The following is a 57,671-nucleotide window of genomic DNA, read 5'->3' as shown; positions in this document are numbered from 1 at the left end:
CACTTGGAGTGATCGCTACTACATCTATCGTAATCCATCTAGGAACACTGCTCCTGCGATCTGTATCGATCATAATTGATCCATATCAATATCTGATACCGGGTACTAACCTTTCATACACAGCTGGGATATTAGCATTTTATGCACTTATTATCATGATCGTGACAACGATATATATACGATTGTCATATCGTAGCTGGAAGATCGTACATAAGATCACAAGTGTAATGATAGCACTTTCTGCATTGCATATTTTCACAGTCAGCAGTGATATATCAGAGAGTCTACTGCTGAGGAGCTGGTTCATCCTATTATTCATGTTCGCTTTGATCAGTTGGATCTATAAGCTCTTTATATATGAACGTAGTGCATTCAAATATCGGTACAAAGTTACTGAGATGATCAAGAAGGAAAATATCGTTCAGATAAAAATGACCCCACTTTCTAAACCCCTCAAGATCCGACCCGGTCAATTTGCATTTTTCAAGTTTTTAAGCAAAGACCCTAACATCACTGCAGAATCCCATCCCTTTAGTATCTTGCGGTCGACAAACGATGAGCTACATATCGCTGTAAAAAGTTTGGGGGATTTCACAGAGCAATTAGAGAGGCTTTCTACTGACGATATTGCTTTGGTGACGGAACCACACGGAGAGTTCTCAAAGAGATATTTCGACCAAACTGATGAAGCTGTATGGATCGCAGGAGGTATTGGTGTCACACCGTTCATGAGTATGTTGGAGCATATACACACAAATGGAGAGCGACGACAAACCTACATTTTTCATACAGTTAAGAAACAAGAAGAAGACCTATTTGACAAGCAGATACATGAGATGACATCAGGTATGTCTAAGATCCACTTCACTAAACATGTGACAAGCGAGCTTGGTTATCTTCAACCGAAAAGTGTAGTAGACCATCTAAGTAAACCGTTGGAAACAGATTATTTTTTATGTGGTCCTAGGAGTTTATTAGATACTTTCTACCAATATCTAATAGATATTGGTGTAGAGAGCGATAGAATAATTTTTGAAGAATTTGATTTCAAAACGCTATGAGTATTCCAAAATTTATTATAACTGCATCTTTGATCAGTCTGCTGATTGTGATTGGTGGGGTTCTGATGAAACCTGTCGTTACGGATCTTTTAGACAGTTCTTCACCCTCCTCTCAAAACATTGGTACAACTAACGATCCCATACAGCAGAACAATGTTCAAGATAGTGCCAATCCCCAACCCAACAATAATAGTAACGTTCCAACACCACAACCAACTCCTGCTCTTGACACATGTATCATTACTGTGAAAGGGGTTCAATACGACATCCAACCGTTCAGGAGACAACATTCTGGGGGAGATATCTTTCAATGCGGGACAGATATGACTTCTACATTTGACTCTGTGCATGGCAGGAGAGAGCTACAACGGATCGAGCCATACCGTATCAATTAGAACAGTTTAGAACAGATCGTCTCGACAGACTTCTGGGCAAACTGTCCTATTTATATGTTTATGTATACTAACAGGCCCTATTTTTTTATATAGCGATATACAGAATGTCCGACACGCTTAGAGATCTGCTTTAGATCTATCTGGTTACTATTACCTATTCGAGGAATTATGCGATTTAATGCATTCACCACAACAAACCAGTACTCTCCTCCCTTACTTAGGAGACTTATCGGTTTTAGTATGAATTCTTCCTCTATTGCACTATCACCGATCTTTGCTGGGATATTACTTACTCCAAGTTGGTAATCTTTTTCTTCGATCGAGTCAATTCCGACACTTCCGAATATATCAACCCTATCCGATACGCTGTTTAGATCGGCATTTCTTTTGGCATATCTTATTGCTAGAAGGTCTTTATCTACCATTGTGAGATGTGCACTCGGGATCTTTTGAGCTATGACTATCCCTAATGCCCCGTATCCGCTTCCCAGATCAAAGGCTTTGTTGACTTTTATCTTGATTGGGTCACGACGAAACATCGTGTCGAGTAGAAGATCAGAGCCAACATCTACTTGATATGTAGAGAATATATCGAAAGGAACATCGAATTTGTACTCTTTTCGATGGAGGGTGTATTGGATCGTTTTTTCCCGCTAACTTATAGTTTAAATAGGTGCACATACAGAAAGACAAATTACAACCAATCCGATCCTAACCTCTAGGAAAGTTCAGATACTATGCCTTTTTACCACTCTATATGTTCCTCCCAATCATATCCTATTTCAATTACTTATTACACATCACTTTTGAGATATGGATAGTTGGGAGGTTGAGGTGCCGTAACAAGAGTTGGTGAGGGGCTGATAAGGATCCGTTAGTGACATGGAAATTATCGTTTCTCTGGGAAAAGTATTACTTTTTCCAGTATTTATTTTGTAGATAATTATGTCGTAAAGACAAGCAGGTTACTAGTGGTGATATTTTAATGCACAAGGTATGGAGTAGTATGATGATGGCTTTGTTGCCGTACCTTGTGCATCCCTCTGAAATGTTTTCTATTTGGGTTGCATCATATTTGCGGGGTGGTATACATTATGGACTATATCCCATCCCGCTAACTTATAGCGCGTAAGGGAAATAAGTTTTATTCCTACTAATTAGAAGACACCTTCTCCCCAAGAAGATACGGTGTCGCTATAGGTTAGCGGGATGGGCTCAAAGGCTTTTTATTGATAATGATCTCTCCGACCTGCATGTTCTTGGGTGAATTTGTTAGGTCATAAAGGGTATCAGCTAGAACTGCTGGATCCAAGAATTCACTCATGTCATCTACCTTGATACCAGCTTTGAGAAAGTGATCGGTCTTGAGAGCTGGTGGGCTAAAAAGCATAACTCGAACCTTTGTGTCATGGTACTCCTCCTTTAAATTTTCATGAAGTCCACGATTACCCCACCTAGACATACCATATGCACCCCATCCTTTTCTGCCTTTGTACCCTGAAGTAGAACAAATATTAACAATGTCACTTTCATTCTTTAAGATCAAGTCATTCAATTTTGAAATCAAGATCAGTGGTGCGATTAGATTTAATTTAATAACTTCTAACGTCTTTTGATAATCACAAGTTCCCAATTCTTCGATCAATAGTGTTCCAGCATTATTTATTAGGATGCTAACATCAGGAAATCTGGTATGGATCTCATCAGATAGTCGATCAATATCTTCTGGCTTGATAAGGTCAGCAAGAAGTGAATGAACACCATCTACAGGACAGTTGTGACGAGCCACACTTACTACCTGATAACCTTCTGAAAGATATTTCTTTGCAAAAGCCAAACCTAAGCCTTCACTTGCACCTGTGATAAGGACTGTACGCATGAATATTTCTGATCAGATTAGAAGATCCATTGTACCAGATACACACACTCATTATTTGAGCATGGTAAAATAAGATCTATGACTGAGCATAAGAGATTTGTTTCAAGGGCAGGTGAAAAATTAGAACATGCGATACAGTACTTTAACGTTGAGATAGATGGGCTTGTTTGTGCTGATCTTGGATCAAATACAGGCGGATTTGTAGATTGTTTGTTAGCTCATGGCGCAAAAAAGGTTTATTCCATAGACACAGGTTATGGTGTGCTTGATTGGAAACTACGAAATAGCCCTACGGTTGTAGTGATGGAAAGAACTAATGCAATGCATGTAAGCCTTCCTGAAAAAATGGATTTAGTAACAATAGATGTCAGTTGGACAAAGCAGGAAAAGATCTTACCGAATTCAATCAAGTTGTTACAATCTGATGGTCAAATACTCTCTCTTGTAAAACTACATTACGAATCACCGAATATTTGGTTGTCAGAAGGAAAACTACACGACGATAAGATCCAAGAAGTTATCGATATTGTGATAACAAAAATAACAAGTCTTGGCCTTAATATCCAAGGATATGTCAGATCGCCTATTGTAGGGAAAAAAGCTGGGAATACTGAGTACCTATTCCACATTACCTTATGAAAACGGATCTGCTTAAGCCACCTACCGTGATCAATTTGAAGTTTTCTCTTTTTGCGACAGCTACACAGTATCACTTGCAATCATTTATGTCTAGTTTCTATTGTATTCTAATGATATAATTAAAGATGGAACAACTACTCACAATAAAAGAAACTGCTCATTATCTGAACATTCATTGGCAAACAGTCCGAAAATATATTAAAGAGGGTAAACTAAAGAGTCATAAAGTCGGAAGAAACATTAGGATCAGCAGTTCAGACCTGGATCGATTTGTCGATATAACGACAACAAGTAAGGTCATCACAGAGATCGAGCGAAAATTCATCATCACACCAAAGCAAAGACGGAGAATCGAGAAAAAGCTCGTAGATACAGGAGCAAAAGTATCGTTCCACGCGCATTTGATCGATCACTACTTTATTCCAAACAAGATCATGAGTTCAGATGAACAAGCATCCTGGTTCAAGGGGAATGAAGGTTTTGGTTTGCGTATAAGAGAAACGGACAATGACTACTCTGGTAATATCACAACTACAATGGTTGCTAAGAAGCTCACACAAGCTAGCGATCATGGAATTCACGAAGAGCTAGAGCTAGATGCTGAGGATTATGTACAGATGAAGCGTTTCTTTGAGCTCATCGGCATGAAAGAGAACGTAGTTGTAGATAAAGATCGAGTCGTTTACTCGTATTTAGATTTCAAGATCTGTATTGATGAGATCAAAAGCGCTGGGATTGGTGTTGAGATCGAGTATCGCGGACAGAAAGGTGAATCAGAAGCCGTAGAAGCTATCATGGAGATGGGTTATTCCATTGGCTTAAGCGATAAAGAACTTTCTACGAAGGGGATCAGCTTTCTTCCATTTGAGAGAGCAGTTTACTGATACAGCAGTAGCACCCCGACCATAAGGTCAAGGGGTTTATTTCATATTTTCAATATCTGCAATCGGAGATCCTGAAAGAAACATACATCATAAAGAAAGGCTCGGTTCGAAGATATACTACCCATACATTACCCTATTGTACAAAAGCCTTTGCGGAAGCCAGATATGTTATAGGTACTAAGGCTGGGCTTACACTTAGATAATCAATTTTTGTATTTACCAACTCTTGTATTGTTTCTGGATTACTTCCCTGTTCACCACAAAGCCCGATGATGATATCACTGTTCACAGACTTGGCTTTTTCTGAAGATTGCTTGAGTATTTCAATTATCTCTGTGCCACTAATATTCACAAATGGATTTACTTTCAAGAATCCCTGTTCGACATAAGATTCAATAAATGTGTCAGAATCATCCCTCGATATTGCGAAATATGTTTGCACCAAGTCATTTGTGCCATATGAGATAAAGTCCACTTCTTTTGCTATTTCGGCAATATTTGTGATCGCCAACGGAGTCTCGATCATAGCCCCAAACGAAACTTTGATTTTCTTATTAATATCTTTTTTGCGTATGTACTGATTAATTACATTTTTAAATTCCTTTACCTCATTTGCTCCGATCACTAATGGTATCTCTAGTCCAAGTCGTAGCACTGCATTGTTCATTTGAAAATATTTTTCTGCCGCGGTCAGGATCGCTTTGGTCTGCAGGATCACAAAGTCCTTATTTAACAACAACATCCTAGCAGCTCTATAACCCAACATCGGATTTTTTTCGGTCCATTTTTTAATAATTCGATCTATTTGAGGCCTAGTTATGTTCAAGACTTTTGCAAAATCGTCCTTTTCTTTCTCCGAATGTGGCAAAAATTCGTGAAGTGGTGCGTCAAGATACCTTATTACAATCAATTCTCCATCATTCTGATCGAAAATATTTTGGAAATCTTGTTGTTGTGATCTCTGGATGTGATCTAGATTTCTCAGATCTTTATTTTCTGCAAAAAGTTGTGTTCTTATTTGCGAAGTTCTTTTAGGATCCTTAAACATATGTTCTGTACGACATAATCCGATCCCTTTTGCCAAGTAACTTTGAGCTTTTTTATATTCATATCCGGTATCTGCATTTGCCTTGATGATAAAACCGCAGTTCCTTTTAGCAATATTCAATATTTGCTTAATATACTGATCCTTGTTGTTGCCATTGATTATTGTTTTACCTCCATAAATGAGACCGTTATTCCCGTCAATTGTTACCAACCTATTTTTGTAAGACTCATCTAGCAACACCTCGCCTCCTAGCAAAGTTGGGACACCTGTTGATTTTGCGACAATTGCTGCATGAGAGGTCACACCTGATTGTGTAAGAACAATTCCACCGACTTTACTAAAGTATTTTAGATCTTCAGTAGATACCTCACCGATAACCCAAATTGGTGTTAAACCTTCAGAAAGAAGATGTTTAACATCTGAACGCGAGTGAGCGATCATCCCTATACTTGCTCCAGGACTCAATGACTTTGCTTCGAGAAGCTTTGGTGCTCCTAGGGTATCGATCACCTGACTGGTGAACCAGGCAGATATGATATCTAGAGGGATCTTACGAATGAGTTCCTGCTCATTTATCATGCCTTCTTCTAGAAAAGCTACTAGGACTTTGGGATAGAGCGTATACTCGATCTTTGCTGAAATGTATTGTTTGATAGTGTATTTGTCGTATCCCCTATCAAAAATTATCAATGCTTCGACAATAAACCCAACTTCTCTTTCCTTATTCTTTAACTCGGTCTCAATTTTATCTAACACCTTTTTGGGAATGACTGTTTGGTCAATACGCTGAGGACTGTTTTCAGTATATAGTGAGCAAAATATCTTCTTCTCTCCTGTAAGTGGGTTCCGTGAATAGACAGTTCCAAATGCAAAAGGTCCTTTCACAAAGGTCAAGAATAAAGTAAAATGCTGAGAGATTTTACCATATTACAGATCGAACTGATAATTACTAAGATACCAACTGATACAAATGCAAAAGGATCTTCGAAAAACAGGATATATAGAATATATTGATGATACTGGACTAACAGCAAAAGCCACTAAGGCAAAGTTAATTACCACACAAATTACAAAGATCACCAAAATATTAGAAAAAGAGTTCCATGGATTTAATATTAGATTGATCAGAAACCCAACTACTGTCGTCTCGAGATCGAACTTTTCCAATTTATCAGAGATACTTCAAGATAGTTTGAATTTGTGGAAGCAAATTGATTATCCCTTTATTGACGAACTCTTGATCAGAACATCCAATTTCGAACAGACTACAAAATTTAGCCTTCCAAATATTACTATTCCCTTAAATCCTGAAAGCATAGTAGATGACGTCGAGGCAAATATGGAAGAGCTCAATAACCCGGATCAAATACTACTACATCCGAGATTATCAAATGAGAATCTTAAAAAGCTGATGATAGGAGCTAGATTCTTATCTGGTAGTACTAAGAGTATTATAGATATCGGTGGAAAGGGAATCTATCATATCTATGATCTAGAAAAAGCAGATTCGGTGTACAGGGGTTGCTTAGCTGATGAGGTTCAAATTGATCGTATTTCTGGTAGACAATCAGATCATATAGTAGATCTACTTGAAAAACTCCTAAAAGTTGCTACCTTTTTGAACCCTGTGGCAACTAATATCATAGTACCTTCAGAAAAACATCATAAAAACATTGTTTTTGAATATCGTATTATTGAAAATGATTCTGAACTTTACTTGGATTTCAATGACTACGAAGTGATATAGAGAATTTTTAAATGTCTATATCGTTCTGTCCCCGATACCATGCCCATAATCATTTCCTCATATCCGTTTTGTATTAAGGAATACTCTGGAGCATTTCATCAATGATCTCTATTTTCATAATATCTGAGGAATATAGTGCATTACTCAACATCAGCACACGATCCTTCGAGTTCATTGTATAAGGAATCCAGAACAATACTCACATTTTCGAATACATTTTGGGGAAGTTTTCGTAGATCAAACCATTTCACTTCTTCGATCTCGGTGTTTGGAGATGGTACACCTTCAATAATATTAGCCTGATAATGAACTAATAAGATAGTTAAATTGTCATTCGGTTTGAAAATATAAAAATATGGATCAGAAACAATGTCTACTTTACAACCTATCTCTTCATTAGTTTCTCTTTTTGCTGATTCCTTAAGATTTTCAGAATCTTCAATAAGTCCACCAGGGAACTTGAAATTCAAACCCCCTACTCCTCTTACGAGTAACACCTTACCTTCACTAACGATTACAACTCCTTAACCAATGCTTAACGTAAGACCTAGATCTTTATCATTCAGTAATTTTACGTTCTTTATTTCCATCTTCACATTATAACCCAATTCGCAAACACCTTCCTGTTCAATTGGTAATACATGAGGTTAACATGCACTAAACAAATCAAACTTTTCGATAAATCCATTCAGTGCATTTCTTTTTGTTAATGTCTAACTTTGATTGATCAAATAAGTGTCTCATACTACTGTTTAGTTATCAGATTTGATGAGTTCTTTGAGTTCTCTCAATAAAGTATCTCTCATAACACCCATCTGTGGAATATCATTTATGATATTAGGCATAAAATACATGTGTATACCTAATCTTTCTATTTCCGACGTAATCGTTTGCAGGACTAGATACTTTACATTTAACTCTTTAACGGCCGCAACAAAATAAAGAAATATCATTTCCTCGAGCGTTTTGAATGTATTCTCTGGGAATTGCATACCTATTTGTTGTAAACTCTCTATCCTCGCTTCTACTAATCTTTCAGCCCTTTCACTTGGCAATTGAGCTAATAGAGGCATTTGTACTTCTGGTAAAAGTGGCGCTCGTAAGTTGGCAACAAAGCCATAACTTTGTAGTATTTGTTGGACCCTAAAAATATCTATATCTGCACCTCGAGTCATAAGTGTTTCCAAGTAAGCAGAACCAGAACCATAAACTACTGCAAGATCGAGATAATTTAGTCCCAATAGTTGCAATTCCTCACGAAGACTCTCTGGTATGAGTAATTCGAGATATTCGATAAGTAAATCTTCTTTTTCACCGGGATTATCTAACAATCTCCTCATCAGAACCTCATTCCCACCTGTGGCGAGATATGCCATTTTGATGGAATACTCAGGATAATCCCGTTTAAGAACATCTTCTATCTGATCGTATGGTCTTACAGGTAAAGGCTCTCTCCGCATTCTCCTCTTTGCTTCATAACTGCCGATTCTTGTTGTAACCCTATTGAGATCTGTTACAACGATCGTAGTAATAGGGACACTTGAAGCATTCATAGCCCTCTCAATAGAGGACACATATGCATTCCAAAAAGTTTTTGATACTTCTGGTGTCAAATCAGGGAATTGATCCATAACTACCAATATTTGCTCATATTGCATTCCATTGGAATTTGGGGGAACAATATCAACTGAAATTTGTCCAATATCTTCATCAGGTGGTCGATCCTGATCATATCGTACAGTGGCACAAAAAGTGTTTGGGTCGGCATGACGACCAATTACTGTAAACAGATCCATGTGGGGTAGCTGAGGGACAAGGTAGATAGGTCCTTTCTGTTCTGTTTCTCTCATCAGACCGTCAACTATAGCAGAGACGTGTTCCTCATATGTGACTACTGGTTGGTTCTCACGATTTAAAAACATAGGTATAACTATATAGTTTATTACCATACTATAAGGTATAATATTGAATATTTATGGACATCAAATGGACAATATTTACTGTATTATTTCTTGAGTTATGACAATACAATTTCAAATTGCTGATGCTACTGACAACTCAGGTGAGATTGATTCCCTTTATCTATCGTATTCCTGGCTTATATCTGGAAACTATCTAAAGCGGGGGTTCATCCCCGTAACAAAACGTTTTCCAGAAATTCCCAATATAGTACTATTTCCTGAAAAGCATATTAAATTCACGAAAACAGATATCTCTGAATTGAAAAGATATGCTCGTGATGGATATATTATCCCCCGCAAATCAAATATCTACAGATATTTTGAAAAAAGTTTCGATTTTTCATTCAATCTATCTAAGAAAACACAGACCAACTCTCTGATTACAACTTATATTACTAATTTTTCCGAGACATTCACTTTGTTTATCGAGTCACTATTTCCTGAACTAAAAGAAGCACATATAAAGATTAAGATTTATACACGATCTTATGGCACAGCTGGGTCATGGGAGAAACTTAAGCAATCGAATAATGGATATGAGGGATATGTGTACTTAAGATCCGATAGCTCAGTTGAAAAGCTTCCTGAGTTGTTATTTGGTGTATTCTTTACAGACAAATTAGATAGCAGATATACATGGGCTCAGAGAGAGGCTATGATAGAAGCGTATGTGACCTGCTATAATGCATTTCTCGGCAAACCGAAAGACTACACAAGTAATGCAACTAAACAAGATACATTTTCATTAGAGGCTATCGTAAATTCACGTGAATTTTTACAACTATACAAAGCTGATATACCTGCGAATATTTATTTATCTTCTCTAGGCGTAATCTTGACCTCATCAGGAGATGAAATTGCATTACATAACCGAACTGATATGGAGATTTTATCTACAATGCTACTCAATTTTCAAAATATTATAACTTATGACGAGATAGCTTATATCATGTGGAAGGGTAATTCTGAAAAGTTTTCACTTGCTGCAATGAATAAACGAATGCAACGCCTAAGAAATATCCTCAAAGAATATGCAAATTGTAATATTGTTTCGGTACGGAAGACTGGTTATTATTTGGTAGTTTAGTTACCTCTCCCAAATATTTATCCCAAAATATAGTTTACATAATCGATTATAATTATCTGAATTTGAAAAAGGGTTTTACTCCCCGTTTAGAGATCCTACATATTGATTATGTATCCAATAGTGGTGAGCTTACATTTGAAAAATGCATTAAAACATTAACCAAACCTTCATCGGATAATACATGGTTTAGAGCTTGAGGAGTTCTTTAGTTCTCTATAAATCTTTTGACACAGCATAACCTAATACAAAAGCCAAGGTGTTCACCACACTTTGCTAGATACGTTAAAAGTATCTGTGCTGTTTATACGTATTCATTTTACATTCATTTTGAGACCTTGGGATTTAAGAAAGTTAGGATCCAGGATCCGAGGTTGTAATGCTAAAAGTACAAGACCTACATCATGTATGTTTGTGCCAACATTTTACAAAGACCTTCATAAGTTGATCTAAAGCTGGTCTCTAATTCGGCACCTGCAAAATTGAAGTGCCCCTGACCATTTCCTCCAAAGTGTCTAAACAATTCAGGAAGGCAGACTGTATTAGTAGACTTCCCGCTTGCAAAAACAGATGTTTTAGACCACTCTATAAGAGCAATTCCCCTGTCATATCCACGAACTCTTTTCCCAATTTCTTCCACAAAGCAATATTTCAATTCTTGTATGTCACTATGTTTCAGATTGTTTTCTTCTATTACATTTTTCGACAACAGTAAAAATGCTGTTTTTATATCCTCGTTATATAAAGCATTCTTTTGGCAGAAAGACAATAGATCCATATAATGCTTATCCTTAAGAACGAGCAATTGCTCCACTAATGCCTGGTTATCTACATTCTTCTCAAGTAGCTGTGATGCGAGTTTAAAAGTATACGGATTCACATTCCAACGAAAGTTCCCAGTGTCACCGATAAGACCAGCAAAAGCAACTGTTGCAAGATCACTGTCTAAACTTTGAACTGGGATAATATCTCTCAATAATAACTCTATTGTTGATGAAACTTCAGTATCTTGGATGACATGTCCTGCTACCTCCTTTTCAGGTAAAGCATGGTGATCGATCCTAACGATCTTACATCTACTAAAATCTGGTTCGGGTTTTGAACGATCTTTATGATCATAAAACTGAATAAGATCTCTTCCATCGACAATGATAATTATCTCTTTATCTGTAGAATTTTTAAATAGCTCTCTTGTATCGCCAAATTCTATCAATTTGAAGAAGGGTAGAAAATCTAAGAAACTTATCTCCTTAGCAGAAACTTTTCGAGGGAAATGATTTGTAACATCGAATCCTTCATTCTCAAGAAACTTTCTTAGAATAATGCCACTACTGAGTGAATCTGCATCGTACGGAGCAGCAGAAATTATTCGAACCTGTTTGATTCCTTGTAAGTATTTCTTTAGATCTTCCAATCTTCTGACGTTACTATTTTAATATCATCGATTTTACAAATTGCTTCTGTGTGTGGAGAGCGACTTTTTTCACTCATGCAGTATTTTGGAGGCGTTAAATCTGCTTCTATTGAGATAACATCCTCAAGTGGGTTCTTATGTCGTGCGATACTGATTACACACCATCCTTCTGCAACATACTTTTTCGGGATAGCTAATCCAAAACCTTCACTTGCGCCAGTTATTACAACTGTTTTTATATATGTGACAGCTAAAATCAGTTAATGATTATACAACACCGGATAATTCCGGTAAAAAGCTATCTTTTCGGTCATAAATCTGGTCTTCTGATAGGTTATCAGGTGCCGGCGCCGATATTGAAACAAGAACAGCGAAACCTTTAGCAAATTTATTTATGACATATAAATATGACTTATTTCTAAAGACTGAGACTTTATTATCTAGCTTCGTCGAAATAATATTTTCCAGGCTTTGATGTTTCCAACCAATATCTTCTAGATAATTTTCATTAGTTTTATAATCCCCAACCTCCTTTGATTGCCTACCTCCATACATTCGAATCATCATTTCTGCCGGAGTAATACCACAAATTGCCAAAATCACCATTTATATATGTGACATCGAGGGTGATTTCTGTAGGATTATCGACTTTCTTAACACTTTCAATGAGAAAGTCAATTTTGATTAACAAAGTTTTGATTATTGCTCTCATATAAATTATATAACCAAGACGAATTGTGTCAGTCAATATTGGAAAGTTTTCTGTACAGGGATATTGAATGATGTCAGAACTGGGATCATATAAAACTCGAAGCTACCGCGTATTGTTTGGATAAGCTATAAAATCGGGGTATAATTTGAGCCATGCAAAAATATCTCGCGAACCTAAAACTCGGATTCTATCGCTATCGTCAGTATCCAATGGAATTCTTATTCACTCTCATCAAACGGCTTCTTCAGATTTTCTTTATCGTAGTTTTCTGGGAAATTATCGGTTCGGAGACAGGAGATAAACCACTTATCGAGCTTGTTATATACTTTATTCTATTCAATGCTACTGCTGACCTTATAATGGCACAGACATTTTCTTTAGGCGATAAGATTGCAAGAATGATTCATACCGGTGAATTAAATAACGTTCTAATTAAGCCTGTAAATCCTCAACTGTATATTTACTCAAAAAACATTGGTACTTTGATGCCGCTAATATTTGTCTCTACTACAGCACTTGGGATACTAATTGCTATTGGCCAGCTAAAACTTGTTCATATACCATTTTTTCTTGTATACCTACTAATTGCTATCGGTATAGGTATTGGTCTAAACAGTATTCTCGCTTCATTTGCCTTCTATTTCACAAAGATATTTGGACTTCGTGAGATATTCAAATATACTACAAGGATTTTTTCTGGCTCGTTTATACCCATTTATTTCATGCCGGATATACTAGTAACAATACTAGACTATTCATTTCTATCATATGTTGGATATAAACCAGTACTTATGATGTTAGGTATGCTTACACCGACTGTTAAAGATCTTAGCATTGGGATCTTTTGGGTAATCCTTATTACATTAACTTCAAGGTTGTTTTGGAGCAAATCAATTGGAAAGTATGAAGCATATGGAATTTAGAAATTTGAAAAAGAAATTAAAACTTATCAAAATCTCATTAGAGTACAACTTTAAGGTTGATACCGCCTATTGGTTTGAAAACATCTCTGGAACAGTATTTGTACTGATATATGCCGTTCTAGTTATTATTTTCAATGAGATAATATTTACCACAACAGAGAGTATCGGCCCATACGACAAAAATATGATGAGATTCTTCATTACGATAGCGTCGTTCAACTTCTTTATTTTCGGTTATATGCTGGTTCCAAGCCTCATGACAATGATACGAGATATTAATACAGGTGCTTTCGATTACAATCTAATCAGGCCAGTCCCGAGCCTATTCTATACATTAACCAAAAGCTTAAACTGGTTTACACTAGTTCGTGATGGTTTTGCTCAAACAGTGCTTTGTGCAATGTTTGATGAAGCCGCTCCCGCGACCTTACGGTCGGGGTTTCGGCTATTCAAACAAAGTTTGTCCTGAATCTTCTTGACCCTGACGGATAATATATTTACGAATTACAGACTCATTTGCTTTCACTGTTGTTACAAAATATCCCTCTGACCAAATGGAATCTGTTCCCCAATACACTTGCTTCAAGAACGGGAATTTTTGCTTCAAACCTACTGCCGTATTACTTTTCAACAAACCGACTACTTTCCCAACACGCATTGTTGGCGGAATTGATACTAAAAGATGTATGTGATCTTCATCATGGTTAACTTCCTCAATACTAACCTGTGGGTAATATTTACAAAACTCCGCCAACTTACTCTCGACATAAGCAAAAACTCCGTTATTAAATACCTTGCGACGATATTTTGTAACTAAAACGATATGGTATTCACAATGGTACACACAGTGTGCGATGCGGGTTAATTTCATTCCACATTTTACAAACTACACGATTCAGGAGCAACTTCATCCCCAATCGACCTTACGGTCGGGGATTTATGCCGGAGGCGTTAAAGCGGGAAACGAGATGACGCTCGCTGCGCTCGCTAAATACATGCAGAAGCATGTACTGCATGTTTTCAGAACTCTCAGTGCTTCGCACTGATGGAGTTCGAACTATGACAAAATGCTCAATAAAAACGACCCCTATCGGGGTCATTTTTACTGAGCGGGGTATTAGATGTAGTCCGAACTGCCCTACTTTTTGTCCAAAAACGAATAACTCAAATTTAAAATTTTTTAATCAATTATTGAATTGAGAAATATTGTTAGTGGATGGTTGAATTATTATCACAAATTTGAGCACATTTAGAACTTGATATTAATCTCCTAGTAAATTTACTTTCTGCCAGACTTGAAAAAATCCAGAAAAATAGTTTGACACAAATATATTGATATGTTTTAATAATTAAGAGATATATATCATATATATCCTTATTCAACTCAATAGAAGTTTTCTTTATCCTAATGAACAGGAGAGTTGATTAATACATGTAATATATGTAGTCTCCCAAACTGGAGCTTTTTTGCAATGAGTAAATATATTTGGCCACCAAAAGAACAAAGAAAATATGACAACTATATGGGATTAGGAGTTCATATTTATGAACAGATGTTCGGTTCATTGAGCGACGAACCTGATAGCCCTTATAGGCGAATTTCTATTGCAAACATTGGGTTTTCGTTAGATCCGACTAAAGGTTGTCCTTTAAGATGTTCTTATTGTGTGAGGTTAAGCAATAAAGTAGATGGATTATTTGATGATGAAAAGAATATCCAAGATCAGAAACTCTTTCAGACTTTACCTAAAGTAGAAGTAGATGGTGATGTTTTAATTAAAAACTTGATAAAGCATCCAACATTTTTTCCAAACGAAGCCGTGATATCTATATCCACTGGGTCTAGTGAAGCTTTTGCGCCTGTATCAGAGGAACAAACTATTAAAATCCTTGAAGAATTAAGACATAAACAAAATTTAGCTAATCCCGTATGGATAGTAACTAAATTAGGTATAAATCAAAACCATATCAAAAAGTGGGCTGCTCTATTTACTAAGTATACGAAGCAAGGACCAATAATTCTTTCTGTAACATCAAGCGGTCTACCCTCAGAAATTGAATCCTATCAAGCAGATAGATTTAAATTTGTGGAAGATTTACAACAATCTGGTGTATATATTTCGCACCATCTTAGACCGATAATTAGGGGGATAAATGATTCTGAAGAAATCTTACGGAGTGAATTGCAAAGATCATTACCACTTGTAAAAAGTGTTTGTGTAGGTGGTTTAAGAATGGATCCTGGCATCAAAATTGCTTGGCAGGATATTAATAAACTTGATCCAAATTTATTACCCAACAAGCCTGGTGAAAAGGATTTACCAGAAAATGTTGTTGAAAAAGTGAGGCGATTCATGGACGAACTAGGATATTCTTCTACTCCATTGTTTATACACTCATCTCACGTTATAGCACATGCAACCGAAAAGTTTGATCATTGTTTACAAGAGTTTGCTGGTGGTAGTGATAAAGAAGTAGTATTAACAATACCCAAAGTAAATCTGATAAAAGATGTACAAAATTTAAAGGAAATAGTTGCTAAAACTAAAAACAAGTTAAATCTAGAGTGTGAGATAGCTGTCAAGGAAAATACTACTAGTGTAAAAATAACTACTAATGATTCGCAATTATTCAAAGATTATAGAATCAAGAAATTATTTATACAAACTGTAGGTCATTACAATAATGTTGAAAAAGTTATGAATACAGATATCCTTTCATACTGGAAAAAATATAATGAAAACTAGTGATAAGTTGATAATTGGTACATGGGGGCTTTCAAGTGCGGGGTGGCATAAAAAAGATATGTCAAAAGACCAGTTATATAAACTTTTTGACAAAATTATTGATTATGGTCTACGAGAAATTGACACTGCTCAAGTTTATGGTCAATTAGAAGACGTTATTGGTTTATATCCAAAGCGAAATCAGCTGTTGATAAATACAAAAATTCCGTCACTAAGTAGGTTTTCGGTTACAGATCAAGTTACAAATATTGATGAATACTATCCAATTAATTACCTTGAGAAAGCTGTTGATAAGTCGCTAAATTCACTTAAAGTAAATATAATCAATACATTATATTTACATAATTGGCATAAATCATTCAATTTTGAGGGTTCTGGAATATTAGAATTAATAGAAAAGTTAAAAAGGGAAGGAAAGTTACTGAAGTTTGGAATTTCCCTTCCTGATAATTACAATACTAGTAGTACCAAAGACTTTCCCGTTGTCGATGAGTTGATGGTGCCGTATAATCACATGAATTCTTGGGCAAAAGAAATTGTTGTGAAATTACCTACCCAACCTTTCATACTACGTAGTATTTTCTTACAAGGATTATTGTTGAAAAACATCAATGATCTTGCTATTGATGATATGCGTTTAATTCGTAATTCAGATTACAAGCTTATTGAGCGAAAAAATATTGGAAACAAGTTTTTGCGAAACTTTCTAGAAGAAAATATTGAAGTGTTAAGTAATAAACGTATAAAAATACTGATTGGTGTTTCCAATAACCATCAGTTGCAGAATAATTTAGACCAAATTAGAAGTTTTAATGAAAGAAAATAAAAGAATTAATCAAATTGTTGAAAGTTTAAAAGCAGATTCTTCTGTGAACTCAGTTCTGCTTGTCGGATCTGCTGCAAAGTATGGCGAAAAGAAAGCTAATGATATTGATTTTATTATTATAGTTGACAACCTTGAGTCAGATATTTACAAGTCACTTTCTCATTTAATACAAAAAGAACCATATTACTTTAGTGATGATGTAGTTAGATATTTTGATAATGTTTTACAAAAGGAAGTAAGTTTTTGCTTTAAGGGTATAGTGGAATTTATTGACGAGATTAAAGGCTTTACAGATTCAGAATCAAACAAAGTACTCGGATCTACAGTATTTTGGAGTACAGGACCTAATATCCCTGAAATATTTTTTGACGATATTGTAAGATCTCATATTCTTTTTGATAGAAATGGCCAAATAAAACAATTTAGAAATTTCTTACAAAAGATTCCTGAGAAATTTAAAACAAACCTGACAGAACAACTTATTAAATTGATTAATCATCATTATAAAGTTTTTGAGAAAGGAAATAACATAAGTAAGTTGATTAACTATTCTGAAATGCTTTACAGCTATATAAGATTAGTCAATATCCAGAATGATATGTATTTTGTAGGTATGAAGCACTATAAAGATAATATTGAGTCATTTTCAAAGGAAGACAAAGACCTAATAATTTCTTGTATTAATTCTTATCAAATTGATACGAATCTAATTGATGCAATTTTGAAATATGCAAACACCAGAAAATCAAAATGATCTAAGAACTGTTGCACAATCAATTGGGATTAAATTTGTCACACAAACATCAATACTTCCAGGAAGTGGATATGAAAAGACTGAGTTTGTTTTTATGAGTGCTATGGCAAACGAGGATTTATACGTTAATGAACCTCCCACACAAATGCAATCAAGCATGGCTTTGGTAAGATGCATTAGGAGGGGTAAAAACCAGCAGCTGCAACAAAGCAGCTCTATTTGGTGTGATGCTGGTGAATCTACGAGACATTTGAAAACGTTTGACATGTTAGGCTTTTGGGGGAAAATGGATTCCTTCGATGCTATCTCAAAAGTGAATTCAATGTTACATGCTTTACTGCCGAATACATGCAATATTGTAGCTAGAGTTCATCCAAAAGATGTTGCTTCACAAGATTCTCTTAAGACATTGAATATGCCGTTTACATTGGATGATAAATGTCATTTCGACAAACCTGAGAAAACAAACCGAGCTGGATACCGAGTAGAATTTGTAGCAGATGCAGAGATTGAAGGAGTACCAATTAATTGGGAATTGCAGAATTTAACGATTATTTCACAAGCAGGTGATCAATTGCTTGATCCGCCAATGGCACAAAGTGGTGGAAGTGTAGAACGGGTTGTAGCGATACGTGAAAATAAGCTAGATGTCTTTCAGACATCGTTATTTCCAATAGATGAAATTGCGAGCATCAATAATTTAAAGCCAGAAAACGAAAATGATAGAAGAGTTTTTAAATTAGCGGATTTGGCTCGTACCATAATTACAACGGCATATTCTGGTGTGTTTCCTAAATCAAAGGGATCTGTACAAGAAAGATTAGTAACTAACTTATATAATACTTTCTTACAAGTTTGTATGGGGTTAGGTGTCACACCATCAGAAATGCGGAATATATTAAAAATTTTAAATGAACATCAATCTGAAGGAAATTTAGTTAACGAAGTTAGAGTTGACGATTTATTATTCCAGGATATAGTTAACAAGCTGAATAACCGTATAGAAAGCGTTTCTCATGCAAATAACTTCAAAACACAAATTTTATCCGCTGCAGGTCATACTATCTCGGAAAGTATAACAACACTGGCTGAACAAGTGTCAACAAGTAGTTTTGTCGAAGGTGCACCAGGAATATTTATTAATCAGGATCCCATCATTGATCTGGAAAGGATTAGTAAGTTGGGCTTGGATTGGCAAATTGCAGGATTGTTATCAAAACAACCAAATGCAAAAATAAACTATAAGGTAATTGGAATAAATAATGAACGTCAATTTATACTTCCTTTTAAAGATGAAACGGAAGCAATAAAAATTGGAGCTGATTCTGCTCAGGAGCTATCTGAAGCACCTGGACAAGTATTAGATTATTGTTATGACGAGGAGATGAACTCACTCACGATTACTGTGTTACAAGTTGTAGCAGATCGACCGGAAGAAAAATTGGTCTTAATAAGCGAACCAGCTTCTCTTCGTTTTGACTCAGATAAAAGATATGATGTAGACAACTCTGTGAAGCGGGCGTTAAAAACTTTCCAAAGAAAGGTTATGGCTGAAAACAAATGATGAATAATCAATCTGAACGATAAATTTTGCATGGTGGAATAACTGAGAGAAATGAAGAAACAATGAATACTTAATTTTGGAATATAATTGGTCAATGTTTAGAAGACAGCAACAGATTGTGATTATTTCCATGGGGTAAATCACAAGAGAGGTGGGATGATATCGTTGTTGATGTAAATTCACAGTTAGGTGTTTCCAATCCTGACATACTGATTCCACACACACCTAGAGACAATAAAGAGAATGATCTTATTTAATGGATGGAGGAGATGTTTTAACTTTTAAGTATGATGTGGAAGCATATAGAGAAGTATTAATATCACATACTGGATTGATAATTGGAGTTTCTGCAGGTGCGTTAGTTCTTTGGTGAGAGTATTATAGTAGATTTTATGGACAATTTAGTCAAGGGCTAGGTTTAATCCCTAATACCATTGTATGTCACGCTAAGCGGATCACTGGAGTGAAGTTTCCGAAAGCTAGTATTTTAGTTAATGAGAAAGGCTAAATAAATATATATCATGATAAATCCCGATTATTATTATCCTCAAGTGCAAGCTGGTGACAATATCATTCGTCCAGTTCTAACTACGGGGTCGATATGTCGAACACAAGATGGAGATTTGATTTTCAGTGGCAATTGTCCTGCTGGAGAGACATGGATTGTTGGCTCGCCCGGAGGAAAACATGCACCAAAAATTGATAGATCCCTTGAGGAAACAATGTTAAGAGAGTATCAGGAAGAACTAGGTCTCGAGGCAAATGAATTTGAGTTTGTGACAAAATCAAGTAGTGGTGGAATTGCAAAGGTCACCACGTCCCCTCTGTATGCAGAGGGTTGGAACTTATTGGATGAATTACCATATGCACCTGGGCGCAATCCTGAAACTTTAATATTGCAAGGTGCTGTGCCAGAAAGATTATCTTTAGCAGCAGTATTCAGGACATACCTTTTAAGAGAACCTATTCCAACTGATGATAACCCTCTTTTATTTCGGGTATCAACAGCTAGCTTAAAGAGGCTCCAGGAACAAGCGAGAAGTAGTACAACATTATCTGAAGTTAGGAATTTGGGTATACAAGAAGAATCTCTACGAAAAATTAGTCCAGAAGCTAAGATTGTGTTTGTGGGAGCTGCCGGAGCAATAATAATGAATCAAATTAAAATATAATTTTGATTTTACTCAGTAAAGTCGGTATTTTCGTTATTTAATAATTTGAAATTCGTCTACAAATTACTGCTATGACTAAATATTTGTTCCGATTCTTAATTACACAGTCTTCAATGTTTTATGTACTTTGGAGAATGACAGCAAAGAAAAATTCTATTGATTTATGATATGTAGATAAGCTACATCACACTGGGTTCGAACCGAGATATACTTGGTGTAATGGTACACTTGCGTTTGTTAGTAAGTTTGGTAGAACAAAGCTCGAACCAATGTAGTTCGGTAAAATGGTTTAGTGTAAATAGATTCATGGAATGTTTGATTAACTTTTCTTTTGAAGCGGGAAACGAGATGACGCTCGCTAGATACATGCAGAAGCATGTACTGCATGTTTTCAGAACTCTCAGTGCTTCGCACTGATGGAGTTCGAACTATGACAAAATGCTCAATAAAAACGACCCCTATCGGGGTCATTTTTACTGAGCAAGGTATGGGACGAAGTTAGAACTAGAATGTAAATGATTAATCTAGTAACTAATCCAATTCTGAAGTTAGCATTTATTCAATAGATCCTTTTGTCTGTATTAAATAAACAATATTTAGATATGAATATTTAACATTTTTTCGCATATAGATGATCATGTGTCATAGATGATTACTTATATACTCTAATAAATATTTAATCTGGACCCCCGCACTAACCTATAGTACAATATCGGGATGCATAAAGTAGAAAATATTAGAGAAAAAACTAGACGATTAAGATCATTTTTAGCGATCCCTGAATATCTTGATGATGTAAATTCTTTACGCTCAATGCTTGCAGGTAGACTTATCCCTGTTGAAGAGCGTGAAGCTATTAGAGTCTATAGCCGTGGTGTTGTCGCATGTTCGGACTTTCAAATGGGCAACATATCACCAGACATGCTTTTTAGGCCACTAGTTGTCAACACATTGCCTTTAACGACACCAGTTACTTGTATCTCGCATTCTCCCGATAGCGATATAATGTTAATCCAACAAACCACATACGGTAGAGTTTTTGATATGGCAAATGTGAGATTGATGGAACTTATAGATTTCGAGACCGATCCAGATAAATCTTCAATTAGTAGACTAGAGAGTTTTTGTAGAAGATTCCCTGGCATGAGTAGCTATCAGTTAATCGGGACTTCCTCAAATCCTACAGCAAAAATCAGCTTACCGAATGGAGTATCAATATTCGTTAAATCATATAATTTCCCATCCAAAGCTATTAATGAAGCTAGAGTACTAAGATATATAGATTCAAAAGGGCTAGTTGGATACCCTTCAACAGCACTGCCATATGAACTCCCCAATAACACTGGAATCTTAGCAATGGAGTGGCTTGACGGTTATTTCCCTCTATTAGACAGACTACATACCCTCTCTCCAAGTGAAAGAGATATTGTTATACGTAGCACTTTAGGAACCCTGATTGATTTGCATCTGATCGGAGTCGCTCATGGAGAACTTAGTTGGAATCAAGTTATGATTAACGACAGGCTTGATACATCAATCATAGATTTCGAAGAAGGATCTATAGAAACGACTATCAACTCAAAGATGTATAAGGACTGGAATGTTTTTTTTAGTGTAATGCTTCCTGAAATGCTTGGAGTGAATCCAAATGGATTCAATTTTTGGGTTGGGTTCTCATCGCTTTTTGGAAATACTCAAGAGATGAATCGAATCCGTAATACCATGATGAATGTAATGCCACATCAAATATTTGGAGGCCGCTTTGTACCTAGTCAGAAACAAATCAGGTCTGCGCTTCTCAAACTAGCTAGTAGACTTGAAAACTCGTATACAATTGACCAAGTAATACAGGCATTTCTTGTACATATGACTGCTGGAAGAGTTGCAGATATGACTGAATTTTAAACTGCATGCTCTACATACTCATGTTGTAAAAATAAACCCCACCATAAAAATGTGGGGTTCAAGTTATACTTGGAGCGGGAGACGAGATTCGAACTCGCGACCTTCTCGTTGGCAACGAGACGTTCTAGCCAACTGAACTACTCCCGCAGAGTTTTTCCTTCTTTGAGTTACTATACCCTTCCCAACTATAAGTTAGCGGGATGGTGCCGAGACCCAGACTTGAACTGGGGACACCCTGCTCTTCAGGCAGGTGCTCTACCAACTGAGCTATCTCGGCAAGTTTGCCCTTGATAATATCATGAACTTAGCAAAACCATCAAGACAAAGAAAAACTCTTAAAAATAGAATCATCTGTTGCAATGAACTATTTTTATTTCATGAAAAGAATTCACTCAATATAATACACGATGAATTTCAAGATCAATATCCGCAACAGCTTGAATCACTGGGAATACGTTGTAATACAAAAACTCCTATTCGGAAAGTGTAAACGCTATAAGATCGCTATTAGACAAGATTTCGCCACCTATGTACCACTGCCACCCATCGCACTATAAGTTAGCGGGATCAATTCAACTGGATCATCAACAATACGATCCGGCCTCGCCTTCTCAAGAGAATTCCGATCATTAAACCCCCAAGTCACACTGACCACCTTAATACCAACCTTCCTCGCCGCCTCGACATCCCGAACCTCATCACCGACATAAATACAATTTGCTAGATCAGTCTGGAAACTTTTTACTAACTTCTTTATCTTCGAGGACTTACCCAACAGTGAAACACCTCCAACGATCGGATCAAAATAATTCATGCCGAATTTCTCAAGAAACTCCTTTATGAATGAGGTATTATTTGAAGAAACAATGCTTAGATCGTGCAACTTTGAGAGTTCCAAAACAGCATCTTTGATCCCCTTTATAGGCACCAATTTAACTTTGTGGGCTTCTAGCTTCCTTTGAAATGCGACCGAAGCCAAAGCAACCTGTGTTGCCTTAAATCCGTGTTCACGTAGCGCTTGAGAAACATGCATACTCCTGGCACGAACGATCTGTTCCTCAGTAAAATGCGGAAGACCGAAATCATCAACTATATCGTTTAGAATATCCAAAGAAAGATCAAAGGTATTTGCTAATGTACCATCAAAATCCATAATGATAAAACTCATTACAACTCCTCAATAAGATTAACCATCTCAGCCAGAGTAGCTTCAGGAGACTCATAGACAAGTACATGACCTACATTTGGGATTATTGAGCATCGCGATCCAGAACCCAAACCCTCAATAGTTCTCTTTAGCACAGCTGGACTTTTATAGAATCTATCTTTCTCACCTGCCAATACAACAACCTTACTTCTTTGAGCAACTTCAGATAATTTTGACAGACCATCAAACTCGATCGTTTCAACAACCATATGGGCAAAAGCCCTCCCCGATGTCTTTTTCATTCCAGCGATCGTAGCTTTCTTATAATCACTCCAACTCATTTTAGTTGTATTATTGACCCACCCAATAAAGTGAAATACCCCCGATCTGATGACAACTCCAACCAGAGCATCCGAGTAAGGGATCTTATTTATTACTCGACCGAAATTTCTTACCACCACATTGTAAAAAGGTCCCTCCAATGTACTTTTGATCAAAGGACCAAACAGTATCGAGCCAGAGAAGAGGTCAGGAGAATCTGCAGAACATTGTATGGCGATCATTGAACCCAATGAAAGCCCACCTATCCATGCGACAGGTGTAGTCGAAAATTCCGTATCTATAACTGATCGAGCCACTTTCCTTATCTGTTGGCTATATTCCGCGAATGAATACTGTTTCATCTTCCCTGAAACACCATATCCTGGTAGATCGATCAGAAGAAAACAAAGCTCGCTTCCGTTATATAATGAGATAAATGGCATCCAAGACTCCCAATCATTTACCAGACCATGAATTAAAACTACCAAAGTATTTGCTACTTTTGGATCACCGTACAGCACAGAATGGACCTTTAATGCATTATCTAGAGTTATATCGATATGTTTAATTTTCATAATCATAATTATTCACAATTATCCAAACACTAAATCAGTTCTGACACACTTTAGAATTCAACTAACATCGCGCTTTCTGATACCATAGATCTGCGATATCATATACCTCACACTACATACAGATCGAGGCTTCAAATTATAGCCGCTTGATAGATCAATATCCACAATACTATTGTCTCTGCGCTTTTGCATCTTTAACAACCTTGGTTATCGCAGTTCTGAAATTTGAGTTCGAGAACTTTTCATATCTCTCTCTTTCGATCCGTCTATTGATCCTTATCCCCTCACATCTTTTCAAAGCTAGATGGATAGCATTATACTCAAGTTCATCGATAAATACACCATTAACACCATCTTCGATCGTTTCCAACGCGCCACCGCTTGCCAGCGCCACCACCGGTGTACCAAGTGCGATCGATTCCAAAGGAACCAGACCGAGATCTTCTTCGCCGAAGAATAACGTTGCTTTAGCCTCTGCTATCAATTCAAGAAGATCTTGCCTATCAAGCCATCCAGTGAAGTGAACATTTTTGTATTTTGAATACCTTTTATTCAGCTTACGAATTATCGAATGTTCTCCCGTTAGATATACGACCTCATTAGAACGGATCGCGTATTCTATAGCCTCTATAGCACCTTTATTTTCCTCAAACCCTGACACTACTACCAGATGCTCTTTCTTTTTTTTATCAGGATAATTGAATAGTTCATCAAGGTCTATCAATGGTGGGTAGATCACTCTATCTGCAGTTCTATTGTAATATTTCTGTAATCTCTCTTTGACGTACTCGGAGATCACGATTATCGAATCAGGTCGAGAGGATGCTACAAGATCCCACATCCTCAGATAATGAGCAAAGGTGCGAAATAAAATCCTTATCGGTCTGGACATATTTCTCAGATATATATCTTTTTGATCCCAGAGATATCTCATTGGTGAATACACATATGCGATATGAGTAGCATTTGGATGTGTGATAACACCCCAAACAGTAGAGGCAGAGGAGGAAATTACTGAACTGTATTCTGAAAGATCCAGTGCTTCTGTAGCAATCGGCCATAAAGGAAGTGTGAGTTTATATATCGATCTGATCAAAGGGATATTTTGTAAGAATGAAAATCTAATCTTATGGCCAGGATATTTAGCTATGATCTTTTTCTCATCACCAAAGAGAAAAAATAGATCGGCATCAGGGTAAATTTCTGTAAGTGCAGTCAAAACTCTCTCAGCACCTCGATAGTTCCAATACCAGTTGTGGACAATTGCTACCTTTTCCCTCTCTCTACTCATCATGATCATATTCTACAAGTGTACGCCTACGCATTAATATCAATCTCCTCGAAACTCGGTAAACCACGTTTGTCCCTGTAAATACCATCAAACCACCAAGTAGAACAAGAAAACCGGGTAAGAACATATCACTTTCAAATATACCTGTGATCGGAGTGACATAATTTCCAGTACCGCTATTACCAGTTGAATCTTGGATTGTAAAAGTTGCAGAAACAGGCTTAGAGGTGAGGATGTTTTGTGGAGGGCTTCCGTCAGAGATCATGACACTCTTAAATGGAGCGTCTGTACCTGTGTATTCCCAATCAAAAGTGACAACACCATCCCAAAGGGTCTTGAATGTGATCCTAGCAAAGACATCGGGGTTTGCACCTGTTTTGTACAGATCACCAGCACCCGACTGAGTAAATCCAGATAACATCAATACACCATTTGTATTGTCAGTTGATTGCTCGTCAGCAGGGAACTGATCAAATAAGGCATTGTTTCGCTCTGCTTTAATTATCTCAACAAGGGTTGGGTCAAATGTTATCACACTTTTTGCTTTGATCAGCTCCTCCCCATCACTATCGATCAAGATATCTAATGTGAATTCGTCGCCTTCCATAACATACCCACCAGTAGGATTGAATTTGAATGTCGGAGCAGCAAAAGAGGACTTAGGAAATGCCAACATAAAGGCAACTGCTATAATATAGAACAAAATTTGGCGATAAGAACGTTTCATACTGTGATTCAATTATTAATATTTCCCTGATATTATACTAAAGGAATGGATAAAGAAATAAAAGCCTCGATCTTAGTTCAGGTCGTTGCTTATAAATCATTAAAAGAGCTGACAGAGTGTTTGGATTGTCTTCTGGCTGATCCTGTAACTGATATTGATCTGGATATTTCTATATTAGACAATTCCTCAGAGATCGATATCACATCGGATCTTAGAGAAAGATTCCCAACTGTAACATTTGCAACCTCAGATAAGAATCTCGGTTTTGGGAAGGCTCATAACAGGATCTTTCAAAACAGTCATGATAAACAGTATGATCATATACTCATCCTCAATCCTGACTCACGGATCTCTTCAAAAGATATATCTGCTCTTGTTTCTATCGCTCAAGAAACGGGGGCGGGGGTAGTTGCACCCTCTCTATACAACGATAACGAAGATGAGGCGAGTGTTATTTATATGATACCAGGTCTACTATTACCTTTTTATGTCATACTGAGTAAGTTAGGACTGATCGATAAGAGATATGGTCAGACAATATTCAAGAACAGAGCAGAGGTCGAGGCGGTTAGTGGAGCTTGTATGCTGATAAAAGCAGATCTTTTTCGAGATCTTAAAGGCTTTGATGAGGATTTTTTCATGTACTATGAGGATCATGACCTATGTAGACGGATCCGCAGTACAGGTATGAAGATATTGATAGAACCGTCGATCAGGGCATTTCATCATATAGGTACAGCCTCAAAGGATCATCAGGATCAGAAGGCTTGGTTGTGGCTACAAGCAATCTATTCACAAGCACTATTCTACTACAAACATGACAATATACTTGGAGCATCGGTTGCGAAGCTAGTCACGCTAGGCCTATTATTCGTAGGTAGAAATAGAATATCACCGGAACAGTACAAAGAAACCGCAAGTAAACTTAGATCCTTAAAACGATGAGCTATATCGATACACTGATCATTTCTATAACTCAAGCGATCACAGAATTGTATCCAATATCTAGTTCGGCCCACCTGATAATAGTCACAAAATTCCTAAATATCGAGCCTTCGTTAATGTTATTGACATCCCTACACCTTGGGAGTGCCTTAGCACTGATTGTAGTATATCGTTATCAGTTGAACATAACTATCAAGAAACTCCTCAAAATAGATAAAGATGAGTTCTTGAAATATCTTTTCGGAATTACACCAGCGATCATTGGAGGCGTACTCATCTCTGGATTCATTGAAGATATATTTTATGGTGTCGCAATAATAGCTTTTAACCTTATGTTTTGGGGAATATTAATGATATTGATCGAATATTTTGAGATCCGGAGTAAGAGGATGACTCGGGATGTTGTTTCCGTACGCGATAGTATTTTAATAGGGATGTCACAACTTTTGGCTCTGATACCCGGAACCTCGAGATCTGGTATAACCACTATGACAGGGATGTTATGTGGAGTTCGTAAAGACGTAGCACTTGATTTTTCCTTTCTTATCGGAATACCTCTTCTTTTAGGTGCCTTTTTCTACGAAGCTATCAAAGATTCAGATAATAGAAACATGCTTAACACACAGTACATCATCGGTATCATCGTAACCTTCATAGCCTCTCTGATAGCTTTGAAGTTTCTAAGGAAGTTCTCAACTAAACGATTTCTGACACTATTTGGTGTATACAGGATCATACTCGGGATCTCACTTTTACTGTGGCTTTTTTAGGTCAAATCCCTTGATCATTAGCAATTTTGTTGGATCAACTGTAGAGATGCTCGATATACTAGCATTTTGTTCGATCACTACTGTTCTATAATGATCAGACAGGTAATTTACTATCTTTTTCAACCGATTTTTCCCTTGTCCATGAAATTCCATAGCTATAGATCTAACCTTCCCTATTCTACTTCCTAATGAGCGTATTATCTGCCATTCATATCCTTCAGCATCTAATTTCAGAATGTCTATGATCTCATCACCGAAACGATCTTCTAATCTAACTGTCTCAACATCGATAGACCCTCCCATCAAAGTACCATTCCATCCGCCACTCAACAAACTTCCATTTGACTGCCAATTATTCTTTGTATGGTCAATGAAAAGCTGAGCTCGGGCATTTTCTGTACCGACTGCTACCTGATAAAGATCTACATTTGGTAGTTCTGCATTACGAATATTACTACTCAGTATAGTAAATAATTTGGGGTTTGGCTCAAATCCGATAATACGAGAATTAGGGTAGCGTGTATGAAAGTATATGATTGACAATCCGATATGTGCCCCGATATCTACTATAAGATCGGCATCTTCGACTGGAAGATCATATGAGCGCTCCTTAACTATCTCATGCGAAATGACTCGGAACTCTTCTTTGTTTTCATACCCTATCGTAAAGCCCAGGAACTTACCCTTCATACATCCTAAAATTCTTGAATTATCAATGCATTATATAGAATTTTTCCTATTCATGCTCAGTTCCAAAATTGTAGATCGACCAATGTCGTAAGTGATAGAGAGGTAAATAGTAAGTAGGGTCGATGTAAAATTGTAATGTCGGGGTCGATGTTCTTCTGACATCGAGGTCAATGGTGTTTTCAGTCAGCGGTGACGATGCTCTAACATCGAGGACAATGGTGTTTTCAGTCAGCGGTGACGATGCTCTAACATCGAGGACAATGGTGTTTTGATGTCGATTCTCAACAAAACTCAGACAGTAATGGTATTTTTCACTGATCTTGGTAATTGCACGACTGCTTAGTAGATGAACTACTTGGCGTCATCGTATGTGTTTAATATCCACCAATCGAATGTCACTCCGTTTGGAATTGGTGACCCAACAGATACTGTAAAACCCTTACCTACGACTTTGTCTTTGACATACAAGACCTGACCAGCAGTATCAGAGGTCGGAGTTACTAATATCTTCGAGCCTTCTTCTACAGAGGTTGTATCTATAGTCACCTCTGTTGAGGATGCTGTCAATTCACCACTACCTGCTGTTCTCCCATCCTTATCGCTTGTATCGATCAAGATCTGTTTTGCGATCAATCTATCAAGTTTCAGATCACCATCTATCTGCAACAAACCTCCATCGCCATAGAGAACTCCACTGATCAGCATATCTCCAGAAACTGCGACATTACCTTCTGTTGAAATCTTAAACATTCCACTTGCGATCGAAAGTGTATCAGAAGTTAGATCACCAAACACTCCAAATCCACTATAGACTCCTTCTGTTTCAATCTCTGTATCTGCCTTAATTCCAGTATTCGTCATACTCCAGTACTGTTGAGGAGACCCAGTCCCGACACCTAGAATTGCAATTGAGGCTTCTAGGGCATCTATGCGTAGATCTATCTCTGATATTCTCGAAGTATTCTCTCCCAGGATCTTTGCTGAATTAGGATCGGTCGATCTAAGTGATCTGTCGGCATTTTTAATGCCATTTATCATAATTTTCAAATCAGCAACCCTGTTGACCAAGCCTTTTATCCCGGCAAGTGCGACACCAGATGTATCCATAGCAGCGATAGATCTATTATCCTGTCCGACACTAAATAGTTGGTAAAAATCCTCAGCATAGGGTCCGATATGATAGTATTTTGAATCATCGACCTTATAGCTCCACTTCTCCACAGATAGCTCGGAAATATTATTCAGGATCTGATCATAATCTAATAACGTGTAGTTCTCCTTTAGAGCTCGTGAAGATGTGGAAGTCCAAACACCAGCACTTGTCAGATATCCTCCACTTGACGTGTCTATCTGCCTACCAGAGGTCACTGAAGATTGCCCAATAGCTATGGCACCTGAACTCACTACTCTGATCGCTTCTGTAGCTCCGTTATTTCCGACTCGTAGTGAAATAAAGTCCCCTGAACCGTTACCTGAGGTACTTTGGATGATAAGGTTCGAAGCTGCTAATGACCCACCCAAAAGTAGAGGAGTCGTGGCACTGGTCTTATTCTCAGATGTTGTGACAGTTAGGTTTACCAATACAGATGTGCTACTAGGATCGAGATAGTATGCACCATTGTCCCAGTCACTGATCCTATCAGGTATGAGCAGATCATCTCCAGAAGTATTGCTTGTCCCTAGGACGATCGTATCGCTACCTGAGTTCAAACTGATCGCATTTGAGTCTGTGGTCTGAATTGATAGTGTACCTCCTGCGTATGTCACCTGTGGAGTTGTAATACTTGTTGTAAATGTAGGACTAGTTCCAAATACTAATAAACCCGACCCTGTCTCATCTGAAATAGATAGAGCAAGATTTGCAGAGGACAACGTATTCGTTAATTGCCCGCCCGTAGTTGTCGCAACCAACCTATCTGCAGTCAATCCGCTAAACGTTATATTTCCGCTGCTCGTGATACCTGCTGCTGCTGCTATCTGTCCACTACTGTTTACCTGGAAGAGGTCACCATTGCCTACTGTGAGGGCGGAAGCTGGGGAGGTGTCGCCGATACCTAGATTGCCTCCGGAAGCTAAACGCATTGCCTCAGAAGGTAAACCGAAACTAATGTACGTACCTGTTATGGTCAATGGCTGATCAGATGCAGCACCTGTTTGGTCGACACCTCCAATCCTTCCTCCGGTACTATCAGCTCCTATTCTGACTCCTTTTGTTGATCCAGCGATTAGACCTATCAAGTTACTGTCCGCACCACTAACATGCAACATCGATGTCGAACTTGGCGAGGAAGTACCAACACCGACTTGCCCACCAAAATAGCTTTTTCCATCAGTCACATACACACCATATGCGGTACCTGAGATACCTGATAGAGAGTTGATCCTTAAGCCGTAGACATCTCCATACCTAGCAGCACCAGCACCAATTTCAGCCTCAAAAAATGAAAGACGACCGTTTGGTGTTCCTGAAGAGTTATAATTCACTGTAGTCGCATGAAATACTATAGCCGATCCATAATTTGTTGCAGAATTTTGGAATGATATCGAGGAAGAGATTCCTCTTGTATTTGCATTCAACCGCCTACTACTTACAGTCTGATCATCGAGTCTTGTATCAACAAAAACCCCAATGTGATTTCCGGTCTCTAGATCACTCAATAAACCTCTATTTGCATAAATATATACAGCTTGCGTGTTTCCACTTCCGGCACTGAATGATTTGTTGACATCTAGTGGGTATGATGCACTCGTTACCCCTATCCCTACATTACCACTCGCGTCAATAATGAACGGTGTCGTATCCGATCCCGCATCATTCACTTGGAAACTATTACCCGTACCTGTATTAGTTATCGAAAATACCTCTGTACCATCTACCGCGATATCTGTACTTGCATCTAGTGCTAGGGAATCTTTGAACTCTGTGAAATCAAGAGAGTCTGCCGTTATAAATGATGCACCGATAGTGCCTCCACTTAATACTCCGGATGAAACCGTGACAACTCCATTAGACAGTCCACTAAACGTTATAGTTCCGCTACTCGTGATACCTGCTGCTGCTGCTATCTGTCCACTACTGTTTACCTGGAAGAGGTCACCATTGCCTACTGTGAGGGCGGAGGCTGGGGAGGTGTCGCCGATACCTAGATTGCCTCCTGTAAAGTAAAATGAGTCGTTAGTATTAAATCCAAAATCTGCGGTATCGTTATCAGTCGCTTCAAATCTTAAAATTGGGTTCGCTGATTGATCTGCACCTAAGTAAATAATTCCGGCTGACTGGTCAACAGAGAACATCGATGTGAGAGGTGTATCACCACCAATCATTAGATCCTCCGTAGTCATAAGAGACCCGTTTCTAATTTCTACTCGATATGGAGAAAGAGTTCCTGATGATCTGAAGATAAAATGTCCCTCACCACCAGCAAGAGGTTCGTAACTTTCAAATGTTATTGCATTGAAACCTCCCGTAAGGTAGTCGTAGTCAAACCCTAATCGCAGTTCGGGATTTCCTCCTGCTAGGGCATCCTCTGCCCTAAGTGTAATCGCTGGTTCAAAAATGTCACCGACCACACCTGCATAGACATCTAACAACGATTCAGGTGTAGTTGTGTTTATCCCCACATTTCCTGAGTTGTCGATCACAAAGACATCAGCAGCACTTTTTTGTAATTGGAGGATATTTCCACTCCCGCCAGTTTTATTGATGAAGATAGAACTTGATGTGCTGGTGTCGGTTTGTACACCCGAAGGTGCAAACTGCACAAAATTATCCTCACCAAATCCATTGATATTATCTGCACTATTTGCCCGTATCGCAAAAGGTGCTGCTCTGACGGCCATCCTACCAAATGCATCCGAATACGCTCCTCCCGGATAGGCATCGCCCTCCTTATCAAAATGCACCTGAGCATAAACAGTCGAATTATTTATGAAGATATCCAAAAATGTCGTTTCTGTACCAGCTGTCCATGTATCACCAGCACCAAGCGGGAGATTGAAGACGCCGTCGTATGCACCGATCTCAATATTTGAAAATTGTTCAGTACCAAGTGTGTTGCCTCCTGTAGAAGCATCGTAGTACACAACTTTGAAGTCACAGCTGTCGGCACCGCCGGAGATACATGTAGTTTCTGAGGATGATACGTTGATGCCAACATTGCCCGAATCATTGCGGACAATTTTACCCTGGAAATTTAGGGTTTCTGCGGTTTGGGCGCGCACCAATCTAGCTCCTGTCAGAGTCGTGATACCAAAAAATACGACAAGTAACAGAACACCATGATACGCAACCGGTATTCTCTTACTGAATCTATTCATTTTCTACGTAGTTATTCTATATATTCAGCTATTTACATCTTATTGATTATTCATCTATAAGTCAAAGAACCACACCGCTCAAATAAGACACTTTAACATTGATATAAAGGCATATATTCGACCTCCTCCAAAGACTTCAGACTACAGGTTGCTACAGGATGATATAATCGAAGATGATAAAGATAGAGCAAAGTTGGCAGGAACTATTAAAAGATGATTTTCAGAGCGAATATTTTCGTAACCTGATCAAATTTATTAAACAAGAATACAGATCTCACACAGTTTACCCACCCGGCCCGAAGATATTTAATGCTTTTGATTCATGCCCTTTAGAGAAAGTTAAGGTTGTGATCTTAGGTCAAGACCCATATCACGGACCCAAGCAAGCAAATGGTCTCAGCTTCTCTGTTTCAAAAGACCTTGCTTTACCACCTTCACTTCAAAATATTTATAAAGAAATTGAAGACGATCTTGGGATCTCTGTAAACAAGAACGGAGATCTGAGTCGATGGGCAAAACAAGGAGTTTTACTTCTGAATGCTACATTGACAGTACGCGAGGGCCAGGCTGGTTCACATCAAGGAAAAGGATGGGAGGAGTTTACTGATGCGGTTGTCAGAAAACTTTCTGATGAGAAAACAGACCTTGTATTCTTACTTTGGGGTTCGTACGCCCAGAAAAAGGGTGAGGTTATCGATGAGGAGAAGCATTACGTATTGAGATCAGCACATCCATCCCCCCTATCAGCACATCGCGGTTTTTTTGGAAATAAACATTTCAGTAAAACTAATAAATTCCTGATATTGAAAGATATTGAACCTATCGATTGGAATTGAACCGTGCTAAAGCCACTGAACTAATCTACAGCGTTTGAGCTAAGCTACAAAAACTCAATCGAAATATAGGCATTGAACATATATATCGCCATTGCACCGACATACCGCCATCGAACTGATAGCTTAATTACTAGTACAAATGCTTCTTTAGCTAGATATTTCGTCGAGGAGAGATGAAGTAGATGTCTGATATTGAAAATTCTCTATGATCAGCCCATTACCCCAAGTAGATCCAAACCAGTCATACTATCAGGAGTCTCAATGCCCAATACAGACAATACCGTAGGAGCCACATCAGCTAATAGACCAGAAACCGGCACATCTCTACCTGTACCTAATTTCATAATGTTATCACCTGGTTGATGAGTTATCTGAGACATTCGACTTAGTAGAATAAATGGCACGGGATTATTTGTGTGATAAGTGTTGATAGTACCATCTTCACGATTGATCATCGTCTCACAGTTTCCGTGATCAGCGATTATGATCGCACAGCCATCAGCTTTGAGAGTCGCTGTTGCGACATCCCTTACACATTCATCGATAAATTCATTCGCTTTGATCGTTTGTTCGAGATTTCCAGTATGTCCGAGCATATCCGGATTCGCAAAATTCATGATAATGAATGAATAGTCAAAATCCTTATTTCGATTGATACGATAGATAACTTCATCCCTAATGACACCTGCACTCATCTCTGGTGTCTCTGAATAATCAAAAACCCTTGGTGAAGGAATATTAAAGAAGTCCTCACCAGCATGTGGCTCTTCTATACCACCATTGAAGAAATATGTGACATGCATATACTTCTCCGTTTCACTGATATGTAGCTGTTTTAACCCTTTATTTGAGATAGCTCGTGCTAATGATTCCTCGATCTTCTTTGGAGGGAACACAACCTTCGTTGGTAATCCATCCTCATAACCTGTCATTGTCACAAACATCAGATCCCTAAGCTCTTTCTCTTTTTCGATATTTGGAAAATCTTCCATGACAAAAGCTTTTGTCAGCTGTCTTGCACGATCTTCTCTAAAGTTGTAGAAAAGAGCGACATCTCCATCTTGGACAGCTCCTAGCGGATTCCCCTCCATATCTACTATAGTTAGAGGAGTAAAGATCTGATCATTCTCTCCATCTGCATATGCTTTCTTGATGGCATCGAGCGGATCAGTTGCTACCTTCTTGGAAGTACCCCTGATAGCATCATAGGCCATCTGTGTCCTTTCCCACCTCTTATCCCTATCCATAGCATAGAAGCGCCCAGATACAGACCCGATCCTACCAATACCTAGATCCTGGAACTTTTTTAAGAGTTTCTCCACATAACCATAACCAGTCGTAAGACCTGTATCCCTACCGTCTAGAAAAACATGAACAACAGGATCTATCTCAAAATCTTTGCAGATCTGTAACAAAGCAAAGAGGTGCTCAATATGCCCATGTACCCCACCATCACTAAGCACACCCATCAGGTGCATCCTAGAACCGGTGCCGGATCCAGATTTCACTTTTTTTATCGCCTCAGCAATTATTGGGTTTTCATGGAATGTCCCATTCTTTATGGCATCATTGATACGGGGTAGTGATTGGTAGACTACCTGTCCAGAACCGATATTTAGATGACCAACCTCAGAATTCCCATTCTCCAATTCAGGAAGACCTACATGTACACCCGATGCATGGATCAATGTACTGAAACCCTTGCTCCATGCAACATCCAAGAATGGAGTACGTGCTTGAAGTACTGCATTTCCTAAAGGATCAGGATGTATACCTAAACCATCCATGATGATCAAAACTACAAGGTCTTTCCTAACATCCTTGACTGATGTAGACTCGATCGGAGATCTTACAATTTTAATGAATTTCTCAAACATACTGATGATATAATACTCAAATGGAACAAATAAGCAAAGACTTACTTACAGAAATCAATAAGCAGATCGACGATACCAAACTTGATATGAACGTTGATACCAAGATATCAAGGATAGGTGAACTAGAAACTTTAAGCATGGAAGATGGTTTCTGGAACGAGCAAGAAAAAGCTCGAAAGATCATGCGTGAGCTCGAACATCTCCGTAAGGAGGTAGAGACGATCAGATCACTCGAAAAACGAGGTGAAAGTTTGCTGGAGCTATACGAGATGTCAGGAGAAAGTGACTTAGATATGCTACAGATCGAATACGATTCATTAAAAAATGATGTAGAAAGCTTTCAAACCTTCAAGTATTTATCAGGTAAATATGACACTGCTGATGCGATCATCTCGATCCACTCAGGTCAAGGAGGAACAGAGGCCAATGATTGGGCAGAAATGCTTTATAGGATGTATCTGCGATATTTTGAGAGACAGGGTTGGACGGTTGAGACCCAGCATATGGTACAAGGGAATGAAGCAGGTATATCTACTGTGACCATGATAGTATCTGGAGATTACTGCTTTGGTTTGCTCAAAAAGGAGGCGGGTGCTCACAGACTTATCAGACTATCTCCATTTAATTCTCAAAATCTGCGTCAAACATCATTTGCAGGTGTGGAGGTCACCCCAGTTATAGATGACGATGAGGATATCGTCATCCCTGATTCGGACATTGAATTCAAAGCTGTAAGATCGGGTGGCGCAGGAGGTCAGCATGTGAATAAAACCTCAACTGCAGTTCAGATAACACACTTACCAACAGGCTTGACCGTACATAATTCAGAAAGTCGGAGTCAACAGAGAAATCGCGAAAAGGCGATGATGATACTTAAAGCAAAGTTGTGGCAATTAGAAGAAGAAAAAAGAGAAAATGAAATAAACAAGATCAAGGGAGAGCATAAAGTAGCGGGTTGGGGCAACCAGATAAGAAATTATGTATTACATCCATACAAATTAGTAAAAGATCTTCGCACTGGTGTTGAGCGTACTGATCCGGACAATGTTCTTGACGGAGATCTTAATGAATTCATTGAAGCAGAAATCAGAATCGGATAATATGTATCTATCAGATGAATTTGTTTAGGATCCAATATTGAGCATGATACATTTCAACAAAGTGACTAAAAAGTATAAGAACGATATCGTTGCAATAGAAGATGTCGAATTCAAGGCGGAAGATGGAGAATTTTTCTTTGTCGTTGGTCCAAGTGGTGCCGGAAAATCTACACTTATACGATTACTTATCCGTGAGGAATTCCCAACAGAAGGCAATATCCTGTTTGAAGATATAGATGTGACAAGAATCCCTAGAAAAATGCTTTCGCTATATCGACAACAACTCGGAGTTGTCTTTCAGGATCTTAAACTCATCCCAAGTAAAACAGTCGAAGAGAATGTGCAATTTGTTCTTGAGATCGCTCGTAAACCAAAAGCCGAGATAATTGAAACAAGCTGGTATCTATTAAAACTTGTAGGACTAGATAAAAGAGCGAAGTTATTCCCTGAGGAACTTTCTGGAGGCGAAATGCAAAGAACAGCTATAGCCAGAGCATTAGCAAATAATCCAAAACTCTTTATTGCTGATGAGCCCACCGGAAACCTCGATCCAAACACCTCACTCGAGATCCTAGAGCTATTGAAAATGATCAATTCATGGGGTACTACAGTAATGGTAGTAAGCCATGATACTAAGATCGTGGATGCTATGAATACGAGAGTGATCAGAATGGAAGATGGAAAAATAGTTGAAGATGCCAAAAAGAGTAAATATGAGAACGGAAATACCAAAAACAAAAAGGGGCTTACGATAATGATAGAAAAGGATAAGGAAGCAATTCAAAACAAAAAAGAGATCTCAAAAAGATCTGTGAGCAAAAAAGATACTAAAATTAAAAGTACAAAGGAGAGCTGATCATCATGTCAGGGATAATTGCAAATACTGGAAAGAACATTTTGAGGAACAGGTGGCTCTCAATTGCCACTATCCTCGTAGCAACGATAGTTTTTGCTACTGCATCATTCTTCATCGCAGTTTCATTCATGGCACAACAAGCAGTAAGGATCTCTGAAACCAAAGCCCAGTTACAGATCTATTTCGAAGTTGATACACCTGAATCTCAGATTTCAAGCGTTAGAGATAAACTCGAAAAACTAAATGGAATAGAGGAGGTCACATATATCACACAAGAAGAAGCTCTTGCATTGTATCTTGACTACTATTCCGATGACCCCGAATTGATTGATTCCGTGTCTGCAGACTGGCTACCTGCCAGTCTAGAGGTACGAGCATCTTCATTGACCGATCTAGAGTACATCACCGATCAGGTTAAGGAAGAACAAAGGACAAACCCTTACATTGAAGAGGTTGTATATCATGAAGATGTAGTCAAACAGCTCAGATCTATATCTAATGCTATCAGATATGGTGCGATAGGCATCATCTCAATATTCTCAGTAATTACACTTTCTCTAGTTTTCATCACTATCGCATTCAACATAAATGCCCACCATAAGGAGATCGAGATCATGCACCTAGTGGGAAGTAATGATTCGTATATCAAATTGCCATATATACTCGAAGGGGTTGTGTATACTACTGTCGGTTCGCTTATAGCAGCAGGTTTGATCATTATCCCATGGTATCTTCTAGTCGGTAGTAGTTCTGATTCAAATATCAAGTTCATCCTGACACAATTGGCCACAGAGTTAGACCTGAATTATCTTCGATCATTTGATCTGAAATTTGTAATACTGTTCTTTGGTGTACATGGAATTGTTGGAGCTTTGGTAGGCTTTGCAAGTAGTTCATTTGCAGTTATGAAAAATCTAAATTTGAAGAGTAGATGATCTTCAAACTGATGAAATTCCCTCAATTAAGAAGAATATCTGGGTTTCTCGCGCTTCCCCTTTTAGCAATAGGCTTCTTTCATATACTCTACAGTTCTGAGAGTGATCTAGTAAAGCCTGTGGAAGCTGTGGATGCTACTTGTCCTGATTATATGGATGATTATGAATGTCTAGACTACCTGCAAGATCTAGCAAAACAGTTATCGGATGAGAAACAGAAACTAGACTCTCAGATCTCACAAGAAGAGTACGAACAGCTTGATCTGTATCAAAAGATCAGCTACACATATTCGCAAATAGCAGCACGTGAGAAAACGATCGAGGAGCTTGAAGTTCAACTTGAGCAGAAAGCTACCGAAATAAGGATACTCAATAGAGATATCGAATCAAAACAAACCTCACTGGATACCATTGCACAAGAGATCGAACTAATAAAAGCAAAGATCAAGAAGCGAATCAATATGTCGTATAAATACAGTTCAATATCTACTTTCGAGCTATTCTTGAATTCAAACGAGTTAGACAATCTTCTTAGAAGGATCCAATATCTCAAAGATCTTAAGGAAAAAGATGCAGAGCTATTAGGGAGTATGGGAGAGCAGATATCTTTCTTAGAATCAGAACAGGCAAAACTACAGGAAAAGAAGGAAGAGGTAAAGAAGGTTCAGCTTGAAGCAGAAGGAGACAGAGCTGACCTATTTGATGAGAAGGAGGAGCTTGCATCCCAAAAAAGTTCATATCAGGCTCTTCTCTCAGAAAGTCAGCGCAGGGAAGATGAATATCGCACTCGTTACGATGAACTTGAGGCCGCAGCCAATCAAGCGACCCAACAGATCACTCAACTCATCTTCGAGCTATTTAGAAGTGGTACTATAGAGGCAAATACCCCTGTAGAAAAAGGAGATATACTTGGATTTCAGGGATTCACCGGATTCTCTTACGGCTCACATCTTCATTTCGAATATCGAGTCAATGGAGTTGTGACAAATCCAAACATTAACTGTCTTCATATATCGTATGGAACTTATGCCAGTAGTATCAACTGTGAAGTACCTGTTGATGGTGGATACGTTTCGCAATTCCCTCATGAGTACATTGGATCATACTATGCTGTCGATTTTGTCAGTCACACTAGTGGTGAGCAACCGGGAAGTTGGATCACAGTACCTCCTATCAGCTGTTATGGTTTATATCGTGAATCTTTACCAATACCGACAAGAGGGACAGGCGCTCCAATTCGTGCTATCAAAGATGGTTTTGTGACTAAAGTCCTCACTGATGCTTGTGGTGGTAAATATGTGCTAGTTGATCATGGTAATGGAGAAACCTCAATGTATTTGCACTTGAGATGATCTCCGTCAAATAAACGGTATCAGGAAAAAATATATCCTATGAGGTCATCGGGTAGATAATGCATAGATTCCTTGTGAGGAATGATATCAAATATTAACACAGGGAAATTGTAAAAGCACTCAGAAAGAAGAAACCCACTTTCTCTTGCTATACATTCAGGAGTCTTCTTCCTTCCCAAAGTTTTCCTTCTTGTATTCCAGTGTAATTCAAAATCCCTAGCCTCCTTTACGAAATTAGTATCCGAACAGATATTCATTCTTTCATAAAGTTCATACTCTATTCTCCCATGGAAACTCTCCACATGGGAATTAAAAGTAGGTTTTCTAATAGGTATTGTCTTAAATCTTGCCCCAAACTGTCCCTCAACGATATCTTCAATACTGTAATTTCCAGACTTATTTATCCCACCAATAATCTCAGGACCATTATCAGATTGTATCGTTACATAGTGAGTATCGATTCCATGTAACTGCATATGGTACATAGCCAATGCTACAAAAGAGCAAGTACAATATACAGATCTCTCCTTTAAACCATATCCTAAGAATGTTGTTCCAGTAGTCATATCTCTTAAAGTGTACTCGTACCTTGGTAGGAAACCTTGTTGTATTGGGCCGATCAGATTTGGGATATCGTCAAGATATTTTGTATCAAGTTGCCATTTCTCAAACGCTTTAAGTTTCCACTTAATATGAGAATTCTTTTTCTTTTTAACATATGTTCTTTCACCCTGCCGAATTAATCCTTTTTCAGAAAGGACTCTCCATATTGTACTAGTTGAGTGAGGTATTTTGTAATTTAACTTCAACATATCAGGACCGTATCCAGACTCCTTGTGATACTCTTCTATCAATTCTTCTGTTGATTGTGGTATTTTGTGCGGAATAGTTTTTGGAGCTTTTTTTGATTCATAGTCCAAATCATCTGCTTCCAACAATTTTTTAATCGTCCTCCATGAGCATTTCAAGGTATGAGCTGATTGGGATATATTTCCTCCCGTTCTTAATATATGTGCCTTTAGGAATTCTCTTGCCTGCTTTTTGTTTCGTGCGTTTTTTATGAATTCTTTGTATGATACTATTGGGGTCATGTTTGAGACATTGATAGTTTAGATCATTATCATTTTGTCTCACTTGGCCCCATTTTTCAATCACATCAACTTTAAACAGGTGTGCATTATCTACCCGATGACTTAATCCTATTACTTTATTCTATCTTCCTATTCTGATACACTAATGACCAGCCATAATTTTATTGAGTATTTTTTAATGGCAAGATCAAATAAAAAAGCCCAGTCAAAGAAGAGGTCAGAAGAGCGATCAAAGAAGGTTGTTGCTTCTGATAGAGCAAAAAATTCAGATACTGTTTCTCGATCTGAAAAAGTTTCGAAAGTTAAAGAGAGCACTCCTGCTAAGGTTGTCAAAAAAATCACACCAGTATCCGAAGCTGAAACCAAAGCTAAAAAGCCCGGAACGATCTCTATCAAACCAAGGATGTTGAAATTTGTCACTTGGGTTCTAGTAGTTATTGCGACACTGATCGTCATAGATTTTGTTGTCCAGTACATCAATAACGATTACAGTATTGCTATAGTGAATGGATCTCGCATCCCTAGGAGTGAGTATCTTGTCAGACTCGAGGATGCTTATGGAAATGTTATCGCTACACAGATGATGAATGAGGAGTTGATCAAGCAGGAAGCTGTGAAAGAGGATGTCACTGTTTCCGATGAAGATGTCGATACCGCAGTAGCTCAGACAAAAGAAGAGGTTGGCGGTGAGGAGGAACTAAATGCCGCACTTGAAGCAAATGGTCTGACCCTGGAAACATATAGAAGGAACTTAAAGATCCAACTTTTAGCTGAAGCTATGGTTGTACCTGAACCAACTGAAGAAGATCTGCTAGCCTTTTTTGAAGAATTCAAGGATACCTATTTCGGTGAAGATGCAGTTTATGAAGATGTGAAGGATACTGTTGCAGAAGCATACACCAAACAGAAGTTCAACGAGCTTTCAGGTGCTTGGCTGAACGGATTAAGAGAAGAAGCGACACTACAAAACAACACTACTGATAGGCCTTCTTACGGAATTCTACAGATCACACGAGATCTGCTTTCAGATATGAATAGCAGATTGGATACGAAGTAGTAACCAAATTGCTATGAATTAAAAGAAGAGCCCCGCAAGGGGCTCTTTTCAACTTCGGCTCTTTTCAGCTTCTGCTCTTCTCAGCTTCGGCTCTTTTCTGATCTAAAGATCTTTTCAACTTTTACAATAGTTGTGCTTCTGCTCTTTGTGAATTTCCGCTACTTTTGGTAACCTCACTAAAATAGACTACTCTCCGGCATTTGGGAAATGTTATCAGAACAATTACTTCCGATTGGACTGACAACATATTTTGAAGTGTGTCATATTCTTTCAAGTACTTCGATAGGTCCAGCTTGATCGAGAATTACTGATCTTCGGGTTCAACTATCGCATAACCTCCCCTTCTGCGTTTATAGATCATGCAGTATTTACCTGATGCAATGTTCTTAAAAAGGATCTGGTCGCGATCACTTAACTCCATTCTTTCGATCGCTTCTGCTTCAGCCATTGGAGACATATACTCCATAGTTTTCCTTTCAACTATAGTTGGAACGTAATCTGCGTAATTTGAGACATCACCCTCAGTCTGATAATCTTCTTCTTTTTGTAGCTCTATGGTCTTCCAAGGTCTTTCTCCTTCCCACTGGCTTAATTTCTCATGATATCTTTTCAACCTTCGGGAAAGGATATCAGATGATGTGTCTATAAGAGCATACATATCTTCACCTCTTTCTTGTACATGGATCATACCTTTAGGGACTGCAACATTGATCGTGATCTCGAAATCCTTTGAAACTCCGCGATGTGTTACATGCTGAGTCATCACAACATCTGCGTTAATTATATGATCGACCAGATGCTGGTGTTTTGTGAATTTTTCTAATGCATACCGTCTTAATGGCTCTGTTGCATCCATACCCGAAAATGTGATCTTGAACTTTTCTTCCATAGATCTCCAGAATTAACTTATCTATCTATTTTACCAGTATCAGCTATTATATTCATCCTGCATATTTTTGTTAGATAATTAATGATCTCTGATAGATCCTCATCCGGGATCGATCTACGATCCCACATCTTATGATCCGGAGTGAATGATCGCACTATCCAATCAACATTTTGATCGATCTCATGGTTGAAAATGTCTACCATCCTATCTAGAGAGCGTGCTCTGTCATTCACATCTGGGATGATTGTTGTATATATTGAACGAAGTTTATGAGGCTTTGATAAATATTTAAGCAGTTCTAGGATATGATCCGTTATAATATTGAAATACTTCTGATTGTACGAATTGTCCAGAGAATCAAGGTGTAGAGATACTCCTGATAAGTCAGAAGTAAGGGCATACCAATACTGTTCGGGTATAGTTCCCCTACTCTTTATATACACTTCGATACCCGCTCTCCTTGCAACCCTAGATAATTCAAGGATGTAATCAAGATTAACCGCCGGCTCACCATTAAAAAAAAAGATCTTTTCGAGATCATGCTTCTGTGAATACTCTACTAGTTCTGCTGGTGCATAATGATCACCAGATGTTTCTACTGACCTCATAGCCTCAAATTTTCCTATCTCTCGAGACCTCTCTTGATAGAATTGTGACAATCCCCAGTCAGGATCAAATGCCAACTTATGATTGCCTCCTATCATTGACACAAAAAGGCCCTCTTCATCTTCTCGGAATCCCATAGGTAACGTGCCTTTTCTGAGATTTAACAACATACCGTAATTGAGCTGTACTACCCTATCACCTACTCTTCTGCGGACTCCTGAACGACATATAGCACCATCTATCAATCTGCACTCCTTTGGACAGACACCACACCCAACTAGATCATTCAGATCTGGTGTTGAGATAATAACCGAGCGGATCATTTTATTTTTCTACAAATAGAATTGATGCTAGGCCGGTTGTACGATCTCGATCAAAGGACGTTTTGACACAATCAGTACCGACAACAACGGCCTTGAGGTCAGTTCTTATTGCGTACTCCAGGAGAAACGACAATGAATTGGGTGAGGATACGACATTGGGATTTGTTTCAAAATACTTAACATCCAGATCAAGTATTCTCTGTAAAGTACTCTTATCAATATCAGAAGCATAATCAGCTGGTAAACCGCGAGAAAGCGTCGAAGCTACAATTATCAGATCGTCTTGCTGTATCTTATAACCTATCTGTTCAAAAAGTAGCCTAGGGCTACAATCACCCACCATAAAAGGTAATATCCGAATACTTTGATCCCAGAGATATTGTAAAAGGGGGATTTGTAATTCTATAGAAACCTCACCTTCATGTGGTTGGATATCAGATCGGATAAGATCTACAGAGTGGTCATCACTGGAAGTCAGTTGAGCCACCCGATGAGATACTTCGATCTTACCGAGGGGGGATTCCCAAAATCTAGCGGGGTGCAACGCCACATTGTGCGATCTATGCATGATAGGATCAGCAAATATGATAGCTTCATCAACGATATGTTTTGCTGTTGGTAGATACGCACACAGAAGTAACTTCAATGAATACTCATAGGATATTGATGGTACAAACATTGCTCTGATACGGCCTATGACCTTGACATCGATCGATCCTTTGAGGTCATCGACCTTTTCGATCAGCTCCGATCCAGAAACAGGATAGTGCACACCTGCCCCTATTGGAAACCTTGTTTCTGACGTAGAAACGTTCTTCACTTAGACTTTTTACCAGTTGCAATATTAACAATTCCGAACCCAAAGATCGCTGCAAGTATCAAACCTCCAAAGATCATAAGCGTACTGTTAGAGTTCTGATCTGGTGTGACAACTTCATCAGGAATATCTATATTGAATTTCTCAGCTAGGACCTCAATTATTGGATCACTACCTAGGGAGTAGGTACTGACACCTTCGGAGTCTACATAGAACATTATAGGCCAAGCAGGTCCATCACCGGGTACATTGTATTCTGCCCATAGATCTGTCAACTTTGTGAGATTATCTTCATTATCCTTCAGTTGCATGTATTGGACCATATCCCCAAGATCATTTGCTGCGACAAAATCTTCTACATCCTGACAATGAGGGCAATCCTCATGTACATATATCACAGGTTTTGAATCAGTATCTGCCGGTTGGGCAACCTCATCAAGAGGACGTGCGATATTCTCGCCTCCACCAGCATCTTGCGAATATACATAGCTTGAGGAAGCAACGATTATCATTACTGCAAATATTACGATCTTATTCATTAGTTTGTTCATTTATTATTTTGATCAAAAAGATTACATTAAAAATATACCGAAACAGGGGACTCATTCTCGAAACTAGACAAAACCCTCGAACTGAGACCTGCTAACATGATATTCTACTGCATAGTAAGATCAAATTGAAGTAATTGATGATCTTCAAATAATTGTCGTAATATATTGAATAGATCCTTTAGCAAAAAAAACCATACTTTAGTGCACAAACACCATCTTGGTAGATATCTATTGTTTTTTGGGTTCGCGATAATTCTACTGATCACACCTTTTTTTTCGTTTAATTTCAATAGCAGGTCTTTGATCCACCCAGTAGATACTATCAGTATGGATATCGAATTACCAAATACAGCAATAGTGCTTGGTGCAGGAGTATTAGAAGATGGAACGCCCCATCCGATATTAAAAGAACGACTCGATACTGCAGGAGAAGCATACCAACGAGGTATAATTTCCACGATACTTCTATCAGGAAACAACGACGTAGATCATAACGAGGTTGACGTCATGAGTAACTACCTTATAGATCAGTATCAAGTACCTACTGATTCGATACTCCTAGATGGATTTGGTTATAGAACCTATGACAGTTGCATGAGAAGTAAAGGGATCTATGATCTGAATGAAGCCATACTGATCACCTCAAAATATCACCTGCCAAGAAGTATATATCTATGTCAGAACGCTGGTATGGAAGTCACGGGGTTATATGGTTCAGAAGAAGTTTCAAATATGAGGTGGTTTTTCACTATCAGGGAGCTATTTGCATCTTATAAGGCATATATTGATATAAATCTGCTCAGACCAGAGTATTCTGCGGAAAGATACTGAACGGGTCGATCAGAATAGATCTGATGAAGTCGATCTACAGACCAATAACGAAAATCATTGCCGTTGGTTTTCATCACTGTAAAAACAGCTCTTGTAGTTAGTATACTGATGATCCAAAACCATTGTTTGTACTATGTTGTCGTCATATGATTTATAGTTGCGAATACTGTTTGCCACCAGTATAATACTTAAGTGTTCTCTACAGAGATTTAAATCAGAGAGTCATTCCGCGGTAGCTCAATGGTAGAGCAGCTGGCTGTTAACCAGCGGGTTGCAGGTTCGAGTCCTGCCCGCGGAGCATTTAAAACAAGGTCAAAGCATAATCAACAAATTCATCAAATGTTTCCCTATTCTTATATTTCTCAACTAGTGTATCTCTACTTTCTTTTAATTGTGGGTAATTTTGTAAAAAGTTTTCATAACCTTTCATTCTTTCAGACCACAAAGAATTTAATTTAGGTTCAATACCCAAAATGTACGTCGTTGTTATTTCGTTTATAGACCAATATTTATTCCAATTACTATATATCTCTTTTTCTGAAAATCTCTTAAAGAGATATTGCCAAATATGTGTCATAAGAAGTTCATGAGCAGTTATTCTTAGATGAACATCTAAGTCATCATAAATCCAAAGATAAACAATATCTCCTAGCATATTACTTACTCCAGGATGAAACAAAGACACAATTACTTTATATTCTTTATACTTCCAATCTTTCCCAACGACATTTTCAGTTTCTTTTTCAAAAATATCGTTAATTTCCTTCCATCCATTTTGAAATTCTTTCTTCATTGAAAAAAGTAACTTTTTATCTCTGAGATATTTCTCATCATAAAGATTTGATAATATATATTTTACATCTCTAAAACTTTCACTTTTAGTTATTAAATCAAACAACCCTCTTTCTATTCCCATACTACTTGCTCTATTCCAGTTTCCAGATGGGTCATTGGATTTAAGCATTGTGTAGACCATTTTAATGTCAATATTTTTATCTATTGTATGTATAACTTTCATACTTATACTATACGGCATAATTTATAGATTAGTAATTTTGGAATAATCAACTTCAAAGTTAAATTTCAGGTTAAGGAATATGTCATATATGGGAAGCTTTATTCTTCATTCTTTCAACCTATTCTGGTAATATATAATCACCTATGCAAAACATACAAATAAGACAACTTAATGTCTCAGAACTACAACAGTTCTTTAATTTATAAAACACCTCAAGCAGTAATACCTGATCGTAAGAATTGTTGTCTCGGAATCTGTGAGGAAACATTAGGGATGAAACACTCCATCTCCTATAAACAAAGCTTTCATTTATTGATCTAAGCAGTAATGATCGAAATTCTCTTCAACGACATCATCTGGCTGCTGAAAGAAGATATTGCTGATCTTGAAACATTCTAACTGATCTTCCTTACTTGAAAACTCTTCTAGACATACAGTACATAGCCTTTCAACGCTTTTTTCACTTTCTTCAATATATTGATCTGTCAACATCTGGGTTGTGTTGAATTCAATATTTGTTGGAGGGGTTAAAAGATAGAAATCAAATTCCTTGTCCGAACATGATTCTGGATGCTTTTCTACTTCCTTAAGTTGATAGCTATAATCTAAACCATCATCCTTTGCCTCTTCAATCGTGTAAGTCATTGCTGAATCGGAATAATCAAAATATGGTGATGATATACCCTCATTCCAAAAATAGTAGTTCTTGCCATCAAAAAGTGTATATGAGATTTCTTTCTCTTCCCCATCATTTACATTCCAACTGTCTATGAGGAGATACTTATCATCTGACCCATAAAATTCGATCTGTTGATTTGGATACAGCCCTAGCATGCAATATGTACCCAATCTAATATCGGGATCATGAGGAACTGGCTCTAGTGGGGCCGGATCAGGCTTAGATTCTGGATCAGACTCTATCAGTTGTTCGTTCTCAGACGCTGGCTCGGGTAATTCTTGCTGTTTGGCCGATGATTGTGAGTTTTCATCTATTACATAATTATAGTATCTAAATCCGTAGTAACCGATGACAACCATTACCAATATACTGAGTAAGAAGAATGTGGCAAGTAAGGATATGTTAATAAACTTACGATGTTTAACCTCTCTGGTTTGACCTTTTGAGGTAGGCTGTGTTTTTATCTTTGCAGAGCTGGTATTATCTGCGGGTTTATCTTCTGCCTCATTTGCGGACATTTTTGGAGGGTCATTTATCACATGTATGTCACTGTCTTTCATATTTAAAATTCTAACATATAGATATTATCCTGGAAATATTATTGCCGCTAGAAATCTCCGTCTATCCACCCGATGTCTACAATACACACATCTTTCAATAGTTATGTAGTTTTATTGTATCATTTCCGAATGAAGAGCAGTTTATTACAATTTTATAGAGTTTAATAATACATCCAATCTATATGGAAGATTGTTGTCTCAAGACCTTACAAACCAATACTTTCATAGACATAGACTGCTTTCAGCTGTTATCAGAAAAGTACTAGACAATCCACCATGCAGAAGCTTTAAAATTACAACTCATATCATAGACACTAACATAGGTTCAAACGTAGTAAGGCTACAAACCTAGAGAATCCACATGTGTATGAACATATAGAATTCAGGGGGTACAAATTCAGTTATTCACGAATCTACAAACTCAGGATACTTCAACACCTTCACCCAATCAATCGTGCGAAAATCGTCCGATCTGGCGAGTTTTTTAAAATACATCGATATTTCCAATATTAGGCCTATTTCCATGTATATAATCTTCAATAGATTTTTTTCTTTCCGATAATCTTCGGCTAGCTCCGTTTCCTTTCCAATTAGAACAATCCCGTCAGACGCTGATATACCAGCCTCATGAACTTCACTAAAATCTCGATATGTTCTGCAATCGATTGTATATCCTGTATCTTCAGATTCAATACCTTTGTACAACCAAATATCAGTCATTATATCTTTGCCATCACTCCATAAAATAATTATTTGGAACAAAGAGTCATAAAATCCTTCGCTATTTACAATTAATTTTGTCAAATGATTTTCGATCTCATTGCTTCCTCGTTTGAGAAAACTTTCAATACCTTTCATCGGATATACAATTTGGAACGAATTTCCGATTTTATATACAATTCCTTTATAGAAAGCACTCATATACTATTTATGTTTCAATTTACATTTGTTATTTAAATATAACAAATTGCATATCTTACATAGATCTATCTCAAAGCTAAATATCAGATACAGGAATATTTCAGATACGGGGAGTAGCTTTACTGTGGATCTCCTCTAGAACCTAATCAAAAACCCCACCCTAAATACCATGATCGATCTAGGCGATAGTAAACACCATTGTCCATATCGACAGTAATAAGATCGGCCATATCTCAGCTAAGGCGCCACCCCGGTATTTGTAGAGCAAGACTAATTCTCCAAAACCGTATAAAAGTATCATCAGGATAGAAAGTTCGAATAGGTGATTGCTTGATCCTGATATCGAAGAACCGATCAAACCATAAGATATCGGAGAAACAATAAAGTAATAGATAGCGAAAAATATGTGGAGTTTGGGATGACGTTCGATATGGAAAAAGGCAAGAAACATAGTAGCGATATTTGTTGACAGATATACAAGAATGCCGATATTGCTGAAAGAAAGATCGAATCTATCGATCAGGTATAATGCAAATATTGACTGGAAAATTGCACTGAATACAAGACCAAATGATATTATGAATGATACCCGTTTGCTCTTTTTAGTAGCATTTGTGATCGTCTGTCGTTTAGGATCAATACCTGAACATATAGCAGGAGTAACTACAAACACCCATGCAATTATTACTGCAACCAAACCTGATATTTGTAAGAGGAAGTTTTCCATCGTATATTATACCCTATTTGAATATGCAGATTCAGTTGCCTGCTACGTCTGGGCTGTGGGGAGAGTAGTCGGCTTAGGCCGAGATAGATATTTTATCAACAATGCTTCTCTTAGTTTATCTCCGTAGTATCCATCACATTCTAGCAAAAACTGAAAAAGGTACTTTTCTGCTTTTTTGGATCGTTCGCTTCCAGGATATTCATCTATATTAATCACATTCCGAAAAAGCATGATAGATGCCAAAACACATGCCACGTATGATGTCATTTGTTGTTTTTGCAATTTTAGCTGTCCATTTTCATCCTCGAATTCAAAAGGCACCGCAAAATTCATGTCAATGCTTGTAAACATATGATGATAAATTACTCTCAAACACAATCCTACAGTCGGAACATCGTTGAATAGATCCGTTAATTTCATTGGGAATGTTTCCAAAGACGGTGGAATATGACTAAGACCATTTACTCGATAATCGATTGCGCGTTTGTACTCTTTCAAAATCTGTTCGATTCCAGGTAATATGAAAGGATACCGTGAAGTAGCCCCCCCTCTTTGTAGTTTCCAATTTATATTGTCCACATAACTTTGATGTGGCATATAATAACTTTCAATACCGTCACCAGTCTTCGCATCATCGCCGGGAGGATCGTTGTCCTCGTCAGTTAACCAATATCTTAGTTGACCATAATCTACGGTTGATTCTGTAATGCTAGCTAGCAAACCAGCTGCTAAATCATTCAATGTTTGAGGTGTTTTACCGTCTTCCTGTCTGCTATCTTCTTTAAGACCTAATTCATCTGATAAAGAACGTTGCTGATTAGGTCTACTGGGGTAGTTAGGGTACATTACTCCTAAAAGCTTTCTAATGTCCTCAATGCGTCCGTGAATTGTCGGATCATTAATGTATGCTTTGCGTGCTTCAGTTAGATAATCTTGACGATTAGGGCTCTGTGTCGGTGGTGTACCTTGATCAGACATTTAGTATTCGATAAAAATAATATAATTATATAACCATAATTACTATAAGTCTATCCCTACAAACCACCACCTCATACATGACACGATCATCTATTTGATGATATATTGTATTAAATACTACATGTCTGCCCCAAAATAATGAAATTGCTAAAACTTTTCCAAAGTACAAAAGATAAACACTTCACTATTGAACACATGGCAACCCCCCCTATCTCGAGTGTATTTTTGATGGTACTTACAGCGATGATAGGCGTGATCAATATAAAAGCTATGTTGCCCAATTCTCCAGATGAGATCCTATTCCTACCTTTTTCGATCGTTCTTCTTTTCGGGATATTTCATCCCAGGTGGGTTTATCTATCTCAGATCTTGTTGATAGATCTTCAAGCCTTTGCATTTGCTAGGTTTACATTACATCCAAATATCTCTCAGTTTATTTTCACCCTAGTGATCTACACAGTATTTGCAGTTGCACTTGCTGAGACTGGAAAATACTTCTGGGATCAGGCACAAAATGCGAATCTAACTTTAAGGAGACTAAATAATTTTGTGGATGATCTTGAAGATGTATTATTCAACTTATCAAGAGATCTTACGCTCCATGAATCTGCTGAGAAGCTCCTCAATATGTGCAGAGATCGCTTGGTCATCTCAGGAGCATATGTCTACGAGGTTTCAGCAGATCGAAAACCTGTCATAACTCAATACTCAAGCTCAATATCAGCTCTTGCTGTACTTAAACGATCAAAACTGTTAGCAGAAGGTGCACTCGAAAACATCCCACACCAGAAAGAACTACTTAACACCCTTAATGAGAAGGATTATTTAGTCCTCTCTCTAAAGAACAGAAATAAATACAAATTTTCCCGTAAGTTGTTTGATGATACAGATGTCGTATCTTTAATAATTATTGGATTACGGATCAATAATTTCTTGTCGGGTTTCATACTCCTTGCAGACGACAGAGAGATATTAGACAGTAACAGTCTGGATCAGCGAATTGTGAGTATGATCAGATCAATTGGCGAGATATATTTGAGCAAAAAACTTGATAAAAAGAAATTACGGTCGATCGAAGATAACAACCTGGAGTTTACCAAACTCACAATGCTCGATACTAAGGTACTTATCGACAATGAATAGTACCAAATAATAATTTTTATATTTGAAGATAATGAGACCACAAGGATACATTACAGATGTATATATGGATAAGATGAAAAGGGTTGAGACCCAATTCCTAATGTTTATAAACATACTTGGGATCACGGCTCTAGCAGTCTATTCTTTTCTTAATCTAACTCAGGGTGATCAAGCAGATGGTTTTATCGAGCTTCTGTTCGCCTTTGCGCTATTGGTTTCTACGATCCACCTGATCACAACAAATAAAACAAATATAACCAGATTGACAGGATCTATCGTTCTTACTGCTTTAGTAATGAACAACACATTGAGCGGAGGATTTGCGAATCAAGGAATGATGTGGTCATATATTTTCCCTGGGATGATATTCTTCCTCATAGGAAGTCGAAATGGTTTATATCTAAGTCTCATTCTATTTTCATTGCTTGCGACTATCCTCTCACTACAATCTATTGGACTGATCTCAACTCCATTCACAAGTAGTCAGTTGGTATCACATTATGCGAGTATGGCTCTGATAACGGTCATGATATATATCTATCAGAGAAATAATGAGCGGAATTACTCTCTGACAGGGGAGTTAAATAGGCGCTTGATAGCAACAAACCGGGAATTAGGCAAACAATCTGAACAATATATGAAAGCTCAAAAGAAACTCTATAAATTCACCCAAAATGTAGAGAAACAAAGGACAGATATGCAGAAAATGCAAAGTGAGCTATTACAACTACGAACCAAGATCGATTCGATCTTTACAGGTAGATCTGGAGGAAAAAGGTCTACAGTTTCTAAAAACGAAAAGGGTTCAACTAAAAAGTAACCCCCAAAATTTCCTATCGAACTCATACTCTCTTCATGAGTGTATGGGATCCTCATTTATGTCGATTCTTATAGCACCAGTGTACCGGACAGCACCAGCGTACCGGACAGCACCAGCGTACCGGACAGCACCAGTGTACCGGACAGCACCAGCGTGCTAGACAGCACCAGCGTGCTAGACAGCAAATCATATGTACACATGCGTGCTTTATAAATGGCAGTAGAGTAGCAAATTCACCTGAGTTAAATCTTCTAGTAGTATGTTCTTCTGAAGCTACGAACAATGATCGCAATGAAGATAATTCCAAATACCCCAAAGATACCTAATAACCCAAGTCCCAACGCATCTCCAAAGGCATAATTTGCCGATCGATAATCTAACGCGCTGATATACAGGAAATCATTTGGTTTCCTGCATTGGTTACTATAACAACCTTCGCCTCCTGCACACGAAGGTGTCTCAGATGTACAGAAATCTTGAGACAACAGATCTTGACCAGCTCCGTCAATGAATTGTGAATATGCATCGACCCTAGTAGCAACTGCTGCGTTATTTACAAAACAGTTATCCTCTGAATACGGCTCACTAGTTGCTGTGATCGCAGACATTACACCAACAAGTTCTCCGCTTCCTTTACGAAATATCGGTGAGCCGCTATCACCAAAACACACTCCTCCATCAGGACTGGTTAGATAAAACTTGTCCTGTGATATGGATTCAATACAGATCGTAGCACTACGTCTCAAATCTTGATTGCTTAGCACCTTCTGATCTGTCGCGCCGTATGCGATGACTTCATAATCACAGCTGATGTCGGGTGAACCTAGTTTGGTGGTGATAGGATTGAATGTCGAAGATGTATTGTACTTTATGATCGCAATATCATTGCTCAATGTATCAAAATTCCATTCCGGGTGTAATTCATATCTAATGATCGGTGCGTTCTGATCGGGTGATGTAGAGATGACACCATCTCCTAAAAAATATACCCTATCATCTTCAAAACAGTGTGCGGCTGATACAGCTACTCCATTTTCCAGGTATGTTACCCCACAGACCTCCCGACCAAAAAGTGACGAATAATCCATGATATACCCCGCATATAAATACTCTGTCGGATTCGTCGTTCCTCCATATAGCGCATCTGCTTGTTCGGTACTCAGACTCTCACTTGACTGTCTAATATTGGTTGACAAAAAGATCACAAGACCAAAAAAACAAATAAATAGCAGAACGGACGTGTATCTTTTGATCTTTCGGTTCTTCATAATTTTTCCTTTATTATTGATCATCTAAGTTTACCTAGCATCATCAAGTAATTGTAAAAAGAACTCTCGATCTTCATCGTAGGTCAGATAAGGTTTCATATCCAATCCTAAGAATGTCGTATCTATCTTGGTTTGCACATGTACACCATTTAGAAAATAATGCGTGAGTATCAATCCTTGTCTTGTACCGATCCATGATATCTGATCAAAATATAGATTTCCTAATCCATAAAATATCAATTTACCCTTATATATCTCGTATGTTTGTGGTTGATGTGCTTGTGTGCCAACTACCATATCAGCTCCGAGATCTATTGCTTGTTTGAAAACGGCTTTCTGGTCTGGATATTGTAGAGGCTTGTAGCATATTGGGTAGATGACGTCGGATTCTGGATACGAATAACACTCCTGAAATTGGAAATCAACTATCACAAAGTCAGCATTTTTCTTGGCTTCTATGATATCGCGTTGTAGTTTCTCTACTGAATATGAGTTTGCTCCCGCCCGATCCTCACCTGCTATTGCTCCTGTGCCTAGCATAGTATCGTAGTAATTGTAACCTACCATCGCTACGACGCCATCTTTTTGATCTATATAAAGGATCTTTTCGGCGTCTTCGATATTTGATCCACCACCAAAATGTTCCCATCCCAATTCGTCGTACATTTCGATGGTACTGACGTTATAAACTGCGCCGTAGTCATTATTGTGGTTGCCGGTGAGTTCGATAATATCCATCCCGCTAACCTTTAGTGTTTCTATATAGTCTAAAGCAGAGCAGAAACGCATACTCTGTTCAGGTACACAACCTGGTACAAAGGATACTTCATTAGAGGTATGTGTCATATCAGCAGAGCTTAAGAATTCGGCAAGATGTTGTGCCGGGTACGTAGGATCCCCTGCCCTTTCGATCTTTATTGCAAGATTTCGACTGATCGCAGTGACACCTGTCATGCGCAACGAGAAATAATCCTCAGGTATAGGAGCATCTGATACAGGATAATCCGTGAGGTGTTTTGGAACTGTCCTAAGTAATTGTGTGGGAATTTCAGATCCCTCGGGTGCGTAAAAGATTGCGTTCAAACTGAGAACACCTTCATGATCTTCAAGAAAATACCCTCCATCCAAAGACAAAAGCTTCACAGTAGGAACTAATCTGTCTGGTGTAACAAATGCTATTCTACTGGGAGAATCAAGTAGGATATCGTCTAAGGTCATGTCGTTAGTTATCTCATTTACAACTACATCTGATATAGAATTTGCTTCAAGTAATGTTGTGACCATGTCTGCATCATTAGGATATGCCCACAACTCCTTATTTCGAACCTCTGAAAGCAATATCGAATCCTCCACAGCATAGAAAGATGCCACCGGAAGGTATTTAGTGTCTACGATATCAAATGTTTCAATATCATCTACGGGTAAATCGGAGTCTTCAGGAAATTCCGAGGTAAAAATGATATCTGCATCCTGTTTTCTATCTGCGGTTACTTCGATATATCTACGATTACCTTCCCAAATGACTTGCTCAAGAGCAGTTCTGATCTCGCCTGACAAGAGGGGGGACACACTTTCATCGATATAGTAACTGTATGACGGGAAATTGATACTTGAGATAGGATCTTTGTAAAGGGATAGGCTGAGAAGTGTAGCAGGATCTTTGTGAGTGAACATCACATATCCGAGGGTAAGTACAATACTAAGTATAAAAGCCGTGAGAATCGCCCGTGGTACATTTGGCTTCGGTGGTTCTGGGATCTTTTCCAGTACAGTAAATTCTTTGACCATAATGCCTTTAATCTATGATTTTACGTTGTATTAACTTGATATATAAATAGTTACAGTATAACTTTAGCATATGCAGAACAGAAAATCTCTTAAGGACCAACTATCTGGACTGAAAATGAATATGGTGATACGAACATTAGCCGCTGGGGACTCTTTTGTATGGTTTGGATGGTTCTTGTTCAATTCTATAGTAGCGATCCATTTGGTTGAAAGACTTGGTGTGCATGCAATAGCAGCGATCGCCACCGGTTCCGCGATATACCTTGGAACTCGAGGGTTGTTACAGATACCATTCTCTATGTATATGGATTCCAATCGAAGTTATCATGATGAGATCTACGCTATGTTACTTGGTGGGTTCATTATGAGTTTTTCATTTTTGGGTTATGAATTTGTCTAACCGGTGAGTTTGGTATATGCGATAAATGTACTGTTTGGTATAGGGGCGGCAATTTACCTACCCGCTTGGCGCAAGACATTTGCTAGATATGTTGACATAGGAAAAGAAGGACAAAATTATGCTATATCTGATATGTTCCTGTCTATCACAAGATCGTTAGCCTCTGTAGCCGGAGGATTGCTCGTAGAATTAACCGGCTCGTTTTCCTATGTATTTCTGGTAGCTTCACTTTTCACTCTAATCGGAGGACTTAGTATGCTGACATTGCTAAATGATACACGATGAAGTTTCGATATTTCTTGATTTAGTGTGGGATGTTGGTATGATTTGCTTGTTTTGCAGATAGGTATGTAATTGTTATTTAATTGAAAGTATGGAGAAAGTCGACAGTAATACAAAGGTTCTTAGAGATCCCCAACCGGTAAAAGTTGGAAGATCAGATCAAGATGGAAACGGTGTTCTGATACTAATAGCTGTAGGGTTATTCATACTTCTATGTGTTCTCTTTGCTTTAACAATACCAGATCTTTTTAGGGTGATCTTTATCGTGCTCCGTTACACTCTTATCGGGATCACATTACTGCTAATCATTGTAAGTGCATTAGTATTGATAGGTTTCAGGGAACAGGCAAAAGAACTTCTGACAGGCGTCATAAATGGGTCACTAACGACACTTGAGATCATGAAGCAAGTCCGTCTTACTATTCGTAGGATACTCAAAGCTATCACTGACTTCTTTCTGCGCTTCAT

Annotated in this window: 56 protein-coding genes and 3 tRNA genes (2 of these 59 cut by a window edge); 29 read left to right on the top strand and 30 right to left on the bottom strand. The window is 38.0% G+C overall.

The annotated features are described in order from the left end of the window. Both H6763_00540 and H6763_00535 read left to right on the top strand, forming a co-directional pair. Positions 1–1,061: the 3' portion of a ferric reductase-like transmembrane domain-containing protein gene (locus H6763_00540; GenBank protein MCB9803301.1), read on the top strand. The gene continues 232 nt to the left of window position 1, outside the view; 1,061 of the gene's 1,293 nt are visible here — the last part of the coding sequence; its start codon lies off the left edge, out of view; the stop codon is at positions 1,059–1,061. After that, a complete protein-coding gene (locus tag H6763_00535) occupies positions 1,058–1,456 on the top strand; it encodes a hypothetical protein (GenBank protein ID MCB9803300.1) in 399 nt (132 codons plus the stop codon). The genes H6763_00540 and H6763_00535 overlap by 4 nt, the downstream gene beginning before the upstream one ends. A gap of 77 nt (positions 1,457–1,533) precedes the next feature. Here H6763_00535 and H6763_00530 read toward each other — a convergent pair whose 3' ends face one another. Together H6763_00530 and H6763_00525 are read right to left on the bottom strand one after the other, a co-directional pair. Beyond that, positions 1,534–2,097, bottom strand: a complete 564-nt coding sequence (locus H6763_00530) for a methyltransferase (GenBank protein ID MCB9803299.1) — start codon at positions 2,095–2,097, stop codon at positions 1,534–1,536. 560 nt (positions 2,098–2,657) lie between these two features. Further along, positions 2,658–3,335, bottom strand: a complete 678-nt coding sequence (locus H6763_00525) for an SDR family oxidoreductase (GenBank protein MCB9803298.1) — start codon at positions 3,333–3,335, stop codon at positions 2,658–2,660. A 78-nt stretch (positions 3,336–3,413) separates the two neighbouring features. Between H6763_00525 and H6763_00520 the strand changes: the two genes are divergently transcribed. Further along, the gene (locus H6763_00520; GenBank protein MCB9803297.1) at positions 3,414–3,974 is read left to right on the top strand and encodes a TlyA family rRNA (cytidine-2'-O)-methyltransferase; all 561 of its coding nucleotides are present in this window, start codon (positions 3,414–3,416) and stop codon (positions 3,972–3,974) included. A gap of 125 nt (positions 3,975–4,099) precedes the next feature. Beyond that, positions 4,100–4,858, top strand: a complete 759-nt coding sequence (locus tag H6763_00515) for an excisionase family DNA-binding protein (protein MCB9803296.1) — start codon at positions 4,100–4,102, stop codon at positions 4,856–4,858. 133 nt (positions 4,859–4,991) lie between these two features. On the opposite strand, the gene H6763_00510 is transcribed toward H6763_00515, so the two are convergent. Continuing rightward, positions 4,992–6,791, bottom strand: coding sequence for a hypothetical protein (locus tag H6763_00510; GenBank protein MCB9803295.1), 1,800 nt, complete (start codon positions 6,789–6,791; stop codon positions 4,992–4,994). An 85-nt stretch (positions 6,792–6,876) separates the two neighbouring features. On the opposite strand from H6763_00510, the gene H6763_00505 reads away from it, so the two are divergent. After that, entirely contained in the window at positions 6,877–7,653 is a 777-nt protein-coding gene (locus H6763_00505) for a hypothetical protein (GenBank protein ID MCB9803294.1), read from the top strand. Positions 7,654–7,793: 140 nt separating this feature from the next. Here H6763_00505 and H6763_00500 read toward each other — a convergent pair whose 3' ends face one another. Both H6763_00500 and H6763_00495 read right to left on the bottom strand, forming a co-directional pair. Next, positions 7,794–8,150, bottom strand: a complete 357-nt coding sequence (locus tag H6763_00500; GenBank protein MCB9803293.1) for an NUDIX domain-containing protein — start codon at positions 8,148–8,150, stop codon at positions 7,794–7,796. A 255-nt stretch (positions 8,151–8,405) separates the two neighbouring features. Then, on the bottom strand, positions 8,406–9,575 hold the full coding sequence (locus H6763_00495; protein ID MCB9803292.1) for a hypothetical protein: 1,170 nt from the start codon (positions 9,573–9,575) through the stop codon (positions 8,406–8,408). 97 nt (positions 9,576–9,672) lie between these two features. Here H6763_00495 and H6763_00490 point away from each other — a divergent pair, with 97 nt between their 5' ends. Next, the gene (locus H6763_00490) at positions 9,673–10,701 is read left to right on the top strand and encodes a helix-turn-helix domain-containing protein (protein ID MCB9803291.1); all 1,029 of its coding nucleotides are present in this window, start codon (positions 9,673–9,675) and stop codon (positions 10,699–10,701) included. A gap of 394 nt (positions 10,702–11,095) precedes the next feature. Here the strand turns inward: H6763_00490 and H6763_00485 are convergent, their stop codons facing one another. The 3 genes from H6763_00485 to H6763_00475 are packed head-to-tail and all read right to left on the bottom strand — an operon-like array spanning position 11,096 to position 12,718. After that, positions 11,096–12,112, bottom strand: a complete 1,017-nt coding sequence (locus H6763_00485) for a hypothetical protein (GenBank protein MCB9803290.1) — start codon at positions 12,110–12,112, stop codon at positions 11,096–11,098. Then, entirely contained in the window at positions 12,100–12,372 is a 273-nt protein-coding gene (locus H6763_00480) for an SDR family NAD(P)-dependent oxidoreductase (GenBank protein MCB9803289.1), read from the bottom strand. Before H6763_00480 ends, H6763_00485 begins: the two co-directional genes overlap by 13 nt. Before the next feature lie 7 nt (positions 12,373–12,379). Further along, the gene (locus H6763_00475) at positions 12,380–12,718 is read right to left on the bottom strand and encodes a hypothetical protein (protein MCB9803288.1); all 339 of its coding nucleotides are present in this window, start codon (positions 12,716–12,718) and stop codon (positions 12,380–12,382) included. Positions 12,719–12,976: 258 nt separating this feature from the next. Between H6763_00475 and H6763_00470 the strand changes: the two genes are divergently transcribed. Continuing rightward, entirely contained in the window at positions 12,977–13,747 is a 771-nt protein-coding gene (locus H6763_00470; protein MCB9803287.1) for an ABC-2 family transporter protein, read from the top strand. Beyond that, positions 13,737–14,216, top strand: coding sequence for an ABC-2 family transporter protein (locus H6763_00465; GenBank protein ID MCB9803286.1), 480 nt, complete (start codon positions 13,737–13,739; stop codon positions 14,214–14,216). Before H6763_00470 ends, H6763_00465 begins: the two co-directional genes overlap by 11 nt. Here the strand turns inward: H6763_00465 and tnpA are convergent. Next, positions 14,193–14,618, bottom strand: coding sequence for an IS200/IS605 family transposase (gene tnpA, locus H6763_00460; protein ID MCB9803285.1), 426 nt, complete (start codon positions 14,616–14,618; stop codon positions 14,193–14,195). The genes H6763_00465 and tnpA overlap by 24 nt on opposite strands. A gap of 601 nt (positions 14,619–15,219) precedes the next feature. On the opposite strand from tnpA, the gene H6763_00455 reads away from it, so the two are divergent. The 6 genes from H6763_00455 to H6763_00430 all read left to right on the top strand — a co-directional run bounded on the left by H6763_00455 (position 15,220) and on the right by H6763_00430 (position 22,715). Next, positions 15,220–16,494, top strand: a complete 1,275-nt coding sequence (locus tag H6763_00455; GenBank protein ID MCB9803284.1) for a hypothetical protein — start codon at positions 15,220–15,222, stop codon at positions 16,492–16,494. Beyond that, a complete protein-coding gene (locus H6763_00450; GenBank protein ID MCB9803283.1) occupies positions 16,484–17,320 on the top strand; it encodes an aldo/keto reductase in 837 nt (278 codons plus the stop codon). Before H6763_00455 ends, H6763_00450 begins: the two co-directional genes overlap by 11 nt. Further along, positions 17,307–18,074: a nucleotidyltransferase domain-containing protein gene (locus H6763_00445; protein MCB9803282.1), complete on the top strand. Its 768-nt coding sequence runs from the start codon at positions 17,307–17,309 to the stop codon at positions 18,072–18,074. Before H6763_00450 ends, H6763_00445 begins: the two co-directional genes overlap by 14 nt. Beyond that, positions 18,049–19,638, top strand: coding sequence for a hypothetical protein (locus H6763_00440; protein MCB9803281.1), 1,590 nt, complete (start codon positions 18,049–18,051; stop codon positions 19,636–19,638). Before H6763_00445 ends, H6763_00440 begins: the two co-directional genes overlap by 26 nt. A gap of 521 nt (positions 19,639–20,159) precedes the next feature. After that, positions 20,160–20,810 carry a hypothetical protein gene (locus H6763_00435; protein ID MCB9803280.1) on the top strand — a complete coding sequence of 217 codons (651 nt, stop codon included), beginning with the start codon at positions 20,160–20,162 and terminating at the stop codon, positions 20,808–20,810. Between the two features lie 717 nt (positions 20,811–21,527). Next, a complete protein-coding gene (locus H6763_00430; GenBank protein MCB9803279.1) occupies positions 21,528–22,715 on the top strand; it encodes a hypothetical protein in 1,188 nt (395 codons plus the stop codon). Between the two features lie 70 nt (positions 22,716–22,785). Here the strand turns inward: H6763_00430 and H6763_00425 are convergent. The 6 genes from H6763_00425 to H6763_00400 all read right to left on the bottom strand — a co-directional run bounded on the left by H6763_00425 (position 22,786) and on the right by H6763_00400 (position 26,776). Continuing rightward, positions 22,786–22,862, bottom strand: a tRNA-Gly gene (locus H6763_00425). A 54-nt stretch (positions 22,863–22,916) separates the two neighbouring features. Further along, positions 22,917–22,992: transfer RNA gene (locus H6763_00420), tRNA-Phe, on the bottom strand. Between the two features lie 249 nt (positions 22,993–23,241). After that, entirely contained in the window at positions 23,242–23,883 is a 642-nt protein-coding gene (locus H6763_00415; GenBank protein MCB9803278.1) for an HAD-IA family hydrolase, read from the bottom strand. Continuing rightward, positions 23,883–24,758 carry an alpha/beta hydrolase gene (locus tag H6763_00410; protein ID MCB9803277.1) on the bottom strand — a complete coding sequence of 292 codons (876 nt, stop codon included), beginning with the start codon at positions 24,756–24,758 and terminating at the stop codon, positions 23,883–23,885. The genes H6763_00415 and H6763_00410 overlap by 1 nt, the downstream gene beginning before the upstream one ends. A 169-nt stretch (positions 24,759–24,927) precedes the next feature. Then, a complete protein-coding gene (locus H6763_00405) occupies positions 24,928–26,052 on the bottom strand; it encodes a glycosyltransferase (protein ID MCB9803276.1) in 1,125 nt (374 codons plus the stop codon). Then, positions 26,042–26,776 carry a hypothetical protein gene (locus tag H6763_00400; protein MCB9803275.1) on the bottom strand — a complete coding sequence of 245 codons (735 nt, stop codon included), beginning with the start codon at positions 26,774–26,776 and terminating at the stop codon, positions 26,042–26,044. Before H6763_00400 ends, H6763_00405 begins: the two co-directional genes overlap by 11 nt. A 45-nt stretch (positions 26,777–26,821) precedes the next feature. On the opposite strand from H6763_00400, the gene H6763_00395 reads away from it, so the two are divergent. Together H6763_00395 and H6763_00390 are read left to right on the top strand one after the other, a co-directional pair. Next, positions 26,822–27,721 (top strand): glycosyltransferase family 2 protein, encoded by a 900-nt coding sequence (locus H6763_00395; GenBank protein MCB9803274.1) that lies wholly within the window; start codon positions 26,822–26,824, stop codon positions 27,719–27,721. Next, positions 27,718–28,491, top strand: a complete 774-nt coding sequence (locus tag H6763_00390) for an undecaprenyl-diphosphate phosphatase (GenBank protein MCB9803273.1) — start codon at positions 27,718–27,720, stop codon at positions 28,489–28,491. The genes H6763_00395 and H6763_00390 overlap by 4 nt, the downstream gene beginning before the upstream one ends. Here H6763_00390 and H6763_00385 read toward each other — a convergent pair. Beyond that, the gene (locus tag H6763_00385; GenBank protein ID MCB9803272.1) at positions 28,474–29,181 is read right to left on the bottom strand and encodes an FkbM family methyltransferase; all 708 of its coding nucleotides are present in this window, start codon (positions 29,179–29,181) and stop codon (positions 28,474–28,476) included. The two genes, H6763_00390 and H6763_00385, sit on opposite strands and share 18 nt — an antisense overlap. 351 nt (positions 29,182–29,532) lie before the next feature. Then, positions 29,533–33,498: a tail fiber domain-containing protein gene (locus H6763_00380; protein MCB9803271.1), complete on the bottom strand. Its 3,966-nt coding sequence runs from the start codon at positions 33,496–33,498 to the stop codon at positions 29,533–29,535. Positions 33,499–33,671: 173 nt separating this feature from the next. Between H6763_00380 and ung the strand changes: the two genes are divergently transcribed. Next, positions 33,672–34,334, top strand: a complete 663-nt coding sequence (gene ung / locus H6763_00375) for a uracil-DNA glycosylase (GenBank protein MCB9803270.1) — start codon at positions 33,672–33,674, stop codon at positions 34,332–34,334. A 209-nt stretch (positions 34,335–34,543) separates the two neighbouring features. Here the strand turns inward: ung and H6763_00370 are convergent, their stop codons facing one another. Beyond that, positions 34,544–36,211, bottom strand: coding sequence for a 2,3-bisphosphoglycerate-independent phosphoglycerate mutase (locus tag H6763_00370; protein ID MCB9803269.1), 1,668 nt, complete (start codon positions 36,209–36,211; stop codon positions 34,544–34,546). A gap of 20 nt (positions 36,212–36,231) precedes the next feature. Between H6763_00370 and prfB the strand changes: the two genes are divergently transcribed. From prfB to H6763_00350, 4 genes are read left to right on the top strand one after another with little or no spacing between them, the layout of a single operon-like run. Beyond that, positions 36,232–37,311, top strand: a complete 1,080-nt coding sequence (prfB, locus tag H6763_00365; GenBank protein MCB9803268.1) for a peptide chain release factor 2 — start codon at positions 36,232–36,234, stop codon at positions 37,309–37,311. 43 nt (positions 37,312–37,354) lie between these two features. Beyond that, positions 37,355–38,167, top strand: coding sequence for an ATP-binding cassette domain-containing protein (locus H6763_00360; GenBank protein ID MCB9803267.1), 813 nt, complete (start codon positions 37,355–37,357; stop codon positions 38,165–38,167). Between the two features lie 5 nt (positions 38,168–38,172). Continuing rightward, positions 38,173–39,102, top strand: a complete 930-nt coding sequence (locus tag H6763_00355; protein ID MCB9803266.1) for an ABC transporter permease — start codon at positions 38,173–38,175, stop codon at positions 39,100–39,102. A gap of 11 nt (positions 39,103–39,113) precedes the next feature. Beyond that, on the top strand, positions 39,114–40,454 hold the full coding sequence (locus H6763_00350; GenBank protein MCB9803265.1) for a hypothetical protein: 1,341 nt from the start codon (positions 39,114–39,116) through the stop codon (positions 40,452–40,454). A 20-nt stretch (positions 40,455–40,474) separates the two neighbouring features. Here H6763_00350 and H6763_00345 read toward each other — a convergent pair whose 3' ends face one another. Beyond that, a complete protein-coding gene (locus tag H6763_00345; protein MCB9803264.1) occupies positions 40,475–41,545 on the bottom strand; it encodes a hypothetical protein in 1,071 nt (356 codons plus the stop codon). A 178-nt stretch (positions 41,546–41,723) separates the two neighbouring features. Between H6763_00345 and H6763_00340 the strand changes: the two genes are divergently transcribed. Beyond that, the gene (locus tag H6763_00340; GenBank protein ID MCB9803263.1) at positions 41,724–42,602 is read left to right on the top strand and encodes a SurA N-terminal domain-containing protein; all 879 of its coding nucleotides are present in this window, start codon (positions 41,724–41,726) and stop codon (positions 42,600–42,602) included. A gap of 304 nt (positions 42,603–42,906) precedes the next feature. Here H6763_00340 and raiA read toward each other — a convergent pair whose 3' ends face one another. The 4 genes from raiA to H6763_00320 are packed head-to-tail and all read right to left on the bottom strand — an operon-like array spanning position 42,907 to position 45,788. After that, on the bottom strand, positions 42,907–43,491 hold the full coding sequence (raiA, locus tag H6763_00335) for a ribosome-associated translation inhibitor RaiA (GenBank protein MCB9803262.1): 585 nt from the start codon (positions 43,489–43,491) through the stop codon (positions 42,907–42,909). 17 nt (positions 43,492–43,508) lie between these two features. Further along, complete coding sequence (locus H6763_00330) at positions 43,509–44,420, bottom strand: radical SAM protein (protein MCB9803261.1); 912 nt, start codon at positions 44,418–44,420, stop codon at positions 43,509–43,511. Between the two features lies 1 nt (position 44,421). After that, positions 44,422–45,240 carry an AmmeMemoRadiSam system protein B gene (amrB, locus tag H6763_00325; protein MCB9803260.1) on the bottom strand — a complete coding sequence of 273 codons (819 nt, stop codon included), beginning with the start codon at positions 45,238–45,240 and terminating at the stop codon, positions 44,422–44,424. Further along, positions 45,237–45,788 (bottom strand): hypothetical protein, encoded by a 552-nt coding sequence (locus H6763_00320; GenBank protein MCB9803259.1) that lies wholly within the window; start codon positions 45,786–45,788, stop codon positions 45,237–45,239. Before H6763_00320 ends, amrB begins: the two co-directional genes overlap by 4 nt. Before the next feature lie 327 nt (positions 45,789–46,115). On the opposite strand from H6763_00320, the gene H6763_00315 reads away from it, so the two are divergent. Both H6763_00315 and H6763_00310 read left to right on the top strand, forming a co-directional pair. Further along, entirely contained in the window at positions 46,116–46,619 is a 504-nt protein-coding gene (locus H6763_00315; GenBank protein MCB9803258.1) for a YdcF family protein, read from the top strand. A 226-nt stretch (positions 46,620–46,845) separates the two neighbouring features. Further along, a tRNA-Asn gene (locus H6763_00310) sits at positions 46,846–46,917 on the top strand. Positions 46,918–46,920: 3 nt separating this feature from the next. Here the strand turns inward: H6763_00310 and H6763_00305 are convergent. The 5 genes from H6763_00305 to H6763_00285 all read right to left on the bottom strand — a co-directional run bounded on the left by H6763_00305 (position 46,921) and on the right by H6763_00285 (position 51,502). Next, positions 46,921–47,637 carry a hypothetical protein gene (locus tag H6763_00305; protein MCB9803257.1) on the bottom strand — a complete coding sequence of 239 codons (717 nt, stop codon included), beginning with the start codon at positions 47,635–47,637 and terminating at the stop codon, positions 46,921–46,923. Positions 47,638–47,946: 309 nt separating this feature from the next. After that, complete coding sequence (locus H6763_00300) at positions 47,947–48,876, bottom strand: hypothetical protein (GenBank protein ID MCB9803256.1); 930 nt, start codon at positions 48,874–48,876, stop codon at positions 47,947–47,949. Positions 48,877–49,281: 405 nt separating this feature from the next. Beyond that, positions 49,282–49,734 carry a hypothetical protein gene (locus H6763_00295; protein MCB9803255.1) on the bottom strand — a complete coding sequence of 151 codons (453 nt, stop codon included), beginning with the start codon at positions 49,732–49,734 and terminating at the stop codon, positions 49,282–49,284. Between the two features lie 241 nt (positions 49,735–49,975). Further along, positions 49,976–50,524, bottom strand: coding sequence for a hypothetical protein (locus tag H6763_00290; GenBank protein MCB9803254.1), 549 nt, complete (start codon positions 50,522–50,524; stop codon positions 49,976–49,978). A 42-nt stretch (positions 50,525–50,566) separates the two neighbouring features. Beyond that, positions 50,567–51,502, bottom strand: coding sequence for a hypothetical protein (locus tag H6763_00285; protein ID MCB9803253.1), 936 nt, complete (start codon positions 51,500–51,502; stop codon positions 50,567–50,569). A gap of 138 nt (positions 51,503–51,640) precedes the next feature. On the opposite strand from H6763_00285, the gene H6763_00280 reads away from it, so the two are divergent. Beyond that, positions 51,641–52,645, top strand: coding sequence for a hypothetical protein (locus H6763_00280; GenBank protein ID MCB9803252.1), 1,005 nt, complete (start codon positions 51,641–51,643; stop codon positions 52,643–52,645). 31 nt (positions 52,646–52,676) lie between these two features. After that, entirely contained in the window at positions 52,677–53,465 is a 789-nt protein-coding gene (locus H6763_00275) for a hypothetical protein (protein MCB9803251.1), read from the top strand. 251 nt (positions 53,466–53,716) lie between these two features. Here H6763_00275 and H6763_00270 read toward each other — a convergent pair whose 3' ends face one another. Both H6763_00270 and H6763_00265 read right to left on the bottom strand, forming a co-directional pair. Next, on the bottom strand, positions 53,717–54,661 hold the full coding sequence (locus tag H6763_00270) for a S1 family peptidase (GenBank protein ID MCB9803250.1): 945 nt from the start codon (positions 54,659–54,661) through the stop codon (positions 53,717–53,719). Positions 54,662–54,763: 102 nt separating this feature from the next. Further along, positions 54,764–56,521, bottom strand: a complete 1,758-nt coding sequence (locus H6763_00265) for a CapA family protein (protein MCB9803249.1) — start codon at positions 56,519–56,521, stop codon at positions 54,764–54,766. Positions 56,522–56,591: 70 nt separating this feature from the next. Here H6763_00265 and H6763_00260 point away from each other — a divergent pair, with 70 nt between their 5' ends. The 3 genes from H6763_00260 to H6763_00250 all read left to right on the top strand — a co-directional run. Beyond that, a complete protein-coding gene (locus tag H6763_00260; protein MCB9803248.1) occupies positions 56,592–56,921 on the top strand; it encodes a hypothetical protein in 330 nt (109 codons plus the stop codon). Positions 56,922–56,924: 3 nt separating this feature from the next. Then, positions 56,925–57,206 (top strand): MFS transporter, encoded by a 282-nt coding sequence (locus tag H6763_00255; GenBank protein MCB9803247.1) that lies wholly within the window; start codon positions 56,925–56,927, stop codon positions 57,204–57,206. Between the two features lie 88 nt (positions 57,207–57,294). Beyond that, positions 57,295–57,671 carry the 5' portion of a hypothetical protein gene (locus H6763_00250; GenBank protein MCB9803246.1) on the top strand. The gene runs 727 nt beyond the window's last position, so 377 of the gene's 1,104 nt are visible here — the first part of the coding sequence; the start codon lies at positions 57,295–57,297; its stop codon lies off the right edge, out of view.

Source organism: Candidatus Nomurabacteria bacterium (assembly GCA_020632395.1).
Taxonomy (GTDB): domain Bacteria; phylum Patescibacteriota; class Dojkabacteria; order SC72; family JAHDCA01; genus JACKFQ01.
Note: the sequence above shows the minus strand (reverse complement) of the source record. Positions and strands in the feature narration are given on the sequence as shown.

Excerpts from the sequence above, each read along its gene's own strand:
- raiA (MCB9803262.1), bottom strand. The coding sequence starts at position 43,491 with ATGGAAGAAAAGTTCAAGATCACATTTTCGGGTATGGATGCAACAGAG.
- prfB (MCB9803268.1), top strand. The coding sequence starts at position 36,232 with ATGGAACAAATAAGCAAAGACTTACTTACAGAAATCAATAAGCAGATC.
- H6763_00295 (MCB9803255.1), bottom strand. The coding sequence starts at position 49,734 with ATGAAAGGTATTGAAAGTTTTCTCAAACGAGGAAGCAATGAGATCGAA.
- H6763_00475 (MCB9803288.1), bottom strand. The coding sequence starts at position 12,718 with ATGGTGATTTTGGCAATTTGTGGTATTACTCCGGCAGAAATGATGATT.
- H6763_00305 (MCB9803257.1), bottom strand. The coding sequence starts at position 47,637 with ATGAAAGTTATACATACAATAGATAAAAATATTGACATTAAAATGGTC.
- H6763_00440 (MCB9803281.1), top strand. The coding sequence starts at position 18,049 with ATGCAAACACCAGAAAATCAAAATGATCTAAGAACTGTTGCACAATCA.
- tnpA (MCB9803285.1), bottom strand. The coding sequence starts at position 14,618 with ATGAAATTAACCCGCATCGCACACTGTGTGTACCATTGTGAATACCAT.
- H6763_00320 (MCB9803259.1), bottom strand. The coding sequence starts at position 45,788 with ATGAACAAACTAATGAATAAGATCGTAATATTTGCAGTAATGATAATC.
- H6763_00290 (MCB9803254.1), bottom strand. The coding sequence starts at position 50,524 with ATGGAAAACTTCCTCTTACAAATATCAGGTTTGGTTGCAGTAATAATT.
- H6763_00520 (MCB9803297.1), top strand. The coding sequence starts at position 3,414 with ATGACTGAGCATAAGAGATTTGTTTCAAGGGCAGGTGAAAAATTAGAA.
- H6763_00395 (MCB9803274.1), top strand. The coding sequence starts at position 26,822 with ATGGATAAAGAAATAAAAGCCTCGATCTTAGTTCAGGTCGTTGCTTAT.
- H6763_00405 (MCB9803276.1), bottom strand. The coding sequence starts at position 26,052 with ATGATGAGTAGAGAGAGGGAAAAGGTAGCAATTGTCCACAACTGGTAT.
- H6763_00275 (MCB9803251.1), top strand. The coding sequence starts at position 52,677 with ATGAGACCACAAGGATACATTACAGATGTATATATGGATAAGATGAAA.
- H6763_00385 (MCB9803272.1), bottom strand. The coding sequence starts at position 29,181 with ATGAAGGGTAAGTTCCTGGGCTTTACGATAGGGTATGAAAACAAAGAA.
- H6763_00445 (MCB9803282.1), top strand. The coding sequence starts at position 17,307 with ATGAAAGAAAATAAAAGAATTAATCAAATTGTTGAAAGTTTAAAAGCA.
- H6763_00280 (MCB9803252.1), top strand. The coding sequence starts at position 51,641 with ATGAAATTGCTAAAACTTTTCCAAAGTACAAAAGATAAACACTTCACT.
- H6763_00430 (MCB9803279.1), top strand. The coding sequence starts at position 21,528 with ATGCATAAAGTAGAAAATATTAGAGAAAAAACTAGACGATTAAGATCA.
- H6763_00495 (MCB9803292.1), bottom strand. The coding sequence starts at position 9,575 with ATGTTTTTAAATCGTGAGAACCAACCAGTAGTCACATATGAGGAACAC.
- H6763_00265 (MCB9803249.1), bottom strand. The coding sequence starts at position 56,521 with ATGGTCAAAGAATTTACTGTACTGGAAAAGATCCCAGAACCACCGAAG.
- H6763_00505 (MCB9803294.1), top strand. The coding sequence starts at position 6,877 with ATGCAAAAGGATCTTCGAAAAACAGGATATATAGAATATATTGATGAT.
- H6763_00350 (MCB9803265.1), top strand. The coding sequence starts at position 39,114 with ATGAAATTCCCTCAATTAAGAAGAATATCTGGGTTTCTCGCGCTTCCC.
- H6763_00355 (MCB9803266.1), top strand. The coding sequence starts at position 38,173 with ATGTCAGGGATAATTGCAAATACTGGAAAGAACATTTTGAGGAACAGG.
- H6763_00340 (MCB9803263.1), top strand. The coding sequence starts at position 41,724 with ATGGCAAGATCAAATAAAAAAGCCCAGTCAAAGAAGAGGTCAGAAGAG.
- H6763_00345 (MCB9803264.1), bottom strand. The coding sequence starts at position 41,545 with ATGACCCCAATAGTATCATACAAAGAATTCATAAAAAACGCACGAAAC.
- H6763_00400 (MCB9803275.1), bottom strand. The coding sequence starts at position 26,776 with ATGAAACGTTCTTATCGCCAAATTTTGTTCTATATTATAGCAGTTGCC.
- H6763_00455 (MCB9803284.1), top strand. The coding sequence starts at position 15,220 with ATGAGTAAATATATTTGGCCACCAAAAGAACAAAGAAAATATGACAAC.
- ung (MCB9803270.1), top strand. The coding sequence starts at position 33,672 with ATGATAAAGATAGAGCAAAGTTGGCAGGAACTATTAAAAGATGATTTT.
- H6763_00450 (MCB9803283.1), top strand. The coding sequence starts at position 16,484 with ATGAAAACTAGTGATAAGTTGATAATTGGTACATGGGGGCTTTCAAGT.
- H6763_00330 (MCB9803261.1), bottom strand. The coding sequence starts at position 44,420 with ATGATCCGCTCGGTTATTATCTCAACACCAGATCTGAATGATCTAGTT.
- H6763_00515 (MCB9803296.1), top strand. The coding sequence starts at position 4,100 with ATGGAACAACTACTCACAATAAAAGAAACTGCTCATTATCTGAACATT.
- H6763_00360 (MCB9803267.1), top strand. The coding sequence starts at position 37,355 with ATGATACATTTCAACAAAGTGACTAAAAAGTATAAGAACGATATCGTT.
- H6763_00465 (MCB9803286.1), top strand. The coding sequence starts at position 13,737 with ATGGAATTTAGAAATTTGAAAAAGAAATTAAAACTTATCAAAATCTCA.
- H6763_00300 (MCB9803256.1), bottom strand. The coding sequence starts at position 48,876 with ATGAAAGACAGTGACATACATGTGATAAATGACCCTCCAAAAATGTCC.
- H6763_00260 (MCB9803248.1), top strand. The coding sequence starts at position 56,592 with ATGCAGAACAGAAAATCTCTTAAGGACCAACTATCTGGACTGAAAATG.
- H6763_00525 (MCB9803298.1), bottom strand. The coding sequence starts at position 3,335 with ATGCGTACAGTCCTTATCACAGGTGCAAGTGAAGGCTTAGGTTTGGCT.
- H6763_00315 (MCB9803258.1), top strand. The coding sequence starts at position 46,116 with ATGGATATCGAATTACCAAATACAGCAATAGTGCTTGGTGCAGGAGTA.
- H6763_00390 (MCB9803273.1), top strand. The coding sequence starts at position 27,718 with ATGAGCTATATCGATACACTGATCATTTCTATAACTCAAGCGATCACA.
- H6763_00490 (MCB9803291.1), top strand. The coding sequence starts at position 9,673 with ATGACAATACAATTTCAAATTGCTGATGCTACTGACAACTCAGGTGAG.
- H6763_00415 (MCB9803278.1), bottom strand. The coding sequence starts at position 23,883 with ATGAGTTTTATCATTATGGATTTTGATGGTACATTAGCAAATACCTTT.
- H6763_00380 (MCB9803271.1), bottom strand. The coding sequence starts at position 33,498 with ATGAATAGATTCAGTAAGAGAATACCGGTTGCGTATCATGGTGTTCTG.
- H6763_00535 (MCB9803300.1), top strand. The coding sequence starts at position 1,058 with ATGAGTATTCCAAAATTTATTATAACTGCATCTTTGATCAGTCTGCTG.
- H6763_00285 (MCB9803253.1), bottom strand. The coding sequence starts at position 51,502 with ATGTCTGATCAAGGTACACCACCGACACAGAGCCCTAATCGTCAAGAT.
- H6763_00410 (MCB9803277.1), bottom strand. The coding sequence starts at position 24,758 with ATGAAAATTAAACATATCGATATAACTCTAGATAATGCATTAAAGGTC.
- H6763_00435 (MCB9803280.1), top strand. The coding sequence starts at position 20,160 with ATGATAAATCCCGATTATTATTATCCTCAAGTGCAAGCTGGTGACAAT.
- H6763_00470 (MCB9803287.1), top strand. The coding sequence starts at position 12,977 with ATGCAAAAATATCTCGCGAACCTAAAACTCGGATTCTATCGCTATCGT.
- H6763_00370 (MCB9803269.1), bottom strand. The coding sequence starts at position 36,211 with ATGTTTGAGAAATTCATTAAAATTGTAAGATCTCCGATCGAGTCTACA.